This window comes from Rothia sp. HMSC067H10, from assembly GCF_001810635.1.
In the GTDB taxonomy this organism is placed as follows: Bacteria; Actinomycetota; Actinomycetes; order Actinomycetales; family Micrococcaceae; genus Rothia; species Rothia dentocariosa.
Window position 1 is genome coordinate 758,837 of sequence record NZ_KV802317.1, and the last position, 57,671, is coordinate 816,507.

Consider the following 57,671-nt stretch of genomic DNA (forward strand, 5'->3'; position numbering starts at 1 on the left):
CAGAGTATCAAGTTCTGTGCCGAGTTTCTTAGCATTTTCACGGTAGGAGTCCGCGTGCGCGGAATCCAGCTGTGCCAAGTCTTCTGCTACTTCGGTGGCAACTTTCTTCATGGTGTCGAAGTCGTACCAAAGGTGCTCGTTAAACTCGTGGGCGTGTTTATGTTCTTCACCGTCTTCATGATCATGGTGACCGTCCTTGTGGTCTTCGGCGAGATGATCATATTCGCTGTCAGTTAGTTTCCCGCTCAGCTTGACGGCATTGACAACCTTCTGTGAGCTATTGTCTTTACCTGCCATATCTTCAAGGAACTGGTCGTAGCCGCCTCCATTGACGACAACAAGACCTGCGTCCTTCGTTTTAACACGGTCTGCTGCGGTTGCTTCATAGGAGTGAGGGTCAGTGCTAGTTGACGCAATAATAGGGGTAACGTCTACGTTGTCCCCTCCCACCTGCTTGACAATATCGGCATAAACGTCAGTGGTTGCAACAACTTTTACTTTCCCGCCGTCGTTGCCTGATGACCCGTTGGAACCCGAGTTAGCGGTTGAGCAGCCACTCACCATGAGAGATACTCCAGCCAATACCGTTATGGTGCTCATGAGTTTTTTCATGTTATTTCTTCTTTCGACTGCGGCGCGAATATTTTCCGAGCGAGTTTTACCAGGCTACGCAAGGTGAAAACGATTTTCAATTACGACGCGCCGGGTTTGCTGATGCATTACCACTAAAACACGCCATATAACGTATAAACAACTCTTTATTGTTCATCTTGGCTTATCCCTTCAGAGTGCGATGTGCCGGCTTTACGCCGCTTCGAGTCCTGTGTCGTATCACGAATTTCGCCCACAAGTTCTTCGATCACATCTTCCATAAAGACCACACCTAATAATGTGCCCGAAGTGTCTACGACCTGCGCCAGGTGTGAGCGATTCTGCTGCATGGTGGCGAGCGCATCGTCAATTTCGGTCGTCGGTGTTAGAACGGTCAAAGACCGCAGTTTGTACCAGGGAAAGGGCTGGTCTGTGCGTTCAGGGGCTACGTCTAGGGCATCCTTGAGGTGCAGGTACCCCATATAGATTCCGGCTTCATCGTGGACGGGAAAACGAGAATATCCGGTACGTGCTACGGCGTGTTCTACCTCTGCCGGAGTACATCCGAAGGGCAGTGTATGCACGTTGTCCCGACTTACCATAATCTCAGAAACATGCTTCCCGCTAAATTCGAGAGCGCCGCCGATAACGCCGGCATCGTCCTCGACGGTGCCTTCTGCCGTGGATTGGGCAACGATAGACTGCAGCTCGCCTAGTGTAAAGGTAGAGGCGACCTCGTCTTTAATATCCACCCGCATACGGCGTAAAAGCATATTTGACATACCGTTGAGAAACGCCACGATGGGAGCAAAAACATGCGAAACCCGTACCAACGTAGGAACAATCCACAGGGCAATACCGCGCGCTGCTAGAGTAACCGCAGCATTTTTCGGCACCATTTCACCAAAAATAACGTGCAGATACGTCACCACGATAAGGGTAACGACGAAGGCAAGAATATCGACCGTGGCGTGCGGAAGACCAAGTAACTCTAAAGGTGCCCCCAGCAGATGGTGCAGAGCAGGTTCGGAAACGTTCAGAATCAGCAGAGAACAAATCGTAATACCCAACTGGCAGGTAGCCAACATCAGAGAAACGCGTTCCAGTGCGTAGAGCACCACTTTTGCACGTTTATTTCCCCCATCCGCCAGGGGTTCTATTTGGGCTCGGCGGGTAGACATGATGGCAAATTCACCTGCGACAAAAAATGCATTGCCGATAAGCAAAATAACGAGGAGTGCTATAGCTATCCAGTCATTCATGAGCGCACCTGCCGATTCTGCAAAACCGCTGGCTGCGATACGAGTCCTTCCCCGATGCTGTCGGGAATAAAGCGGATGCGGTCTACCCGGCGCCCCTCAACATGGTCTACACGCAGAATACCGCCAGGGATCGGTACCTGGTCACCCTGTTCAGGTATGCGCCCCAGCTGCTCCATCATAAAACCGCCCACGGTTTCGTAAGAAGGATGCTCGGCAATGACACCGGGAATAAATTCGTTAACCTCATTCGGGCGACGCAAGCCTGAGAACACCCAGTCGCCGTTACCAAAACGTAGAGGCCGTTCCGTTCGCCCTTGATCGTGCTCATCGGATACCTCGCCCACAATTTCTTCAACAAGGTCTTCAAGAGTCACAATTCCCGATGTTCCGCCGTATTCGTCGAGGACGACGGCAAGTTGTAATGCTCCTTCACGCAGCTGAGTAAGAAGCGCATCCACGTGCAGCGTTTCAGGAACCTGCAGCACGTCATCAGCCAATGCACCGGCTTCCAGGGTTTCACGCACATCGGTTGGAACCCCGACAGCTTTCTTCACATGGATAACGCCCACAATATTGTCATGATCTCCACGATAGAGAGGAAAACGCGAATGCCCGGTCGCACGGGCCTGCTCTATAACCTCTGTTACGGGCGCCGTATCTTCGAGCATCGTAACCCACCCTCGCGGAGTCATCACCTCGGAAGCGGTAAGTTCAGCAAAACTAAGCGTGCGATCCACAAATCGAGCCGTATCTGAATCCAAGGTTCCCTGCTCCGCAGAGCGACGCACCATTGCCGAAAGCTCTTCGGGACTGCGGGCAGCAGAAAGTTCCTCCTGAGCCTCCATGCCGAAGAGACGAAGAATTCTATTGGCAGACCCGTTCATCACGACGACCACAGGTTTCATAATGCGCGTAAATATAAGCTGCGCAGGCGCGACTTGCCGCGCCACCCGGTAGGGTTCAGCGATCGCAAGGCCTTTAGGCACCAGTTCACCGAGGAGCATCGATAGCAGGGTGGCAATTCCCATAGCAAGCACAAGGGTCAGGGTGGAAGTTACAGCCCTAGGAAGACCCCACGAAGAGATAAATCCAGCGGTTAACGCATTAATGGAAGCGTCGAGTGTGTACCCCGTGAGCAGAGTCGTGATCGTAATACCAATTTGGCAACTTGAAAGCTGTGTTGAGAGAGTACGTAAGCATTGAAGAACGGCGTTAGCGCGAGTATCACCTTTTTCCCGTTCTTGATACACGGTCGCGGTCTCAAGCGCCACAAGTGAGAATTCGACAGCTACGAAGAAACCGGTTCCTAGAATGAGTGCGATGCCGAGAGCAAGAAGTATAAAGTTCATGCGTTCACCGCGCACCCAACGTCATCAGGACGACGAGCGTCATAAAAGTGTAATATTCGACAGTCTGTATTGGGGTAACTGAAGGGGTCATCCATAGCCCATATTCTAGCGAATGTTTAAGGCAATTTTGCAGTGGTCGCTACGCTTTCCTTTAGATATCAATGTAAAACAGAGATGCATAAGCTCCCATGAGCACAATATCTCGCAGAACTTACCCACCCTCAAGGCATGTTTTGCCTTCCTACAAGCGTGTTCCCGTGAAGAACAACTCACCGTATCCGCCGGGTTCAGCTGGAAAGTTCGGGTGAATTCTCACTAAACTAGGTTATAGAGTATTTGGTGCGCTGCAGCTCTTGCAGTCCGCAATGTGTGCGAGACTTGAAGAGGCACACACAAAGCCAACTTATACTCAGCGTGATGATTCGCCCCTCGAAGATGCGGGTCGTCTGTGCCGGATTTCTCCGGACGCGACGGATAAATTCACAGTCAAGGAAGAGGCGTTTACAGTGCCAAATCTGCCAGATCACCTGGTACCTGAGGAATTTGCCGGTAACGAATGGTTCGTCGAAGAACAATATGAACGTTATCAGCAAGACAAAAATCTCGTGGATCCTTCGTGGTGGCCCATTTTTCAGTCCATTGATAAGGCCCTTCAAGGAACTCCGACGGCCTCCGCCCCGGTAACAGCTATCCAAAAAGCCGAGGCGATACCTTCTGCTCCAGCCGCTGCAGCATCTATTACTACCCCGGAGCCTCAGCCTGCCGCACCAACAAAGTCGACAGCATCGCCCGCTCCTAAAACCTCATCAAAGGCAGAAAACGTGGAACCTGTAGAAGATAAAATTGTGCCCTTACGCGGACCGGCTAAAGCTGTTGCCGCCAACATGGAAGACTCGCTCACCGTTCCAACCGCTACGACGGTGCGCGCGGTACCAGCTAAGCTGCTGATTGAAAACCGTTCTGCCATCAACGCTTATTTGGCTCGAACCCGCGGCGGCAAGATTTCTTTCACGCACATCATTGGGTACGCCGTTATTCGTGCGCTCGCTGCCATGCCTTCAATGAACGTCACCTACGGTCATGATGAAAAAGGCAAACCGATTGCTATTCACAATGCGAACGTGAACTTCGGTCTGGCTATCGATCTGCCCCGCCCTGATGGCTCCCGCAACCTCGTGGTTCCGAATATCAAGGGTGCACAGACCTTGAGCTTCTTGGAGTTCTGGCAGGCCTACGACGATATCGTCAAACGTGGTCGTGCAGGTCAGCTTGGGCTGGAAGATTTCCAGGGAACTACGGTTACTCTCACGAACCCTGGCGGTATCGGTACCGTACACTCTGTTCCTCGTCTTTCGAAAGGGCAGGCCGCAATTATCGGTGTGGGTGCTCTTGAATACCCTGCTGAGTTCCGCGGCGTGGCGGAGACGATGGTAGCCCAGCACGCTATTTCCAAGATTATTACCCTTACGAGCACCTATGACCACCGCGTTATTCAAGGTGCTGGTTCCGGCGAATTCCTTAAGATAGTAGAGAGCTACCTCTTAGGCGCCGAAGGATTCTATGACGAAATCTTCCAGGCTATTCAAATTCCCTTCGAACCTGTTCGATGGAGCCAGGATAATCAGGTTAATCCTGATACTGAGGTTTCTAAGGTCGCCCGCATTCAGCAGCTTATCCACGCGTACCGCGTGCACGGTCACCTTATCGCCCGCACCAACCCAGTGGGCTACCAGCTACATTCAAACCCCGATTTGAACGTAGAAAGCTACGGTCTGACTCTGTGGGATCTGGATCGAGTATGGCCTACGGGAGGGTTTGGCGACAAAGAACAGCTTCCTTTGCGTACTATTCTGGCGCGTCTACGTGAGGCATATGCGGGTACTCTCGCGGTCGAGTACATGTACATGGAAGACCGTAAAGCCCGTGAATGGTTCCAAGAGAAGCTGGAGCATGGCTACAGCAAGCCTAGCCGCGAACGTCTGATGCATGTTCTGGAGAAGCTTGTTGAGGCCGAGGCCTTTGAGACCTTCCTGCAGACCAAGTACCTGGGTCAGAAGCGTTTCTCACTCGAAGGCGGAGAGTCGCTCATTCCTCTGCTGGATGCGATCATCAACAAGGCGGCAGATAACGATATGCACGGGGTCGCCATCGGTATGGCGCATCGTGGCCGCCTCAATGTTCTGACCAACATCGCGGGTAAGTCTTACGCCCAGATTTTCCGTGAGTTCAGCGGTACTGCGGCACCATATGAAGGTGGTTCTGGCGATGTGAAATACCACCTTGGCACCGAGGGTATGTTCACCTCTACCTCAGGCAAGCAGACTCAGGTGTATTTAGCTGCTAATCCTTCACATTTGGAGGCTGTTAACACCGTTCTAGAAGGCATCGTGCGCGCCAAGCAGGATGTTCTTAACGACCAGGGTATCGAAGGTCATCCCATTCTGCCCATCTTGATTCATGGTGACGCCGCGTTTGCCGCACAAGGTATCGTCATGGAAACCTTGCAGATGGCTAATCTGCGTGGCTACACTACCGGCGGTACCGTACACATCGTGGTGAATAACCAGATCGGCTTCACGACATCTCCGAAGGATGGCCGTACCGCCACCAACGCAACCGATATTGCTCGGATGACCAAGGCACCTGTCTTCCATGTAAACGCCGACGACCCCGAGGCCGTAGTTCGGGCAGGTCGTCTCGCATTCGAGTATCGCGAGCGCTTTGGCCGCGATGCCGTAATTGATTTGCTCTGCTACCGTCGCCGTGGTCACAACGAGGCTGATGACCCGTCGATGACTCAGCCGAAGATGTACCAGGTGATTGATAATATGCCTTCGACCCGCACCAAATATGCAGAGGCTCTGGTGGGTCGCGGCGATATCACCCAGGAAGAAGCGGATGAGGCATTGAGTGCATACCACTCGAAGCTGGATGCGATCTTCAGCGAGACCCAAGCGGCCGTACCCGCTCCCGAGACCCCCAATGTCGCTGGACTTGAGCTGCCGGCTTCTCAGCAGAGCACCGAAATTGTTCATGGCGGTAACACCGCGATCTCTCGCGATACCTTCGAGCACATCGCAAAAGCATTCGGTGAAGTTCCCGAGGGTTTCACGGTTCACAAGAAGCTCAAGAAACTGTGTGAACAGCGCGTTGAGATGGGCACAAACGGCAAGGTCAATTGGGGCATGGGCGAGCTTCTGGCCTTTGGCTCTCTGCTCATGGAAGGCACCGATGTGCGTATGAGCGGCCAAGACGTTCAACGCGGTACCTTTGTGCAGCGTCACGCGGTGCTGCATGATCATCTCACTGATGACGAATGGTCACCGCTGCAGCATCTCTCGGATCATCAGGGCAAGCTGCGTATCTACAATTCACTTCTGTCTGAGTACGGTGTCATAGGCTTCGAGTATGGATACTCGGTTGAACGTCCCGATTCGATGGTGGTGTGGGAGGCCCAGTTCGGTGACTTTGCGAACGGTGCCCAGACGATTATCGACGAGTTCGTGTCATCGTCTGAACAGAAGTGGGGTCAGCGTTCTTCGCTGGTTCTTCTGCTCCCCCACGGTTATGAGGGGCAGGGCCCGGACCACTCATCAGCACGTATAGAGCGGTACCTGCAGTTGTGCGCTGAAAACAATATGACGGTTGCTGTGCCTTCTACCCCGGCATCGTATTTCCACCTGTTGCGTCGTCACGCACAGCACCGCCCGTATAAGCCGCTTGTGGTTATTAGCCCTAAACAGCTCTTGCGTTTGAAGGCTGCCTCATCCTCAATTGAGGACTTCACGGAGGGATCGTTCCAGCCCGTTATTGGCGATCGTTCCGGTGTTACTCCGGCTCAAGTTGAGCGTGTAGTCTTTGTCTCTGGTCGTCTCTACTACGATCTTGAGGCTGAGCGCGCAAAGCGCGGTGATACGAAAACCGCTATCGTCTCCGTTGAGCAGCTTTACCCCCTGCCCGAGGCAGAGGTCAAGGCACAGCTGGATTTGTACTCGAACGCCACCGATATTGTATGGGCACAGGATGAGCCCGCTAACCAGGGTCAGTGGCCGTTTATGGCTTTGAACCTGCTGCCACTTATTGACTACCGGATGCGTTTGGTATCCCGCCCTGCGTCGGCATCTCCCGCAGCAGGTACGGGTAAACGCCATGCCGCTGAAGCTGAGGCACTGATGAAGCAGGTCTTCGAAGGCTAAATCCTTTGTGGGGTAAAGCCCCATCACAACCGTAGCTTCACAGCGAGTTTTATAACTCGTGCGATTGTGGAAGACTGTAGTGATGGGGCTTTTCCTATGCCTCAAGTGGATTTTTCATCACGATTGGATCAAAAATTTTCGAGGAGTTCGAAAACATAACTCGAACACCTTATGCTTAAACAAAAGGACAGAGCGTTTACGTACTGCAGACGCAAGATATCAACGGAAGAAAGAACCCCGTGGAGCAACGCAATATTCGACTTGTAGCGGTTGGAGACGACCTGCTCGCCGGTGTCGGTGACCCCCGCACCCTAGGTTGGTTTGGTCGCGTGATGGCACGTACCCCGCAAACTAGTGCATCCATTTCAGCCTATAATCTCGCCGCCCCGAATGAAGGAAGCGAGCAGTTGAGTACTCGATGGTTTGATGAGGCACGCCGCAGGTTCCTTCCCGGTGCCGATAACCGTTTGGTCATAGCTCCCTCAACTTTTGACATTGATTTGGGACTCACCAGTGCACGTTCACGCTTGAATCTTGCCAATATGGTGGACATGGCGTCTCAGAACAGCATCCGTGTACTTGTGGTGGGCCCTCCCCCGACTCTCGACCCGGAGCGTAACCGTCGTATCGCTGATCTTTCGGCGGCTTATGCAGATGTAGTAACCCGCCGTAATCACGTGTATGTCGATACGTTCAACCCTCTTTTGCACCACGAACAATGGCGCAATGATCTGGCCGCTAATGATGGGCGTCCGGGGCAGTCTGGATACGGTCTCATGGCGTGGCTTGTGCTCCACCGCGGTTGGTACAGCTGGCTTAACCTTCCCGAGCAGTAAGATCTTACGCAGACAGAGTATCTAAATCTCCATATTTTTCGCATCAGCCTGTTGGTAAGATGCATTCAAGCCGTTTCTATGAAAAAATAGACGGCGTTGCCCTATGCGTTTAAGCCTGTGCTAAGACTCGGGGCGGTTAGTTTAGAGCCTTGCTGGCTTTCTTTGAGCAGAGGTTCACAATTCTGAAGGAGGCTCCTATGAGCAAGCGCGGTCGTAAGCGCAAGGACCGTCGTAAAGGCGGCGCAAACCACGGTAAGCGCCCCAACGCATAAGGTATCTTGCTATACGTAAGAACCCCGGTGGTCTTTCACCGGGGTTTTGCTTTATCGAATTATCTGGCCTTTCAGCTAATAATCGTGCTGCGGATACTGGGAATAATTCATTCGAGCGAGCCGTTACATTCCCCGAAGCCTCACACGAAGGTATGCTGTACACAGACCCCCGAAAGTCATTACGCGACAGAAAAGAGCACCTATGAGCGAGTCCAACGCCGCAGAAGCGACGGCGACTCTCACACCTCGTGAATTACGTGAGCGCTTCACTGCAGATGCCATGCAATACGTCGATCAGCTTTATGCCGCTGCCTTACGCATGAGCAGGAATTCGGCAGACGCCGAAGACCTCGTTCAAGAGACATATACGAAGGCCTTTGCCTCTTTTCACCAGTACAGGCAAGGTACCAATCTCAAGGCGTGGCTGTACCGTATTCTGACCAATACGTACATTAATCTGTACCGTAAACGCCAGCGAGAGCCACAGCAGGCACATACGGAATCCGTCGAAGACTGGCAGTTAGCCCAAGCGGGCGCTCATGATGCTTCAGGGCTACGCTCAGCCGAGATGGAGGCTCTGGATGCGCTCCCGGACACCGAAGTACGGCAGGCTCTCGCCTCACTCACCGAAGACTTCCGCATGGTGGTGTACTACTCCGACGTCGAGGGGTTCTCATATAAAGAGATCGCCGAGATTATGGAGATTCCATTAGGAACGGTCATGTCGCGGCTGCACCGCGGACGCCGCATTCTGCGCGAAAAATTACTGGATTATGCTCGCGAAAATGGTTTACGCCCTTCGACTATCGCAAAGGTCGAAGCAAAAGCGGCGAAGAAGAAATAGGCTCAGTTTTATAAACTCGGAAGAAAGGAGTCTGCTATGGAAGAACAAACACCCGAGAATAGCACGGCACTTACCGAAGATTGTGGCGGCAACCCCTGTTCCACAACACTCAAAAACCTTTATGAATATCTTGATGGTGCTCTCACCGCTGAGGAAATACAAGAAATTCAGAGGCACCTTGATGCTTGCTCGCATTGCGCCGAAGCGAAGGATCTTGAGGTCCTTTTGCGTGCGAAGATCAAATCTTCGTGTGACGAGCAGGCGCCTGAATCCCTCAAAGCCAGGCTTTTGGAACATATTGATGAATTTTGTTCGGCGAGTGCCTAAGCCTTCACCGCCTTTGGTCTAAGTTCGCGGCATACTACGGCGGGGAGAAAACTCGACTACCGGGTTTCTCCTCGCTATTCTTCTATAAACCCGCATAATATTGTGTGTTCACCGCGAAAAATGATACACCGTTTTACCTGGATTCTCACCCGTTTGGGGTACCCACCCGGTAGAATGGTTGAAGTGTATGGGCGCGAAGAAGAGCGTCCTCAGGTACAGAGAACCGGCGAGTTCCAGCGCAAACACCAGACAGATTATGGGAGGCAGAGAGTTATACCGATGAGCGAATTGAGTACGGCGCAAAATACCATGGCACATGCATGGGAAGCCCCCACGTACCGGGGTGCGCCTGGGATGAGCGCACGGATGCGCATCCCCGGTTCCAAATCGCTCACCAACCGTTACCTGCTCCTCGCGGCTCTTGCTGATTCTCCCTCACGGTTGCGTGCTCCCCTACACTCGCGAGACTCAGCCCTCATGATTTCCGCTTTAGAGGCACTCGGAGCCCAGTTCGAGCGTATCGAGACAGGTTCGGAGTTTGGTCCTGATCTTCTCATAACCCCTCTAAATCTTGCTTCGGCTCCCCCAATGGTAAAGATTGATTGTGGACTTGCGGGAACGGTCATGCGTTTTGTACCCGCTCTTGCTGCTTTGCTTCCGGGTGATTACAACTTTGATGGTGATCCACAAGCCCGCAAACGGCCGATGGCGGCGCTCTGCGATGGTCTGTGTCAGCTAGGGGCGCATATTGAACGATCGGGCAATGATTCCGTAGATACCTTGCCTTTCACTCTGCATTCCCCCGGACTTGCGACCGCATCCGGTACTCCCGCAGAGATCTTTATTGATGCTTCGGCTTCCTCGCAATTTGTATCTGCTCTACTCTTGATTGCGCCTAGGCTTCCTCAGGGGTTAACGATTCGTCACCGGGGAAACGCCGTGCCTTCGATACCTCATATTGAGATGACCCTGCAGACCCTCCGTGACTTGGGGGTACGCGCCGAAGCCGTTGCTGATGAATACGCCTGGCGTGTATTCCCAGACACTATTTCCGGGTTTGATGTCACTGTTGAACCGGATCTTTCTAACGCTGGTCCTTTCCTTGCAGCTGCGATGGTAACGGGCAACTCAGTGACTATTCCTGATTGGCCCGCTCCTACAGCAGACGGTTCCCCCGGAACAACGCAGGGAGGTGATGAGTGGCGTACCATTCTGCCCCGTTTAGGCGGTGCCGTTGAATTCTCTAATGGTTCGCTCACAGTCACCGGGCCCGAAGATATAACCCGGCTTTCCGGGGTCGAGTTTAACCTACAGACTGCAGGCGAACTCGCGCCTACAGTTGCCGCTCTCGTTGTGCTTCTTGACTCCCCAAGCACTCTCACTGGCATTGGGCACCTGCGTGGGCATGAGACTGACCGCCTCGCGGCTCTCGTCACTGAGATTAACCGTTTGGGCGGGCTTGCCGAAGAAACAGCCGACGGTATTCGCGTTCTTCGCCCCGTTCGACGTCTGCCTCAAGACTCTCCTGTGACGGTACAGACCTATGAAGACCACCGAGTAGCAACGTTCGCGGCGGTTATTGGACTTCACGAACCCGGAGTGCGCATCGAAAACGTTCAGACAACCGCAAAAACACTCCCACAATTCACAGCGCTTTGGCAAAAAATGCTTTCGCAATGGAAAGGAGTGCGCTCGTGAATCCATCCCGAAACCGGTCTTTCGACGAGTGGGATGAATCCGACGTTCGAGTTCGCCCCAATAAAAAGGGTTCTCGACCCCGCACTAAGGAACGCCCCCGGTACAAGCACGCTATACGCGGTCGCGTCGTCACCGTCGATCGTGGTCGGTGGTCAGTAGTTGTCGCTGAAGGCACCCCACAGGAGCGGACTCTTATCGCGGCACGGGCACGCGAATTGCGCCGTACCCCCATTGTCACCGGGGACTTTGTGGATGTAGTCGGAGATATATCCGGCGCAAAAGACACCCTAGCGCGCATCGTTCGTTTGGGAGAGCGTTCTTCGGTACTGCGCCGCAGTGCCGATGACACAGATACAACCGAACGTGTGGTGGTGGCCAATGCGAACCAGCTGGTCATTGTGGTTGCTGCTGCGAATCCGCAGCCGCGCACAGGTTTTATTGATCGAGCCGTCGTTGCCGCATATAATGCCGGGATAGAGCCTATTTTGTGCATTACAAAAACCGATGTTTCTCGCCCTCAGCAACTACTCGATTATTACAGTGCCTCGGGGCTAAAAATTGTACTCTCGGGGTCAGCTGACGGTCGAGCCCCAAGTGAGTCTGGAGCCGAGGGTCTTCTGCATGCACCCGTTCATAAGCTTCTCGAAGAGCTTTTGGGTAAGGTATCTGTGCTTCTCGGGCATTCGGGGGTCGGTAAATCTACTTTGGTGAATGCGCTCACTGGTGCAGACCGTGCGACTGGGCACGTTAACGCCGTTACGGGGCGGGGTCGTCATACGTCTTCGTCAGCTCTGGCCTTACAGCCCGTATCCACGCCTGAGCTTCATGTACCACCCGGAACCTGGATTATCGATACTCCGGGTATACGTTCTTTCGGACTGGCTCATGTTCCGCCGGAGCAGGTTGTACAGGCGTTCCCCGATCTGGCTCCTGGCGAGCAGGACTGCCCTAAGGGCTGTCATCATGCGGCTCAGGCGGTAGATTGCGGTATAAATACTTACGTGCAGGCGGGTAAAGCGGGGGCCAGTGGCGCGGCGCGTTTGGATTCGCTGCGAAAACTTTTGCAGTTTGTTCCTGATGAAGAAGCTGATTCCGATAAAGAGCTTGGGGCACTCGTGTAATCGCTCGTATCCTGTACATAAGTTCCTAAGACCACACACGGTAACATTTGACGACTAATGAGAGATTCATGAACTTTACGACGTCATACACTGATGATTTGAGGCTGGCGCATATCCTGGCGGATAACGTGGATCGCGTCAGCATGTCCCGGTTTAAAGATCGGTCTTTTACCGTGGAACACAAAAGCGACGGTACTCCAGTGACCGAGGTGGATCGTGAGGTTGAGGAACTTCTGCGTGCACAGCTCTCGCGGGTGCGTACACGCGACGGTATTATCGGTGAAGAGCTAGGCTCAACAGGTACGGCTGCCAGGCAGTGGGTTATCGATCCTATTGATGGTACGCAGAATTTTGTGCGTGGTGTTCCGGTGTGGGCCACACTCATCGCTCTCCTCGATCAGGGTGAGCCGGTTATGGGTCTTGTATCTGCCCCGGCGTTACAGCGACGTTGGTGGGCTGCGCAGGGTACGGGTGCATACGCAGGCAAATCGCTAACTCAGGCTACACGACTTCAGGTGTCGAGTGTCCCCACGCTCTCTGGAGCCTCGCTCTCCTATGCCGAGTTCAAAGGATGGGAGGGGCTGGGGCTCGAGCAGAGTTTTCTCTCGCTAGTCCATGAAGTTAACCGTTCCCGTGCCTATGGTGATTTCTGGTCATATTGTCTGGTGGCCGAAGGGGCTGTTGATATTGCCTGTGAAGCTCAAGTTGCACTCCACGATATTGCCGCGCTAGTTCCGCTTGTGCATGAAGCAGGCGGGACCTTCACAACAGCAGCTGGTTACGATGCAGTAGCTACAGCGCAGGCAGAAGGTACCGCCAGTACTTTGGCTACTAATGGGACCTTGCATCGTTCTGTGATAAGCCAGCTTACGCCCGAGTAACCATTCGGGTTCTGTGGTAAGGGACGGCGAAGCCCCGGCGGGTCACCAGATTTATGTGTGATAATCCCATCGGGGCTTTTACATAGGCTTTGGCTTCGGTGCACGGGTAAATATGCACGTGTTGGCAGGCTAATTTCTAGGAAATCGCAAGAAGGTAGAGGAAGAAGTTTCCAACTATTCCTAAAGCTCCTAAGGCTCCCATGACGATGCCAAGGGAGGCAAAGGCGCGCATCCTGCCCGTCATGGGGGTAATACGCCCTTTGTTCACAGTAAAGGAAAAAATCCCCAGCCATATTGATATAACTATAGGTACCAACGCTAGAAGCATGGTATTTGAGATTGTCGTAAATTCATAGGCACCATAGCCCATAGAGTCGTAGTCGTCGTGGAGTATGGCGATCCCCAGTACCTGAAAGCCACTAAATCCGGTAAGTACGAGTCCACAAAGCGAAGCAGCAAAAGAACCTATCGAGTAGAAATATCCAGGTCCGCGAATTTCGCCGGTAGGTTCCCCGTAAGGTCGCCTGTCTTCGGGTGGAACCTCATATTGGCGAGGAGCCCTACTGTAGCCAAAGTCGTAGGCGGCAGCCACGTTTCCAACTGGGGGTACGGCTTGCTGAGCCTGAGGATGAGACGCTCCATCCGTTGCTGAAGCATAAGCCGCCAATGGCGCGTCTGAAGCTGCAGAATTCTGCATATCGTGACCCTCCTGTAGCGTTGGAGCTTCGACTTGAGGATATGATGCCTGAGGTGTGTTTGAATCTGGCATAGGATCCTGTCGCGGGTTTTCTGTCATCTTTTTCTCCATACGCGCTGAGTCTTCTTTCTTGATATTACGTTATTCCGGGCTGAAAATCATACTCTTGCGGCTTTAGCCGTTGCATACTTCCCATATTTTGTTCGGCGCGAAAAAGGTCAAATATAACTGAGCCGCCCACCAGCGATTCTGCTTGTGGGCGGCTCAGTTATCAGGTTCGGGTTTTAGTTCCCTGCCCTTTTTAAGGGCTTTTGTGGAGATGCGGGGAATCGAACCCCGGTCCGATGTGGCTTCAACAGGGCTTCTCCGTGCGCAGTTTGTGAAAGCGCTATTTCTCGGCTCCGATGTTTGCACAAACACTTACATCGACAAACCTATTCGTAATAAAAGTCCCATCAGCCCCTACGACGAGGGCTAATAGCAGTGGCCTTTTAAGTCGATGCCGGGTTCTGAGCCAAAGGCATGCTCAGACCGACAGACTGCAACTCGCGCTTAGGCAGCGAGTGCGAAGTCAGTGCGCTTAGATTTTGCACTTATTTTTTTGCAGAGGGCGTTAACGAGATAACCCTGCGTCCTCGGCACGCTTCACCCATCTCGACTCACATCGTCGAAACCGATCATCCCCCTATACTTTTATCAAAAAGCACCATCTACAAACGTTCTCTGCATTGCCATGAGACACACAGTATACCGCTCGCGATGGTAACGGTTAACTATATCAGAGGGTCTGTCTCTACACAACCACCAGGTTCTTTTACTACCAACACACCAGCATTATTTTACTTATGCACAGGGGGGGCGGAACACATCCGTTACGAGTTGCTCCGCCCCCTTCATTCAGCGAAAGACTGATACCTGTCTGTTACTGAGCGGGAACAGTCATACGGCTATCAGGGTTATCCCCTACCTGGCATACCTTATTGCCGTTACCATCCGGAGTACCGACCTTCTGGCATTCCTGAAGAGTCTGCTGACCCAGTACAAAAGCGATAGTCGCGATAATAGCTATGATGATGCCCACACAACCAGTAATAATGCCGGCGATGGACATTCCCTTGCCCTTGCCCAACTGGCGCGACTGGCGAAGTCCAAGAGCGCCCAAAATAATAGCACCAATGCCGAGCAGACCTCCGACAATAAAGAATCCACTCACAATGGCAAGCACACCAAGTACCAAGGAAATAATTGCCATGACCGGAGCGGCCTGCGAGGAGCCACCTGTGTTCTGAACATTAGTATCAAACTGAGAAACGCCGTAGGCAGACTGCCCATACTGCCCTTGCTGACTCTGGGCACCGTAATAGTTCTGCCCCTGGCTTGTGTATCCAGAATTTACAGGCTGGTTCTGATACCCGCTAGGCTGCGAGTAAGAGTTCTGCTGACCGTAGCTCTGCTGAGCATTTTGTTGTGCAGATTGAGAGCCAGAAGTTCCGTAGGGGGCTTGCTGCGGCTGCTGAGTGTAGGAAGAATTTCCGTTATAGACAGATGATCCGGTCTGCTGCGTCTGGGCAGAATTCTGACCGTAGCTGTTCTGCTGTGAAGATCCCTGTTGCTGGACGTTCTGGTATCCCGCAGAGCTTTGGTAATTCTGTGTCGGATTACTGCTCTGCTGACCGGAGCTCCCCTGCTGAGAGTAATTCCGTGAACCCTGGTTCTGCTGGTGTTGGTTGTAACCTTGAGCTGAATTATAGTTCTGCTGTGGGGCGTAGCTCTGCCCTGAGGCGCTCTGCCCAGTCTGCGAAGAATGCTGGGGCGCCGAATGCTGTTGCTGCCGCGAAATCGTGTTCGAGGAGCTAGAGTACTGCGTGTTATAGGAGGGCTGCCCCGCTGATGGAGTAGGCTGCTGATTTTGTGCCTGACCACCGTAGAAAAGATGCTGATTGCTCGAGTCCTGTTGCGGCTGCTGAGGGTACTGCTGCTGGTATGAGTTCTGAGCGCCATTGCCCTGGTAGTTCCCCTGCTGGGAACTATTATTCTGGGGAACCTGCCCCTGATATTGCTGTTGCGCTTGTGAATCCTGATTTTGAGAATTCTGATCGTGACCAGGCTGTTGCGACTGCCCTTGTGGCTTGTTCTGACCGTAAAGGTTCTCTGACATGCTTTACTATCCTTTGTCTTCGGTGAGGCCGTCGGTTACCCCGGCGTTATTACTGAGTACCAACTTTCATTATACGAACTTTTATATCGAAAACCATTGGTTACGACACCCTAAGCTTCATAAAAATTAGCATGCTCTATCTCACCTATTCCACTATCCTTGAAGCACAAACGTGTGGGGCGGGTAGCTTTTTAAGCCACCTGCCCCACATGGTGAACAATATATTTGGCTACCGAACAGAAGTAGTCCCGTCGGTATTGACAGTCGTCTTCTGTCCATTAATTGAGCAGGTGACAGAGCCGTCACTATTCTGCACACCAGTATTCTTGCATTCCTGCATCATCATCGTACCGATGATGAGCAAGACAAGAACCACGGCTGATAGTATAAAGCCAATAGCACTGGTAACAACGCCCCCGATAGCCATACCCTTGCCACCGCCGGTACCTTTACGTACCTTGCGAAGCGCAATAATACCAAGGATCAGACCTACAAGTGCTACAACAATAGTGATGAAGCTTAGAGGAAGAGCCCCAAGTATACTCACGATGCCCATCACCAACGATGCAATCGCCATACCAGCGGGAAGCTTCGTCGGAACGTAACCGGAGTAAGCGTTTCCTGCAGGCGCAACAGGCGGCGCAGCAGGAACGAATTTCGGTTGCTCGGACTGCCCTCCAGAATGACCGGATGTATTCGGAACGTTCTCAGACATAAAACTCCTCCATTATTTCTGTCTGTTGTGTCACTGCATACTTACACATCTTATCGGGTAAATACGCTTTATGTCTTGCTAGTAAGTATATCCTACATGTGTCTTACCGGTGCAGATTTCTAGCCAAAAACAGCTAATCTTGATTTCCTCTGTAGAAGTTCTTCAGAGACATCAACCAGTAACATCTAACTTATCTAGCCTAGATGACTATCCTAAATTGCGGTACCGCATGGCACGTGCCGCCTCCAAATTATCCTGCCTCTCACGCAGCGCCTGACGCTTATCGTACTCACGTTTACCTGTTGCCAAGGCAATCTCAACCTTCACACGCCCACCGCTAAAATATAGCTTGAGGGGCACCACTGTATACCCGGTTTCTTTGAGTTTCTGCTCTAACCGGTTAATCTCTGAACGATGCAGTAACAGCTTACGGCTGCGGCGTGCCGAATGATTCGTCCATGTACCATAGCCGTACTCAGCAATATGAATACCTTCCAGCCAGAGTTCGTGATCCTTTACATGGCAGAACCCGTCAGTGATAGAGGCTCCCCCATCGCGCAGAGATTTCACCTCTGTTCCTAAAAGGACCACGCCCGCTTCATAGGTATCGACAATATTGTAGTTATGCCGTGCTTTCTTATTCTGCGCGATAATCGAGTTATTCGGGTCCGTTTTAGCGCCTTTTTTCTTTTTCTGAGCCATAATATTCCTTATGCTTAGCCTTCGTTACCACGGCGACCAGAGGCGCGCCAGCGAATGCCCTCTTCAATAAATCTATTGAGCCCCCCGTCAAGTACGCTTGACGTGTTGCCTTCCTCGTATCCGGTACGCAGATCCTTCACCATCTGGTACGGATGGAGCACGTAGGATCGCATTTGATCGCCCCAGCTTGCTTTAATATCACCCGCCAGCTCTTTCTTTTTGGCGTCCTCCTGCTCTTGACGAAGCATAAGTAAACGCGATTGCAGCACGCGCAGAGCCGCAGCCCGGTTTTGAATCTGCGATTTTTCATTCTGCATTGACACTACAATACCCGTTGGAATATGCGTCATACGCACCGCTGAGTCCGTTGTATTGACGGATTGACCGCCCGGTCCAGAGGAGCGAAATACATCAACCTTAATCTCAGACTCGGGGATCTCAAGCGCATCGGTCTGCTCGATCAGAGGAATAACTTCAACCGCGGCAAATGAGGTTTGCCTGCGCCCCTGATTATCAAATGGAGAGATACGTACTAGCCGATGGGTGCCCGCTTCAACAGAAAGGCGGCCAAAAGCGTAGGGCGCGTTGACCTCAAAAGTTACGGATTTCAACCCTGCCTCTTCAGCATACGAGGTGTCTAGCACCTTCGTCGGATAGCCATTCTTTTCAGCCCACCGCAAGTACATGCGCAAAAGCATCTCTGCAAAATCTGCCGCATCCACACCACCCGCGCCTGAACGAATCGTTACAACAGCCTCACGCTGATCGTACTCACCAGAGAGCAGCACCAACACTTCAAGTTCATCCAGCTTCTTCCTCAGCTCTTTACACTCGGCTTCAGCCTCCGCCAATAGGTCCTCTTCGGATGATTCATCTTCGGTCTGTGCTAGCTCGACCATGACCTCAACATCATCAATGCGAGACGCTAAGTTCGTTAGACGATTCAGTTCAGCTTGCTTATGGGAAAGCGCGCTTGTTACCCGTTGAGCATGCTCAGGATCATCCCAAAGCTCAGGTGCTGAAGCTTGCTGAGATAGGTCTTCAAGAGCGCACTTGATACCCTCAAGGTCACTCACCGCAACAATTGAGGCGTATATGGAACGCAGATCCTTAATCTCAGCCGAAAAGTCGAAAGATGCCATAGCATTTAAGACTAGCGTGAATCATGCGGAAAGTCCCGCCGAATTACTTTACAACGCTACAGGCACATTTACTTTTCATCCTTCTGTTGCTGGTGGATGCGGGCGCGAGCCTGAGCCTTCACCTCAAAACCATCAGGAACCACGGCCGAAACGATCGGAGGATGAATCCTAGCACGTAACGTGACATGAACAGTACGGTCATCGCTAATCTGCACCGAGTCTACCTGCAAGTTCACGAATTCGTGAGAAGCTCCACTCTCCTCCAGATATTTGGCAGCAAGCTGCCTAGCTCGAGCGTTGTCTGCAGAGTTATCGGAATATTCCGAGAATCCATGCTCTATAGTTCGTGCGATAGAAATGGCTTGCGCATCCGCAAGATCTTCGAGTCTGTGGGTTTGTACGTGAGCACCCGTGACCGCCAACGTCACCGATGCGATCAACAGTACCAGAGCGCACATACCAACGATGAGCGGGCTAATGCTCCCCTCATCGTTATGTCCGCCACGACGCTGATCGGCATGAATATAAGAGACTACTACCATCTAAATTTCCTTATGGAGTTTCCCGGAAAGCGGATGAAGTAGCAGAGCCTATCTCAGCCTGTCCCCAGGTCACTGATTGTGAGGATACCGGGATAACGCTTGCTCCTAGCCCCTGCGGAATTAGGGGAAGGTGTGCATTCACCTGAACCTGAACTCTAATACTCTCCCGCGCGCTACACGACCCTGAACAGCTCAAAGATACCGAGATATCAGATTCTGCAACCCCAAAATCGCGTGCCACAAGCGCGCTCAAACGTTGAGCCTGTTCCTGCGACATCGAAGTCTCAGGCGGCAGCTCCTGAATATATTGAGCTACCTGCGCGCTTGCGGCGTGCGCCCCCAAGATCGAAGCCTGCACTGAAAAAATCGTCAAGACCCCATACATGATAGGGAGCAGCAGCGTAACACCGAGCCCGAGAAATTCAACAATTGCGCTCCCGCGCTCATGTTCATGATCGGTATTCTCTGAATCCTCTGCACGAGTCCGCAGACACAGCGCCAGGTTTCTAAGACTGAATATATGCAGCATGACCACTCACCGAAATAGAACCTGGGAACCCCCATGGCCCCAGTACTGGCAAAGGAGCGGTAATGTGAACCTCAAGAATACGAATTCCAGACGGATCAACATATACCGATGTATGTACATCTTGCGCATAATTCTCGGGCAAATTCCCCCGAATAATCTGCTCTGCTCGTTCCCGACCTTCCTCAGGGGTGCGGTCGTACAATGTTCCGTAGCGAGCGCCCGCGCTTGCAGCATCCAACAGAACATTACGTGTGTAAAACGCATAGGAAACCTGCAAAATTGCGACGGTCAGCAGTACTAAGAGAGCAGAAACCATCACGAACTCGGTACTGGCATCCCCTCGTTCTGATGGCGGTGCTGCAAGCTCTTGTTCTTGATGTCGGCTCATACGACTAGGGACGAATAAGCGCGATAGCATCGTTAAACATCTTGATCAAAGCTGGTTGGGCAATAGCTAAAATCGCGGCGACCAAGATGGCGCTCATCATGGTAATCATGACCCATCCGGGTACATCTCCGCGTTCTGGGTCGTCTTGCAAGCCTCTATAAGAGGTAAGCAGAAAAGCAATACCGGGAACAGACAGAAACAACATACGAAGTCGAGTAAACATAGTATTTTCCTTATGTGATTGAGCTATTTGGAATCCGCCTTAGGGGCGAGGTTATGATGCGTTAAAACGCAAGTTTCATTAGCGAAAGACCGGGGAAAATCGCAAAGACTACGGTCAACGGCAGAATTAAAAATACGACCGGCGCCAACATGGCGATCTCCTTTTTCCCGGCTACTTCGAGAAGCTCGCGTTTCGCGTTGTCGCGCACATCTTGAGCCTGTGCCCGTAGAACGTCTGCCAAAGGAGTACCCCGTTCGATGGCTACGGCTACGCCATCGACAAATCGGCTAAGGGCTGGAATTTGTGTACTCTGTGCGAATTCGTTGAGCGCCGCCAGTAGGCTGGATCCGGCTCGCGTTTGCGCAAGAATATCGTTAAATTCTCGGGCCAATTCCCCGCGAGAAGTACGGCAAATGCGCTCCAGGGAAGCAAGAGCAGATTCACCCGCAGCCACCGAAAGCGCCATCATCTCTGCAAGCGCGGGAAACTCCGCAATAAGCTGTTTCTCACGACGTACAATAATCTGGCCCAACCACCAGTCTCGCGCCAGAAAACCGGTAACACCACCCAGGATAATGAGCATCAGGCCACTCCAGAGTGACAATTGGTTTTCCAACAGCCCAATAACGCTCAATACTCCTAAAAGGGCCACCGAACTAACCGCCCAGAGGATTTGTTCGGCACGAAAAGCACTTACAGTCTGATCACTTCCCGCGCGGCGCAAGCGAGCAGCAAGGGCTTCGTCCCTAGACTCTGTAGAACGTACCCGCCCTAGGAACGACTGCATCATAGGTTCCAGGAACGAATAAAGGGCATCTAAAACGCTAGTTCCTGAGGCCTGATTCTCACGGTGCAGGGATTCGCGTATCGAAACGGAGCGCATCTGCGGCGCAATACGTTCTCCAAAGTTCGGCCCACGTCTCTTACGCAATGAAGATGCTATGAGCATTACACCAAACGCGAAGAAAAGCCCGAAGATAATAGCAAAGTTCATGCAAAAACCCTCCTTTCTTGAGGTAGCGCCCCGATACGGAGCATGATGCGGTACGCGATTACCGACAGTCCAGCACCCGCGAACATAAGAACGAAACCGGCAAAAGAGTTATAAATATTTCGAACCGCAGGCTGTGTGGCCATCAGCATCAGTACTACCCATGGAGCAACACAGGCCAACCGGGCGGCGTTGACAGTCCAAGATTGGCGTGCTTGAAGTTCTGCTCGGGTACGCGCATTTTCTCGTAAGAAATTACTCAATGTGCCCAGTAGTCGTCCCAAGTCGCTGCCGCCGACTTCACGTGCTATTTTAAGTGCTTCAACGATATTATCGGCGACTGGATCAGCAACATATTCCTTGAGCCGATTCAAGGAAGCTACAAAGTCACCGGTTGCACGATAATCCGATCCAAAACGTGCAAAAGCCTCTCGAAGTTCATAAGGTCCGCGGTATGAAAGCTGGATAAGGGCCTCTGGCAGTGAAAGCCCAGCACGAATAGCCGATCGTAAGTGATCAACGGCATCCGGCCAGAGCTGCCAGAGCTTACCCTCACGTACTTTCGCACGGTGATTTACGACCACGCGAGGCATGATGAAACCACCGCCCGTCCCTAGAAAGGCGAAGCTCCACAGCCCTGTCAATGCGAAGAGAAGCACCCCTGCTAAAACCCCACTGAGGATACTCACTCCGGTAAAAGCCGAGGGGGTAACAGTGTGCATCCCAGCTTTACGGAGAGTTACCACTATCTTTGGTTCCCGTCTAGTCCTGACAGTTCCCTGCGGCATACTCCAGCATGACCACCATACGAGGAAAACCCCGATCCCCATTGCTAAGCCATAGATAACACCCATTAGCGTCCTACCTTTGCTGCTGCTAATACTTGATCGGGCCGGTGTCCGGCGCGAACCCATTTTTCGGGTGTTGGGATTTCTAAGGCTACGCACACCATTTCACCTTGTTGACGGGTAAAAAGCGGTGACATCTCAATGACGCCGTCTTCTACACGACCGCCCAGCATATAGATCTCCTCTACCTGACGATGCCCGTGAGTGTCGCGGCCACAATGAATTACGAGGTCGAAACAGCTCGCTACAGTGGGCACCACGAAGGCGGATGAGATGTTGTCTCCTGCCAGCAACGGAAGAGTACAAATTTTAGTGACTGCATCCCGTGCAGAATTCGCGTGAATAGTACACATACCCGGTAAACCCGCGTTAAGAGCGATGAGCATATCGAGGGATTCCGCTTCGCGAACCTCGCCAATGAGTAGTCGATCCGGTCTCATACGCAGAGCCTCTTTGACGAGGCGGCGAAGAGCTATTGCGCCTTTACCCTCTAGATTAGGCTGTCTGCATTGCATTCCAACGACATCGCGCAGAGGAATAGAAAGCTCAAAGATTTCTTCACAGGTCACCACCCGTTCGCGCGGCGGTATAGATGCTGCCAAACAATTTAGCATTGTGGTTTTACCCGCTTGAGTAGCCCCGGACACTAAAATATTGACTCCGCTTTCGACAGCAGCGTGTAAAAACGATGCAGCTCCCGCGCTCAGGGAACCAAGCTTTACGAGGTCGGGAAGACGTTTGGCGCGCACCACAAATTTACGAATGTTGAGGGAGGTGTGGGCTCTCGTAATATCGGGAATCACGGCGTGCAGACGAGATCCATCCGGTAAAGAAGCATCGACGAAGGGAGATGATAAATCGACACGACGTCCCGAAGGCTTGAGCATACGTTCCAAGAGCTGTTGAATAGCCTCATCGCTGAGGTGCAGCCCTGTCAGTTCACTCTCGCCAGCACGAGCCACAAAGATTTCATCGGGTGAATTGATCCAGATTTCTTCGACCTCTTCATCATCAAGATAAGGCTGAAGCGGGCCATATCCGCAGAGATCGTTACGCAGTCGATGGATAATCTCTTCGACGTTCTCAAGAGGAGGAAGGGAAGCGCGTACCATCCGTCTTTCGTAGGCGGAAACAGTACTTCTAATGAGCCCTTCGACGGCATCCTGTGACGTGTAAGGGTCAAGGTCTCCGTCGCGAATCGCATCACGGATCTCGGCATCGAGCAGAGAATAATAATCTGGCACGACAGCAGATCTCGGGGTCTCCATTGATGTTCTCCCGGTGAAGTTTAGTGTGGTTGGTATTCTCAACGCTCTCTTAAATCAAAAATTTCGCGTTGATGTCACAATATATCCACCGGAAAACATTCACCAAAACTACATATATTTTATGCGTAATGTTCCTCGAATAATTTCTGACTCTCCTGCTAAGACTTATAGGGCTGTTAATTAATGTCTTAGACGGGGTGAGGGGGAGAACAACCGTTACGGTTGTTCTCCCCCTCACCCCGTCTAAACATACTAGAAACCTAGGTGTACTAGCCACGAATCATCTTGACCGCATCCTTGATGTCCCCGTCGAAACTTAAATTACCGTGGTCAAGTACTACACCGCGATCACATATCTGCGACACTAGGTCGAGGTCATGACTTACGACAACCAGAGTCTTGCCCGCTTGGATGAGCTCTTGAATCCTTGCAATACATTTCTTCTGGAAAGGTTCATCGCCAACCGCCAGAATCTCATCCACCAAGAAAATATCTGGGTTAGTATGCACAGCCACCGAAAACGCAAGACGCAGGTACATACCGGATGAATAAAACTTCACCTCAGTATCAATAAATTCCTCAATTTCAGAGAATGCCACAATATCGTCAAAGGCATCTTCAATCTCTTTTTTGGTCATACCCAGAATAGCGCCATTGAGGAATACATTATCGCGCCCCGTGAGGTCGGGATGAAAGCCTGCACCCACCTCAATAAGGCCCGCGATTTTACCGCGGTTGAGAACCTGCCCGCCTTCAGGCTGCATCACACCGGAAATCAGCTTCAAAAGGGTTGATTTACCGGAACCATTGAGCCCCAAAAGTGCCACACGTTCACCCTGTTTTACATTCAGAGTAATACCATTGAGAGCGTTAAACTTCTCAGACAGGTCACCTTTACGCCCCTTCATAAGCCATACAAAGGCTTCTTTCATAGAACGCGTATGACGCAGCACAAAGCTTTTAACGAGCTCATCGACTTGAATAACAACCGGAGCATTCGGATCAATCTCAGGCAGATCTATTTTCTCAATCTTCACAAGAATCAGAGCTCCTGAGCGAAGTTGCCCTCAAACTTACGGAAGAGCAAATCGCCGATTAGAACGGTCAGTAAGGAAATACCAATACCTACTGGGGTCCAGAAACTAAACAGATGCGGAACAATCTCAGCAAAATGTCCCGACTTTTCGAGGTCTGCCGTAGGGCGCCAAAAACCGTAGTGGAAAAGTTCAACCGCAACGGTCAGCGGGTTCAACATAAACACGTTGAAAACCCACGGATATAGAGTGTCACGTACCATGGTCCAGGAGTACAACACCGGGGAGAACCATGTTGCTACCATCAGAAGCATATCAACGATATTCTCGGAGTCGCGGAAGAACACGTTTGCCACACCAAAGATGAGTCCCAGGCCGTAGGACAGAAGCATCACGATAGCCATCCCGGCAAAAATCGCGGCAATATTGCGCAGCCCAGGCCGCCACCCCGCAAAGAAGCAAGCGATGAGCATCACCACGATTTGGGGTATGAAATGTACTACCGCCACCCACACAGTTGAAAGTGAGAAGAGCTCCCTCGGAAGATAAATCTTCCGAATCAGGGCACTGTTAACCACCATCGTGCGGGCACCGTTCCCGAATCCTTCTGAGAAGAAGTTAATCACGATCATGCCCGAAAACAGGTAGATCGCATAGTTGTGCATTCCTCGTTCCAAGCCTAAGAATAAGCCCATGGCAACATAGAACACGCCGAACTGGACGCCCGGCTTAATGTAAGACCACAGGATCCCTAGAACCGAGCCACGGTAGCGAACCTGGATTTCCTTATCAACCAGTAGCCTCAAAAGGTACCGATTACGAATGGCATCCAGGATTCCCCGCCCGCGGCCGGGGGCTTTCAAAGGTTCATCGTGCAAAGTGCTCATCGCTTAAGTTCAGACTCCGTATGCTTTGCAAAAGTTTCTGCCCATGCATCATAGGAAGCGACATCGGCTGCAGCATCTTGATACCGCTTGCGCAACTGCTCCCAATCTTTAATGATCTTCGCGTGCAATCTGGTAGCGTGAATCAGCTTTGACCGCAGCTGCTGGGGATCACGGCGATACCAGAACAATCCGGTTCCCTCCGCGTTCGTGGCCAGTGCTGAATCAAACTTAGACAGCGTCCACCAGTTAGTTTCTCCGTAGTTAAGTTGAATCTGCGGGTGTTCTTTCGCTTCATCATCTACGGGTTTGAACAGCTGACGTGCAACCGTTCTTGCGGTCCACGGCACAAGTTTCTTATATCCCGGTGACTTGAAATTGCGGCGGCCGCGGAAAGGCGGCTTCTTCGATTTAACTGTGGGAAAGTCGTCCACATTCGGCTTCATCTGGGACTCCGGGTACTCCCCCGCCAACTGACGAATTACCGGTAAACGAGCCGAAAGCGACTCATGCAGGTGCTCCGGTCCGGCCAGCAAATCTTCCAGCGCCATGAGGCGGCCTGCTTGAGTGTAATACTGCATTGACAACGTGTGCTTGACGTCCAAGAACATGGAGTCAACCAGCACGCGGCCACCCTTATCGAAGGGAGAATGCAACAGCGCGGTAATTAGGCGGTTACGTTCATGATAGTAAGCCTGCCAGCCCACCGAGTCATCCTTATCGGTCCATGAAACGTGCCATACACCTGCTCCAGGGAAGGACACTGTAGGGATACCAGCAGCCTTCGCGCGCAAGCCATACTCAGCGTCATCCCATTTAAGGAAAAGCGGTAACGACAGGCCGATCTTGCGGATTACCGAAGTTGGGATAAGGCACATCCACCAACCGTTATAATCCACGTCCACACGACGATGCAGCCAGTGCGTGCTGCGCAGGTTGCTGCGGCCTAAGTCGTGACCCATCGCCATATCCTCGTGAGGCTTCGCGTAGAAGTTACGCCACGGATCAACGACTTCGCCGAATGCATGAAGTACCGAGCGATCGAACATATCGAACATGTGCGCACCCACGATTGTGGGGTCTTTGCAATAGTTCGCGAAAGTCACCATGCGCAAAATTGCTTCTGGCTCCACGATCACGTCGTCATCAAGCAGAAGCACATAATCGCTGCCGTTCTTGACTGCCTCGAACATACCGCGCGAAAAACCGCCAGAACCGCCTAGATTCCCCTGGTTAATGATGCGGAACTTACCGGCAAGGGGCTTAACGACCTCCTCGAATTCTTCGTGATCCTGCACCTTCGAACTGCCCTGATCAACAATTAGGAACTCGTGGACAGCATCAAAAATTTCGGGGCTGTTGCCAAGCGTACGAATGTTGTCAATACAATAATCGACCTTATTCATGGTCGTAATCTGAACCGTTGCTTGACCGGCCTGAACATCGGCACGGGGCTCAATATTACCTAGCCAATTAGCCTCAACCAGTTCAAGATCTTCAGTTCCAGAAAGATCAAACCAATACCAACCGCCATCGCCGAAAGGCGCTAGGGGCAGGGTAAAGATTGATGTTTCGTCCCCCGAAAGGAGCTTTGCATCCACACGCTGAATAACACCACGCCCGTTGGATTTGTATACGATCACCATGCCTTCGCCACGGGTTTGGACGCTCAGTACGACCTCTTTAAGATCGGTCCAACGGCGCCAATACGATGCTGGGAACGCATTGAAATAGGTGCCAAATGAGAGACTTTGCCCGGGATTAACGTTGATGGAGCGACGACCGATAAGGCCTTCAGCTGCGGTTCGGTTAGCAGCGATATTAGCGGCGCTTTGTTCCTGTACCTGCGCCGCCTCTGTAATACTCGTGGTAGCGTCACCATCAATACGGGTTGGCAGCTGAACGCCAGCGGCTACGCCAGCATCCACATACAGGGGTACCACGTCGGTTTCAACCGCGCTAGGGAAAATAACGCGCTGCAGGGTTTTCAGAGTTTGAGTTTCAGCCATAATTATGCGTCAACTCCACCAGATTCAATCTTGGCACCCTGTGCAAAGTGCGGACGAATCTTGTTATCAAACATCGACAGCGCCGCGCCGATCGCCATATGCATATCGAGGTACTTGTAGGTACCCAGACGGCCCCCAAAAAGAACGTTCTGCTCGCCCTTTGCCAGATCACGGTACTTCAAAAGTTTTTCACGGTCTACAGAGGTATTTACTGGGTAATAGGGCTCATCGCCCTTATTTGCAAAGCGTGAGTATTCGCGCATAATAACGGTTGCATCCTTCGTGTAATCACGCTCGGGATGGAAGTGACGGAACTCGTGAATACGGGTAAAAGGAACATCCGCATCAGGATAGTTCATCACGGAACAGCCCTGAAAATCTTCAATTGGCAGAACTTCTTCTTCCAGATCAATGGTGCGCCATGAGAGGTCGCCCTCTGCATAATCGAAGTAACGATCGACGGGACCGGTGTAAACCACAGGAATTTGCCCCAGAACTTTCTCACGAGAATACTCGTGATCATCCGAGAAGAAGTCCGTATTCAGACGAACTTCAATATTCGGATGCGCCGCCATGCGTTCCAGCCACGCTGCATACCCGTCGACCGGTAGACCTTCATACTTATCGTTGAAGTAACGGTTGTCGTAGGTGTACCGCACAGGCAGGCGCGAAATAATGGATGCAGGCAGTTCCTCCGGCGGGGTCTGCCATTGTTTGGCGGTGTAGTGTTTGATAAAGGCTTCGTACAGTGGGCGCCCGATGAGTGAAATACCTTTGTCGTTGAGGTTTTGCGGGTCGGTACCTGCCAGTTCGCCAGCTTGTTCTGCGATGAGCGCCTTTGCTTCCGCAGGAGAGTAAGCAGCGTTAAAGAACTGGTTAATGGTGCCCAGGTTGATAGGCATGGGGTACACAATACCGTTGTGACGAGTGTATACACGGTGCACGTAATTGGTGAACCCAGTAAATCGGTTTACATATTCCCAGACACGCTCGTTGGAGGTATGGAAAAGGTGAGCGCCATAGCGGTGCACCTCAATACCAGTCTGCTCTTCATTCTCGCTGTATGCATTACCGCCGATATGAGAACGACGATCCAGCAGAACGACCTTCAGGCCCAATTCGGTCGCTGCCTGTTCTGCAATGGTCAGACCGAAAAGGCCGGATCCGACAACCACGAGATCCGCAGTCATTATTTACTCCTGTATGTCATGGGAACTCGCGTTATATCAGCGAATTCACCTGCCGTAGACGCCCTGTGCAAGGGAGCCAATTTTGTTGTGTTTACGGCATACGCTGCCAATGACACAACGATTTTAGTCATTATCTAAAGTTACCCGATAACACCGTCAGTTGCATATTTTCCCGGTACAGCAGACTGGGGTTTACCCTACAACGCACACGGTATAAGTGATAATTCCGAAATTCGAGTGTACCAATCCTACCGAAGAACCGGGCTGAGATATACGGAGTGTCTCAACTTTTGGTTCAAACTGCACGTCTATGCAACCTCTCTCCGAGACAATCACGCGAGCCTGCACATCACGTAATATTTCCGGTTTTTCGCCGTTATTACCGGTAAATTTCCAAAATATCTGTGGATAACCTGCTCATCACGTCTGAATCTCACACGTTATCCACAGAACCACGACAAAGCGGTTGAAAGCACATGGCATACCGAACTGATATAGAAATATGAAACTTCGGCTTTTCCACACCCCTAATATCGCAGATGCGAGCGCCCAGGAGCGCTTGACTGATCACGGTTTCTATCCAAGCCTCTTATCTCTTGAATGTTCCGAACAGACCTCGGGGGCACAGGTACAACACATAATTTCGCCCGCTAAAAATGCATATAGTGTCTTTTCTCCTAGCGGTGATTCCGCTCGTTTAGAAGATTGCGTGGCTGCAGCCGCACCTATGGTACATGGATCCTGGCTCAAACCCGAGCAACCTTCCGATGAGAGACCAGCATCAGTTAGTACTCTTTGCGTACTTCGGGGACCGGATGCGGGCCGCTCCTTCTCACTCCCTCGTGGGTTAACCGTTCTAGGCCGCTCCGAAACGCGTAGCGGTATTTCACTCAATGATCCATATATCAAGCCACGCCACGCCGAATTTGATGCTTCTGGTTCAGGGGTGACTCTCAGGATTCTAGAGCCGGAGGGGACTGCGCAAAGAACCGGCTCCCGTGCGCGCCCAAAGCCTCAAATTCTACAGTGGAACAAACCTTTTATGGTAGGTACTTCACTGTGTGTCATCTGTCCTCCCGGAAAAACCCCGGAGCTTCCCACGCCCTCACACGATTCTTCGCCTTTTACTCCGGTTATTGTTAATCCGCCCGCTCCCCGAAAACTGGGCATGATGCTGATGACTATCCTGTTACCGCTTGTGGCGGGCGTGGCCTTCGCCCTTTTTACAGGTATGTGGATTTTCTTGCTCATGTCTGTGGCTTCTTCACTTTTTATGCTGATGCATTTTTTCGGGGGCAGAGCGGAAAACCGCAGTGCCGCTGCGTTGGTGAAGAGCAGCGCAAAGCAAGAGTTAGAACGAGCACAGGCATTGCCGACAGCAGGAACACTGTTGCACGCAGCGGCCCCTGACGCTGCACGGTCACCTGCTGTAGTCCTAGGATACGGTCCTCGTCTCCCCTATATTTCGGGGCGAAACGTACGATTTGAGAAGACTTCTCCGCATCCGCAGGCTCCACATTATATTCCGGTCCCAGTACCAGGCTTACCTCACGACGTATCGCTGCGTGCCGAACATCTTCATGCTTATTTAGTACAGCTTGTAGCCCATGCACGCGATACCATCACGGTCATAACCGATGCTGAGCATGCCGAAACACCGCTTTACGGTGCTTTGCGTTCCTTAGGTGTCTGCCCCCGTGTGTTTCTTTACGAGGGTGCGTCTCAGGCTCACCATATTCTCGAAAAGATATGTGATGCTGCAGAACGTCCAGGAACAGCCTTATCGACTTCACAGGAGGCTGGAGACGACCGGCTTTTCATCATTTCCGCATCACTAGTGCGTTCCATACCGGCTGCGTTGATTAAACGAGCCGCGCAGGGGGCAAGGTTATGCATTGTTCACATGCCTATCGCCCGTGGAACCATCGATTCACCTCGCTCTGCTTCGGTATTCACCCATATATCCCACCTGCAGGTACATACCCACGGCGATTACCTAGAATCTGTGCAATATCTGCTTCGCGGCAGCATCACTGATGATACAGCCCACAAAATCACCGGCTCTTCTCAGCACGCAGGACTTATGCCTCACGAAGGGATCGTTCAGAACCACCCCTTAGACCTGCACGATATATGTGCTATAGCAGATGGGCTCAGTACTAACACATACATTCGTACTTTGGGGGCTTTATCTGCGGTCCAGGCGTCATCTCCCGCAGGGTCAGGACACGGCGCCGGTTCGGTCCATGCACGCACGCTTGCTTTCTCTGAGCTTACCCAGCAGTCTACGAATCTCCTCTACGAGCAGTGCCTTCAGCGGTGGGAACACAACCGCTACGCAGAGGATATTCGTTGTCTCTTAGGGTCCACCACTGAAGGATTTTGCGATATTGGGTTCACAACGCACGGCCCACATTGGCTTCTGGGAGGCACCACCGGCGCAGGAAAATCTCAACTTTTGCGTTCGCTCATCCTCAGTGCAGCTCTGCGATATTCCCCAGAACGGCTGGGGCTTATTCTGGTAGATTTCAAGGGTTCCGCCGGGCTCGGTCCTCTGGCTGAGCTTCCCCATACCCTCAGTTTGCTGAGCGACTTCGATGTTGCCGCCGTTCGCCGCGCGCTTGAGTTTTTACGTGCCGATGTGAACCGACGTGAGCTTGATTTACGCAACTTAGGGGTAAATTCTTATCATGACTACCTGCGGTTGTGCGCTTCAACGGGCGAAATACCACAGTACCCGGAAGTTGTGATTGTGGTCGATGAGTTCCGTATGCTCGTTGAGTCTATGCCGGATGCTATGACCGAACTAATGCGCATCGCTACTATTGGTCGTTCCTTAGGTATTCACCTGCTCTTGGCAACTCAACGACCTCAGGGAAGTATTTCACAGGATATTCGGGCCAATATTGCTACAAATATCTGTTTGCGTGTGGCATCTGCGCAGGATTCATACAATCTCTTAGGGCATGAAAAGGCCGCGCATATTTCCGCGTCCTCTCCCGGAGCGGGATATGTCAGTCTTCCAGATGGTCGTATTCTAGCTTTCCGTGCCCCACTTGTGGACGCTCTTCCGCAGCAACATGCGGACTTCCAACAGATGTATCGGTGGGAGACTCCGGGATGGGTTCCCCTAAACAAGACACCCTCCGTACAACAAGTTCCAGCTGAAGGTGAGGATAAGCTCCTAACCCGTGCCGTGCACAGTATTCGTGACTTATACCTGTCTTCACACAAGAGCCCTGCGTTTGTTGATCATTCCGAGCAAAATTCGAGCAGTGTTACTTATACCTACGCACGGTATACCCCTATACCGCAAGCATTACCGGAGAATTTTCCTCTAACCCGTACCCTGCTTGATACCAGTCTTCATCAAATCCTCGGCTCAGACGGCGCACGTAGACGCGGTTACCTTTTGGGCACCGTCGAAATCCCACAGTACGGTAAACGGCAGCCTATCCGGCTGGATTTGGAGGCGCATCCGGGCGCCCTTGCCGTGCTAGGAACTGTTTCCGAACGCACCGCAATCACAAACGCGCTCATAGCCCAAGCTATTGAGCGGCAGAACCCTGTCTATGTTTTCACCTCAGATGCCGGGTATCATCGACGCCTGCACTCGTACGCAGATAGTCTTGCCGTACTCGTTGGCCCCCATGAGCCTCAGCATCTTCGATTCTGCCTCGAAAAAATACGTTCGAGCCATCATTCTGCTGACCAGAGCGCTCAGCAGCCTCTGCTAATCTGTGACGGAGTTGACGGATGGCTTGAAATGCTCATGAGAGACCCCCAGGCGGAATCATATCTCTACGATGTATTGGCTCAAAGCAACCGTGAGGGCTACCAGGTTGTTTTTACCTCAGCTCTTCCTCTGCGAGGCAGGTTCAATTCGGTCGCATATTCAACCCTTCTCAGCCGCAGGTTTGTGGAATCGGATTTACTGCGCAAGTCTTCTAAGAGCTATCCTCTACCGAACGCCACACATTTTGCGATCGAAGGCGGGCTCAATACCACCCTTGTGGGTGATGTTCCTCTGGAAGCATCAACGTTGTGCCCTGTCGTGACCTCATGTAAAAATATCATCGAGCTGCAATCGGGTAACTCCGACTTTTCATGCGATAAGTCGCTCTCACTCCGTCAGTTCCCGCGGACTTTTCCCATGCCACAGCTAGAGACAATCGTCATGTGGCATAGAGGCTACAACGCCCAGGGAACACATATATTGTGCGGCTACTCCCGTACGGGCACTCCTAGCTTTCTTCAGGCCAAGGAAGGCGTTTTTATACCCGTTGTGGGTTCCCGAGCCTCAGGTAAAACGCATTTTCTCTCTGCGCTTCGAATGATTAACCCGCATCTGGGAGCTCTCTACATCAATGGGAACACCCCACCCGACGCCCAGAAAATTCGCCAGATGTGCGAGTCGGTACAAGATCCCGAGAAAACTCTGATTCTCATCGATGATCTTGCCTATATACCGGCAGCCGCTCAGCAGGTGCTTCTTGAGCTCGGGCCGCGTTTCAGGGCTGTTTGGGTAGCATATACGCCATGGGCCCGGTGGCATTCATCCCCCATTTTGACGGCACTTTCTGGATGCTCGCGCGCGGTTCTTCTGGCTCCTGCCTCTATCTCTGATGGGGACATTTGTTCTTTGCATGAGATCCCACGCGATATGTATACCGAGGGGATGTTACCGGCTGGGCGCGGAGCACTTGTGGATGCGGGCCGTGTACAGGCTTTTCAGGTTCCCGATGGGGTGTATCAGTCTACACATGATGCCGTTCAGGCTTATCAAGAGTAAATTTATCGACCCGCATAACGGGATAATTCTCGTTCCTCTTCCTCAGTAACTTTGAGTGTATATTCTCGGGTTGCACGGGTGAAGAGGAGCGCGAATGCCGTTCCAGCTAAGAGAATTTCCACACAGTTAATCACTAAAAATGTTACGGCAGCAGCCTGTACTTCTGGGGTAAGACTAAAGTATATGGAGAGGTTAGAAGCACCTACAAAAGCAGCACACAGGCTGATGAGCATCACCCAGACACGAGCATGTCCCTGATAGAAACGAACAGCGCAGAACATGATGCCTACCCCCAAAGCAACTTGAATGAGACTGTTGACGATACGATCTGCGTTCCTCGCAGAGTCATTCATGATGAAGGGGGCGATAATTCCGCGGTACACAAGCACGACGGCAAAAAATCCTAATATACCGGAGGTTATTTTTACAGTAATCGGTACGGTGACGCGTGCTTTCATCATGTTGGTGGTCTTCCCCATCGTACTCTCCTTGCGGTGGGCTCAGATGCGAGGCTTATAGGCTTTTAATTCTAACTGGCAGTCGTTAAGCACGCATGGTCTGACGTTTTATGTCGTGCATTCGTAGAAGTTCACGTAATTTGCTCTTTTTTCATGATTTTTGAACATAGTTATAGGAGTTTCTTAAGTATTGAAACTTAGATACAAGGAGACCCTAAGTGATGCAAACCTCCAAAATTTTAAGATTTTTTTCGAAAAACCCCTTGTCAGAGAGGAATATCCATGCGAAAGTTGATAAGTCAAATTTTTGCACCACTCATTGACGTAAAGATTTGCCTACACGCACACAGAACAAGTTAAGTTATCGCTTGTTGTCAGCTACCGTGCAGTAGCGAAGCACGAGCAAACCATAAGATAGAAGGAGGTCCAGCTGTGGATTGGCGTAGCCGTGCTGCTTGCTTGGATAAGGATCCAGAACTATTTTTCCCTGTTGGAAACACCGGGCCTGCTCTCTTGCAGATTGAAGAGGCAAAAACTGTTTGCCGCTCGTGCGAGGTTATTGACGTATGCCTCAAATGGGCTATCGAAACCGGTCAAGATTCTGGCGTTTGGGGAGGGACCAGCGAGGATGAGCGTCGTGCGATGAAACGTCGCGCTGCTCGCGCCCGCCGTGCTTCCTAACTATAAGCGCGCATTCTCATAGTAGAAGCTCGGTGTCATTCCTACTTCCGGCAGGAGTGACACCGGGCTTCTGCTATTTTCTTCATACCAAAATGCGACATCGTACTAACTCAAGACGGCATTGATAATAACGCGCGTGCCCGAAGGCTCATTCGCTTCCCAACGGATCGAGCCGTTAAGCTCACTGGCAACTAGAGTACGTACGATCTGCATTCCTAATCCTTCATGCTCCGCTGTAGGCCGGTATGCATCCGCACCAGATTCTTCGATGGGGTCATCCCCCATACCTCTGCCGTTGTCCGTAATAATAACGGTCAGGGTATTATCCCCCTGCTCATTGATGTTTCGGCGCCCTTCAAGAGTCACACGCCCAGTTTCACCGTTCAGCCCATGCTCTACAGCATTTGCAACAACTTCGTTGATAACAAGGGCGAGCGGAGTGGCAAATTGACTAGGAAGTAGCCCAAAGTGCCCCAAGAGCTCTGTATCTACAGTCTGCCCGGGAGAAGCGAGCTCGGCAGCAATATGGAATTGCCGCTCGATAAGCTCGTCAAAATCTACACTCTGCGTTAACCCCTGTGACAGGGCTTCATGCACCGTTGCAATTGTAGCCACGCGTCGCATAGCTTGTTCCAGTCCCTGCTTTGCTTCAGGTGTTGTCATGCGCCGCGACTGCAACCGTAAAAGTGCCGAAACCGTTTGAAGATTATTCTTGACACGATGGTGGATCTCTCGGATTGTTGCATCTTTTGTCATAAGCTCCAGCTCGCGGCGACGCAGTTCCGTGACATCACGGCACAAAATAAGTGCACCAAGACGTTCCATCCGAAAAGTAGTGCTATGCACGAGCGGAATAGAACGCATCGTTACTCGGGTGCGGCCAATCGTAAGTTCAGTACGTATATCCGCACGGCCCGCTAAAACGAGCTGCAAAGTCTCATCAGCTTCCTCCCCAGAAGGAAGCATATCTCGGGTAACATCCGCCAGGTTGAGGTTCTCAAGATGGTCACCTAGCCCCAAGCGCGCATACATTGAGTTTGCATTGGGTGAGGCCAAAACAACCTGACCTTGTGGATTAATGACGATAATTCCATCAATAGCACGTGGATTACCACGAGTATTATTCTCCTGCGCCAGAGGATCAGGCCAAATACCAAGGTGAATCATCTCCAGCATATTCTCAGTAACCCAGTTATAGATTTCTTCAGCTTGAGACGATGCCCGCACTACAGTGGGAATCGTATGCATACTCAGAAGCGCAATAGTACGGCTATTACGCACTATCGGCACAAAGGTCACTTTCACTCCAGGGCGCATACTGGGCCCGGCTTCCATAACATGGTGAACAATCTTCTGGGTATGCCAAGATTTACGTGCTTCATCGCAGATATTATCGTCCATCGTGTGATCCACAATATCGTGATGAAACAGAGTGTGCACGTTAGACGGGCGTACATGCGCTATTGCTGAAAACCCGCTGGACGCCGACGGCCCAGAAACGCTATCCGGTCCGCTCCCATCAGCCACCACATAGTCAGTGGGGAACCATACAACAAGGTCGCTCTGAGCAATATCGGCAATAATCTGCCACTCCCCGATGATGAGGTGAATCCACTCGGTATCACCAGGGCCGAAACCACCAGGGTTGAGATTACTCTCTGTAAAAGACATTGGGCTCTCCCAAGAAGTTGAATACGTCTAACCTATTCTACGGTTCAACCATGTTTTCTGGATATATGACGTGGAGAGTTTATAGTTTTTACGCCGTATTCATGCGCTATAGACCCTATTGTTACTTTTCGGTTTCGTATCCCGAGAAAAGGATCACCTCAGTTTCCTAAGGCCCAACGATACGTATAGTTTACGAATCCCAACAACCAGCGGGCTTCTGGGGGCGTATTCCAGAAGAGTCTGCCCACGAAACCATGCCCGATCCACAGTTTTCCGGTCATACGGCAAAAACCCCGAAATAGGGTTTCGCGGTCCAAAACGTTGCCAGGTATTCGCCAGTTCTCGTTCCGCATCTCGTCCGGTTGCCTCAGCACGCACTTTGTTGAGCCAGATATGAACCTTGGCAGTATCACGAAGGGTGCAGGCGCCTTCACGCATCTGGTCGTACGCGCGGATCATTCGAGGAATACCGATAATATCGGCATTTCCCAATAAAACGATGTGATCCGCCATTTCAAGAGCCGTTATAGTAGCACCATTACGGCGAGGACCAGTCTGCGCAAAGCCTAGCTCGGCATCAGATTCAAGACATGCCGCTGTGTCAAGAATAATGACGTCGTAGCGATGCGCAAGCCACTTTAAACTATCGCAGAGTGCACGTGTCCGTAGCTCAGGCCAGCGATCGGGGCGGGTGATACCGCTCAAAAAATCAAGATAATATTTGCCCACCCGCAGAGTACTAATTGCTTCATCGCTGATCTGGGTGTCAAGCTGCCCACGTTCGGCAAAATGACACAGCTGTGCGATACCAGAATAATCGTCTAAAAGACCCAGCAGAGGGCTTAAAGAAGGGTCATAAGTATCCGCATCGACTAAACATACACGCATTCCTTCTGCGGCAGCGCAGTTTGCCAGGTTGAGTGCTAAAGTGCTACGCCCCGGAGCTCCCCCTGTACCCCACACGGCAACAATAGTTCCTCGGTTTTCAGCTTCTACAGCATCTATGTGAGGCCCAGAAAACTGTGGATGATGTTGCCTAGACTGATCTCTAAAATCATTCAGCGTCAGCTGCTGCATATTTTCAAGGTGGACGGAGGCTTTGTAAGCTTCCTGAAGCTGCGGCACTTCAAGCTGAGCCTGCGGAAGACGAGGCAGAGAAAAATCTATACTGTTTTGCTCGGTCTGGTTCCTATCAGGATTTACCAGAGCATAGCCGTATCCAGAAGTATCGGGATGCAGGTATTCTCCTGACCCGTTGTAGAGATTCTGCGTATCATATCCGTAGTGTCCGGAATATCCCGAGTCGTACCCATACCCGTTCTCCGCTTCTTGAGGAGTTATGCCGAGTTCCTGTTCAGGCTCAGCAGATGCCTCATCAAGTAATTTTTCCACTATTGCTGGCAGTTGATGCGGTTCCGTATCTGTTGCAAGAGGCATAACAAGATCCGGAAGCAGAGTATCTTCAGGAACCAAAGCAATAAATTTTACATCTGCTTCGTCCAGTTCGTGCAGAATAGATACGGTAGCTTCCTGAGGCAGACCCACGCTGAGAATAGCACACGCTATTCCGGCGTGGGCATAGCCTAAAGCATCCGCAAAAGTATGAGCGCTTCGAGCAACGCTAACACGCCCCCGTTGAGATTCGATAGCGTTCAGGATGGTACCGTCGTCTCCTAAAAGTACCAGAGGGATATTATGGATCACTTAGTTCCCCTCAGATTTATACTCAATAGGCACAAGGGTAATTTTTGTCTCTGATGACATGGCATGCAGAATATCCGGTAGCTTTTCGGATTCTATCCAAAGCTGTACATTGGCATGCCCGTTCGCACCCAAAACTCCTTCATCAACCGCAATAGTTGATATTTCTGCATTCTGAACAAGAGGTTTTTGTTCAGACTCATTATCCTCGTTTTTACCTTCGCCCTCAGGCACTTTCTGCTTTTCCTTGCCGGAGGAGATGACCCAGATATCCACACGCTCGCCAGCTTTAAGAGTAGAAGCTATTCCACGATCAAGGGTTACCGTAACAAGCCGTCTGCGCTCCTGGATATTCTCGTGTGCAGATGCCGAGCTAATAAGCTCCCCCGCAGGAATTTGCCGCACAGCAATATACTTTCCTGATTCAAGTTGCTCACGTGAAAGATAGCGATCTTTACTATCACCCAGATTAACCTGTTTTTCAATCAGCATATCTGGAGTAATCTTTTGCCCAATAGAAATATCATTCTTCGCAGTGTAATATGTATAAGTCTGATTATTAATTCTAATAATTCCAATAACTCCTGCTATTGAAATCAGAATTAAGATAAGACCAACAATAAGCTTCGGGTCTTTAAAACCCGGCTTGTGCATACGCATACTACTTTCTTCAGGTTGATGCATATTCGTTCTGGAGATTTTATTATGCTTCACTGCATAGACCTTTCATCCGGAAGTATCGCTACCCTAGTGGTTTGTAGCTGTTTTCTGCGCTTTCATCAGGGAACAAGCGTCTAAATTATATAGCACCACACTGCACACCTTGAAAGCAATTATTACAACTTTGAGCGCAATATCATCTCTTTGTGTGCATAATATCTAAACTACAAACCTATGAATATGAGATGTACAGCTAGATATTTTTTTCAGGCTTATGTGCATAAATAAGCTGGCATAAGCCTATTTAGTAGACTATACTGAAACTACACATTAGCTGCTCCTCAAGAGCACAAAGGGACCCAAAGACTCTGTAGCGGAAGGATTTTTACCATGTCTGCACCACGTTTTTTGACACTCAGCGATGTCGCCGAGGAGTTGCAGGTGTCGTTGAGCCAGGTACGAGCACTCGTTCGTAGCGGCGAACTACCAGCAATTCAAATTGGTGGTCGCAACCAATGGCGTATTGAGCGCACACGCTTCGAAGAGTACATTAACGAACGCCACGAACAAACACTAGAAGCCATCGCCTCCGGCAAAATGACGAAAATCAAAGCCAACTAATTGACCGTCACAATAGCGCATATACGGGATGTGGGGATTATCCTCACACCCCGTTCTTTATATGCCAGCGCATTGGAGTATGCGGAATAAGGTTCGCATGGAGATAACGTCATTTCGATAAAGTCTGCCCCAACTCGTGCGATAACACCTTCAAACATCGTGTTTACTGGCGAATCACAAGATACCCGCACTGGCTCTTGCGCCATCATCAAGGCGTAGCAAGCATCAGACGTGCTGAACCTATAGGCACGAGCCTGCACATCAACCTTGACCTTTGCCGCCTGATTCTCACATTCCCACCACAGGATGCTCGATTCTGGAATAAGGATATTCTCTCGTCCTGTGCTGAGCTGAATCCACCCCTGACCAATCGCTTCAAGACACCCTTCACGAACCGTCCCATCCGTGCCACAGACTTTTATCCTGCTCCCATGTTGAGCCGCACATCGCTCACGCATGGTCACCGCCAGATACTGCATGCGGGCACGTCGTTGTGCCTGGTTCTCAAGAGTCCGAAGCTGTTCCGCTTCAAACTGTATGTCTAAATCTCGGAATAATCGTTGCATTCTCATGCTATGAGCCTACTGTATTCTAAAGTCTTGAGGCATATTGCACCTCCACAAGCCCCGAAAAATCAGCATTTCTTCGAGAATTATTACTAAATGATTAAGATTCTCCCCTTCAGATTTACACCGACTATGTAGGCGGGGTAAATATAACATATAAGAACATCAACGACTACCAACGCCAAGGGGGAATACGATGAAGTCACAAGCTCAGATGAGCGTCCTCGATGGAGTGCTTAGCATCGGCGTTCCCACGCTATCCGTTCTCTCAGGGGTGCTAGCGCATAGTGTTCGCGTTATATCTGTATCTTTGACGGGTTTGGAAAACGCTATGATGATAAGCGTTGAAGTCCTCTCTGCAGCCGTCATGCTCTGGTGGGCTCTTGGCGTTATCCTCGGTGTTGGCTACCTTCTGAAAGTCAGAGCCGGTTCCATACGTCTGCATCACCGTGAGGATCGTGGAACTTTTCTGCTCCCCCGGTATATACGCAACACTATTCTTACTCTAGGCGGTGCAGCATTAGGTCTTAGCGCGGCATTTGCACCTGCACAGGCCGCAGATGCGCATCCGAATATCAGCAACCCTGCAATATCTGCGCCGTCTCAGCTTTCAGCCTCCCCTGCTGCCCACTCGGCTTCATCGTCGCCAGAGGCATCTGTGGAAAATTCTACGCCCAGCACGGCAGCGGATGCTTCACCGCAGGAGTCAGCTGCAGGAACCCCTCAAGGGGTACCGTCTCAGAACTCTCCGTTCTACCAGGCTGCTGCCTCATCTCCGCAGGCTACTGGAGCCTCCGCTTCTCCTCATGAGTCTTCTGAGAGCCCGGCAGTACCCGTCCAGCAGCAACGTCCAAGTCTTTCACCCTACGCGCAGCCCTATGGTACGCCTCCGCCAAACATATCTGCCGAACCGGCGGTTACCCCGACAATCCAGCCTCAAGCAGAACATCAGAGTTTGAGCCCGTTCTTCGGCGGCCAACGAGAAGGCGCACCTTCCAGAGAAGTATCACCAGCATCTCGAAACCACGCTACGCGTTCCAGCCACCAAGTTGTTGTGGGTGATTCTCTCTGGTCCATTGCCTCTCACGAGCTGAGCGACGATGCCTCTCCTCCGGAGATTCTGGAATACTCCCTGAGAATCCACTCCGCCAACCTGGACGTTATGGGGGGTAACCCCAATATTCTGTATCCAGGTCAAACTCTCACATTGCCTGACCGATAAGTACGCTATTTTTCTTCTCGACCGATATGTCCAACCACTATGCAAAGGAGCTAAATCATGACCGCTATCAATATTTCTCTTCACGATCTCTCCAAGAAGATCGAGAGCCATTTTCTCAAAGAAGCAGCCGCCAGAGCGCAACAGGGTGATATTCCCGATGTACCACCATCGACCGCGCCAGGAAATCTTGTCCAATCACAATATGGAGTAGTCCTCTCCCCGATCAATATGTACGCTCAAGATCAACAGAATAGAGAAGCTCACCATATGTTGCCGCAGAACACCGCTGTTAGGGCACGCATTCGTTCCCGGAAAAGTGCATCTCACGGGCGACCTCTTAAGCGTTCCGATTCTGGAACCCTACGCATTGAGTCGCTTTGCGCAGGCATAGGTTTAGCGGTTCTTGAGGTTCTTATGAAAAAGCGATCCGCACAGCAGTTCAAACACTGGCTATCACCCGAATGCTTCACGGCGTTGGAACAGCGCCGTTCCTCGCAAGAGCAACATGCTAGTTATCTCGCTTTTACCAAGACCCCGCACGTAGCGCGGAGCCGTGCTCAAAGACTTAATGACGAGACATATGAGGCATGTATTATTCTCACGGACGGTTTTGTAACCAGGGCTATGGCAATGCGGGTGCAGGCTCGCTACGGCGGGTGGTATATTACTGCACTGCACTTTATCTAAACCGCATAACCAGATGTGGGCACCCCAAGATTTTGGGAGTGCCCACATGCATGATGAAAATAGTGATGAAGCTGCTAGTCAGCGTTCTCTACGCGAACATCGGTGCCACCTTCTTCATTGGGTGCAGAGTACTGCAAGAACTTTGGGCGGCTCGGAGACTGAAGCTGCACCGCCGAGGCTTTGGTTCGCTGCTTCGACAAATCCAAATTGAAGAGGTAACTAACGGTCTCTTCGCGAATAGCGTCAAGCATAGCCTGGTACATGCTGTAGCCCTCACGCTGGTATTCCACTAGGGGGTCGCGTTGTGCCATCGCACGTAGTCCGATACCTTCTTTCAGGTAGTCCATCTCGTACAGATGTTCAGGCCAGCGTTCTCCAATAGTCGAGAGCATTACACGACGCTCAATCTCACGCATAGAATCTTCGCCTACAGAATCTTCGCGTTCATCGTAGACAAGATGCGCATCTGCAAGGATCTCTTTGACTATCTGGTCACGAGTAATCTGGGTTCGATCCCCGGCATCTTCCGCCAGGTCGTCGGCGGTAATACTGACGGGATAGATGCTCTCAAGAGCCTCCCACAAGTCGTCAAGGTCCCAATCTTCTGCGTGCCCTTCGCTAACACGTTCGTCAATGGCGGTCGTCAAGACCTCGTCCACAAAACCAGAGATCTGTTCCTTGAGATCGTCGCCGTGCAGAATCAGAGAACGGTCCTTATAGATGGCTTCACGCTGGCGGTTAAGAACATCATCGTATTTCAGCACGTTCTTACGCTGTTCTGCGTTACGTGACTCAACGTTTGACTGCGCAGTCGCGATAGCGCGTGTCACCAACTTCGAATCTAGAGAAGAATCTTCCGGAGCCATCGCCATGAGGCGGGTTGCAGCGCCGGTATTAAACAGACGCATAAGTTCGTCAGTGAGTGAAAGGTAGAATCGGGACTCGCCGGGGTCACCCTGACGACCAGAACGACCACGCAGCTGGTTATCGATGCGGCGCGACTCATGGCGTTCGGTACCTAGCACATAAAGACCACCAAGTTCCGTTACCTCATCGTGCTCGGTCGCTGCTTCTTCCTCGCACTGTTCCAGAATGTCGGGCCAGCGTTTCTCATATGCTTCAGAATCGCGGTTCGGGTCAAGACCCAATTCAGCCATCTTGGCGACAGCCTCGAATTCTGGGTTACCACCAAGCATAATATCGGTACCACGACCTGCCATGTTGGTAGCCACCGTTACGGCACCCTTGCGCCCTGCCTGAGCCACGATGTGAGCCTCACGCTCATTGTTCTTGGCGTTCAATACCTCATGGCGCACGCCTTCTTTTGCAAGTTGACGCGAGAGGTACTCCGACTTCTCAACGCTCGTCGTACCCACCAGAATAGGCTGTCCCTTTTCATGGCGTTTCTTAATGTCTTTAACAACGGCTTTGAACTTGGCTACCTCGTTACGGTACACCTTATCCGGGTTGTCAATACGCTGCACATCCTTATTCGTGGGAATAGCAACAACACCCAGCTCGTAGGTGCTCATAAATTCAGAAGCTTCAGTCTCCGCAGTACCAGTCATGCCGGAAAGCTTATCGTACATGCGGAAATAGTTCTGCAAGGTTACGGTTGCCATCGTCTGGTTTTCAGGCTTAATTTCGACGCCTTCTTTAGCCTCAATAGCCTGATGGATACCATCGTTATAGCGGCGTCCAGGAAGAATACGACCAGTGTGCTCATCCACGATCAGGACTTCACCGTCGATCACCACATAGTCTTTATTATTGGTAAACAGCTCTTTCGCTTTGATGGAGTTATTCAAGAAACCTATAAGCGGAGTATTCCTGGATTCGTACAGGTTCTTAATACCCAAATGGTCTTCAACTTTATCGATGCCAGATTCGAGAATACCGACGGTGCGTTTTTTCTCGTCTACCTCGTAATCTTCATCTTCTTTAAGAACGTTTTTTGCGATGCGCGCGAATTCACCGTACCAACGGTTCGCTTCACCTGCAGCTGGCCCCGAGATAATAAGAGGGGTACGCGCCTCGTCAATCAAGATCGAATCGACCTCATCAATAATGGCAAAGTTATGCCCGCGCTGTACCTGCTCGTCAACGGTCCATGCCATATTGTCACGCAGGTAATCGAAGCCAAACTCGTTATTCGTACCGTAGGTAATATCGGCTTCATACTGTTTACGGCGTTGGTCCGGGTCCATCGACGAGAGAATCACGCCAGATTCCATACCAAGGAACCGGTAGACACGACCCATCAGATTCGCCTGGTATTCGGCAAGGTAATCATTCACCGTCACCACGTGCACGCCTTTGCCACTGAGTGCGTTTAGGTATGCGGGCAGAGTTGCGACAAGAGTTTTACCCTCACCGGTTTTCATCTCAGCGATATTTCCCAAATGCAGGGCAGCTCCGCCCATAACCTGAACCTTGTAGTGACGTTTTCCAAGGGTACGCTTAGATGCTTCCCGGACAACAGCGAAGGCTTCAGGAAGCATAATATCCAGGGATTCGCCGTCCTCAATTCGGGCACGGAACTTATCGGTCTCGCCGCGAAGCTCGGCATCGGTCATAGACGCGAAACTATCCTCAAGCGAATCGACCGCCGCGCTATACGCTTCTAACTGTCGAAGAATTTTTTTATCGCCAGTGCGGAGGATGTTCTCTAAGAAAGATGCCACTGAGCTTCTACTCCTTGTTGTCTTCGTCCCCTCATGAGGGCGACACAAAATGCGCCCACGGCTTGAGGCTTTCCTAACTATTGTAGGGCAGAGGTATCCATCTGACAGTCACAGTCCTCATTTTTACGCTCTGCGCGGGTAGAAATAATAATTATTTTCCTCACAGGAATATAGCAGAACCCGAAACACTCGCTTGAAAGAAAGCATTTCGGGTTCTAAATCTAAATGAGTATTAATAATGAGGAGTGTCGTCTACTCTTCGGTGAGAATGATAATACCGTAGCTCCATCCTTTACGGCGATATGCGGCTGCCGGTGCTCCTGTTTCTTTGTCAATATAAAGGTAGAAGTCATGACCAACGAGCTCCATACGATCCACGGCTTCTGCCGGAGTCAGCTTTTCACCTACAAAACTCTTGTGACGAATCTCAATTGGTGAAGCTGCTTCATCGACGAGGGTAACTTCGCTATTGTCGAAGGCTGCTTCTTCAACAGGAACATCGGGTAGCAAAATTTCCGTAATCGTCTCGGTAACCGTAGGAAGCGATCCTGTAGCATCTGCGACAGAAACAGGATGCTTACCACCATGTTTGCGTAGCTTACGACGATCACGTGCTCGACGCAGGCGTTCCAAGAGCTTTCCATAAGTCTCATCAAAGACCGCAAATTTATCATGTCCTTGGGCTTCTGCACGAAGCACCGGTCCACGTCCAACAACGGTAATCTCAACACGAATTGACTCGCCACCAAGATGGCCATCTTTAGTAACTTTGACGTCGATATCGCTCACGTTGTCGCCAAGCTGCTCGAACTTTTCGACCTTCTCTTCGACATATTCACGAAGACGATCCGAAATCTTGATATTACGTCCGTAGATGTTGACTTCCACGATATTTCCCTCCAAAGTGTGGGGGTTATGCACCGTACTCGGTTGAGTTCGATACCGGGAGCCCGTCCTTGAGGCTCCTTGTCATTATTTTATTACATTCTTATGGTGCATGTCACCGGAAATGACAATTATTTTCGTAGTACTAACACTGTGTATCAAAACGCAGAATAGCCTTAGTCAGGGTGTACCATAAGGGCTTCCTCGTCCACTTTTTTCCGCATCGACACAGCGGCTACACAGGCTGCTCCCAGAACTCTCGCGCCACCCTGGCGCAAGACTCGTGATGCTTCAAACACGGTGGCACCGGTAGTCATCACATCATCGCATACAATGCACAGTGCCCCAGCTACACTTGCTCTGGGTGACACCCGCATCGCTCCCTCCATACGCTGGGCTCGCGCGCTAGCTCCGAGCGTTTTCTGTCCTGCTGTATTCGGTCTTATTAAACGCTGGTATATGTTTTCTTTTTCTAAACTCAAGATATGATGTGTCTTCACCCGCACTTTACGTCTGTGCAGAGCTACAGAACGATTGAGCTCGTGTTCTACCTGTCGCACAAGCAACTCAGCCGGTACGTAACCACGACGCTGCACGCTACGTTGTGATGAAGGGACGGGTATCAATAAGATGCGCGTTCCTGCGGGAACCTGCGCACGGTCAATAATCGTTGCCACGGCCCTGCCCAATCCACGCGCTAGCTCAGGAACCGCATCAGTACGACCCGCATTCTTCATGGAGAGGATTACATGCGCGAGTGTTTTCTCATAGATACCTGCTGCAACCGCTCCCGGTACGGGGTGCTGCAGCACAGGAGTATGTACGGCAAAGGTTTGTTTTCTCAGTGAAGTCTCGCACCGAGAGCACAAAGCCCGGCGAGTACCGGCAGCATCTAAAAGTGCCGTACCGCCTACACCGCATCCGACACATGTTGCCGGAAAGAACAGCTCCCACGCCGCGTAAAGAGCCTTTTTACCTCTCATTCGAGGTGTTTTATCCATTGCTCTTTTACCCTGCGTACGTAATCTCACTCAGCGGACCACTTATGGGTTTCCAGCCGCGCTCTTCCAGAAGATAGCACTCTCCCGTATCAACGTGCCCAATAATATGACCGCTGTCCCCTGCCGCAGACATAGAGCGCAGTCCCTCCAACCGGTCCAGCTTTGTCTCCTCGCTATTGAGAGAGGTTAGTTCTGCTTCCCCTGTGGTTGTATTGACGACGGCAAGGGTCTGTTCCCCCGCCCAATCTACACAATGGGGAGATACAGAGGCGTTAACCCGCACTAATTCGGTAAAACTACGCGGTTTACCGCTCTCATCACGTATAATCCCCGAGATAATCAGCATCGACGTATCATCTCGGGAGGCGATGAATGCACCACGTGTACCATCCCGCGAAATTTTAAGAGAGTTAAAAACAAGGCCATTTCGCCAGGGCACAGAGATATTAAGACCTTTTTCTCTTTCCTCAACGCTATCGGATGCAGGGTTAAAGGCGCGCACCGTTCCGCTATGATCGGTAGCCCATACCCATCCATAATGGTCAATGCTGGGGCGAGATAGGTCGCGTGTTTCCCAAACTTTTGAGGAATTTGTATCGCGCACTGTATAAAGCTTTTTACGCCCCTCACTTAAATAAGCGTAGGTAGTGCCGTCATATCCGATAGTTGGTGCCGAAGGATCCTTGATTTTTTCCACTAGCGTGCGCTGCGAATCTCCAGCGTCAAAATCACGCTGTGTTACTAAACGGTCCTCATTAAGCGCCACAACTTTGGTATTAGGCTGCGTTACCAAAGATATTTCATGGAATCCTCCTGGCTTATCTGATGATGAAATTTCGTGACCGTTATAACAGAAAACTACAGTCTCAACATCCCTAAAATTGCTGACAAGATGCACAATCTGTTGGCGTAAACGAGCTAACTGAAGTTCACCTATAGATTCGCCTCCGAAATCAATCTTTATCGTATGCTTTTCAGCGTTAAAGTTGAACTCGTTAATTTTCATGGACTCCTGGGTCGCCGAGAACACAGATTCTTTGAGATACTTTGCTGGTCCCGCTATTAGGGTCTGGGCCAACGTTTTAAAAATCTCATCGCGATGTGCGAACCAGCGTAAATCTGGCACCGCGTAGGTATAACTGGGATCATAATAATACAGACGGTAAGCTTTGAAAGATCGATAAAATTCACTGGTGTCAAGCCACAGCCCTGAGGGACAATTCTTGATACGCCATTCACCGTTTTCCTGCACCATTTCAAATGTTTCCGGTTCTGAGTTAGGAGTATCAGTTGAGAAAGAGGTACTGGTCAAGCCTCGGTCATCTACAAGACCGCTTTGCGTAACAGACACCTTATAAATATCGTTTTCACCGCGCGTAATACGTGCAGTTTCAAAATATACACGAGTCCATTCCAGTGGATTCCATCGTTGTGCGAACTCGGTCGTTAGATACTCTCGTGCTATTCCATAATTATCGGAACTATCGACCCCGGCGCGTAAAAATCCTTCAATAATACTTTCCGGAGTGCCACCAGCCTGTGGACTGATAGCCCGCGCTGCAGCCCTCCTCTCTTCTCTGCTGTTGAGATTATCAGAGTGCCGATGAATTCCCTCTGAAGCAGGTAGACCGGAACAAGCCTGCATCAATAAAGCAATACTTCCGACTCCGCCCAGAAGCATCGTGCGGCGTGAAAGAGTGGGCAGGGTCTCTGACAGCATTTGTTTGTGCGAAGAGTTTTGAAATATCCTGCGCATTATACCTGTCCTTCAGATGCATCATCTTGAGTTGCATGACGGGTTTTACGCAATGATGTCGAGAGAGTATCGCCCGCAAGAGCGCTGTGAGCATATGCCTCTGGCTCAGGTTCTCCGGTAATCAAGACCGGGGAAGGACCGAGCTCTCCCCCATGAACAAGTGGCAGGTTCATCGTGAAGCAAGCACCTTTTCCTTTCATACCCCAAGCCTCAATACGCCCGCCATGCAAACGTACATCCTCGGCGGTAATAGACAAGCCCAATCCGGTACCCCCTAGAGTGCGTTTGCGTGAGGTATCTGCACGCCAGAAACGGTTGAAGACCTGTGCTGCTTCCTCCTCACTCAAGCCGATGCCATGATCGCGTACCGCCACACCCAAGTTTGTTGCATTGGTAGCGATGTAAATATCGACGGGCTTGGATTCACCGTGCTCAATAGCGTTAAAGAGGAGATTACGCAAAACACGTTCAATGCGAACCCTATCGATATCAATATCAATATGCGCCTGCTCAGAATGCACAATAAGCCTGGTTCCGGTACGTTCCAGATGCGGGATAACCTCGACCAAAACATCGTTAAGAACACTCATAAAGTCTTCAGCGTCGATGTTCAAAACGGCGCTGCCAGCATCAAAGCGCGAAATTTCCAGAAGGTCAGAAAGCAAGGCTTGGAAGCGATCCACCTGGTTATGCATAAGCTCCACACTGCGCGACTGCACAGGATTGAGGGTGTCACGCGAGTCATAAAGGAGTTCGCTGCTCAGCCGTACCGTCGACAACGGTGTACGCAGCTCATGCGACACATCCGAGACGAATCGCTGCTGCAGCGTCGATAGTCTCTCCAGCTGTGTAATCTGATCCTGCAGACTATCCGCCATTTTATTAAAGGAAATTCCTAATCGCGCAGCCTGATGTTTACCGCGAACACTAACGCGTCGATTCAGGTCACCGGCAGCAAGTTTCTCTGCCGTGATCGCAGTCAGGGTAATCGGTCGCACCGCTAAACGGGTTACAAACCACACAATTGAAAGCACCAGAATCAACAGCACTGTAAACCCTGTACCAAGCACAACGTTGATATATGTAATGGTGGAGGATGATTCGCTAAGATCATAAACCACAAACAACCCGTAATCAGGGTTCTGAGGTATAGAAACACTTGTACCAATAATCAGAGCGGGATAGGGTTCACCATTAGATTTTTCCGGTTCTGATAGGTCTTTCTTCTCCCAAAATACTCCACCTGGAGAATCTCGCACAGTTGATTTAAAATCCTCAGGTATCGTCGCGGCATCTAACGCATTGTCACCGCTTTGTTCAGGGATAAATCCTTTCTTGGACTGTTGGTCTAAAGGCACCAAAACCCAACGCCTCTGGGTATCGCCGCTCGCGTCCAAAAGGGTAAGTGCACGGGTGACGTTACGGCGGATTTCACTATCGGTACGTGCTTCCGAAGAACCATCAAAAACGCTTTGAACATTGTCGAATCCCTTAATAGATTCTTCTAACGCCTGGTTCTTTTTATTCTCAAAAAGCGATGTTGCAATCTGGTTAGACAGCGAGGTTCCTACCGCAATAAAAGCAATAAGCATCATGATGCCCGCGCTGGTCACGGACCGAAATTGCAGAGAATGAACCCACAACCGGTGAATTGCACGGAAGGGGTTGAGGGTTCGTTTTTTCCGGGGCTTAGACTTAGCGTCCAAGTCCCGACTATCGGGGGCTCCAGAGGTTGCGTCAGGTGTGGGCATAGGCAAAGTTACTTTCCAGACATGAAGATGCGCATAGCGGACTGAAATATCACGTTAGGCGGCACCTCCAACGTTCTCTAGGGGTACTTTATATCCGACGCCGCGCACCGTTTGGATAACCTGTTCAGCACCAATATCCGTAAACTTCGCGCGAAGACGCTGCACGTGAACGTTTACCAAAGAATCGCTCACATCGCTATAGCCCCAGACAGTCTCTAACAGCTCTTGACGGCTCATGGCCTGCCCCGGACGGCGAACCAAAGCTGCAAGAAGGTCGAATTCCAAAGGTGTCATAGGCACTTCAACACCTTTATACTTGAGGGTTCGGCCATCCATATCCATGATGGTATCTCCCACCCGCACCACCAACTGGCGGCTCTCACGCGGGCGCAAACGAGCACGGATACGAGCCATAAGCTCAAGATGTTTGAAGGGCTTCGCGATGTAATCGTCAGCGCCAGCTTCCAGCCCTTTTACCACATCTTCAGTATCGCTTTTAGCAGTCAGCATGATGATAGGCACGTTAGATGACGAACGGATCTGCTCACAGACTTCGATACCGCTCTTCCCCGGAAGCATGAGGTCCAGCAATACCAAATCTGGTGAATGCCGCATAAACGTCTCAAAGGCGCGAGAGCCGTTTTCGCAAAAAACTGCGTTATATCCTTCCTGTGCCAGGACAATGCCGATCATTTCTGCAAGAGCGTCATCATCATCAACGACCAGGACGGTCGAGGTGGTGGTGGTCATGGCGTCTCTCCTCTATATTATTCGGTGATTATAGTAATTATCCTAAGCCCTCAGCCACCATTTCTGCGACTATTCGCGCATACTCTGTGGTTCTCGCCATCTGAAGTGTGGCCTCATGCGGGTTTATATGTGTAATATTTGCACGATGTGTTAGCCCAACCGAACGTATCTCGGCTCTCTGCAGTCCAACATCATTCCACAGTCTCCACAATCTCTGTGCTTGCTGCGGTATAGCATCCGATTCTACGATGGGCAGCCAAAGCCTTGCTCCGGATTCTAGTACGGCCGCCGCTATTTCCCAGCGATGCGGGTCGCTAAGAGGCTGTGCCTGAATCAGATTCTGGCTTGCCTCGTCCGGATCAAAAAGCAGTTCGGCAGGATTATCTGCCGTTGAAAACGTACGGGCTATAGCGCAAGCATCTGCCACAGAGCTGAGGTTCGACGTGCGATCATCAGGATACGTCAAAGGAACCTTGGTGAGGTTCAGCATAGGCGTTATGGTAAGTTCGGCAAAAGTATTGGCGCAGATACGGTAACTTTCGTAGATTTCGCTAACCGGTACCGCTGGGATAGTGCGAAAACCACTCACCGTAGGGATAGTACCCGAAATAAGGCGCCCAAGTTCCGGCTCGTCCAGTTGTACCGTAAGACGGGCTTCGGGCTGGTTGAGGGCTTGACGGATAAGAGAGATGCTCTCCCCTAGCCCTTCTAGAAAGGCATCCCGTATATCGCGTGCCGCCCCCACATCACTGATGGCACGCTCGCCATTAGGCGCATAGACCCGCGCAGCAAGGGTGTATGGTCCGCACAGCTGAATTTTGAAACTGGGCGCAGCGTCCTCAGACGCTGAAGCTCCAGAAGACTCACCGCCTACGACATCGGCGAGTGCGTTAATATCTGAGACATAACGGGATCGCGCACGCGCACTTTCGCGGGTACCGCCGCCTCTAGCGTGAACTAATCGCCATCCATAGGACGCGCCTTCAAGTTCCATTCCAGAGAGTGTGGCAATGGTGCGAGCAAGAGTAGTGCTCTGCCAGCCACACTCTGGAAGCTCCGGTAAGAATGGAAGATGCGGATGCCCCAACTCACCGCGCACACGATGCAGGGCATCTATTATCTGCGTGCCGGGGAATTCGCCTAGTCCGCTGGCTCGTACCGCAACAGTATCGCGCTCAGCAAGCTCGGTAGCGAACTCACGTTCGGGTGCACGATAATCACCCGGTAGCAGCAGGCGCTCGGGCACATACTGTTTTCGGGTGTTTTCGTCCGCAAATCTGGTAGAGAACGAGGTCATCAAATCTACGCTAGCATCTAATCCGTCTGACGGTCGAGAAAATCATCGTTTTGAGCCAGCTCGTCCTTATGCTCGTGCGCTATTTTTTCGTGGTGTCGAATAACCTCGGAAATAATGAAGTTCAAAAATTTCTCCGCAAATTCGGGATCGAGACTAGACTCTTTCGCCATAGCCCTCAGACGAGCTATCTGGGCTTCTTCTCTTCCTGGATCACCCGCAGGCAGGTTATGCTGTGCTTTAAGAACCCCAACGCGCTGGGTGGCTCGAAAACGCTCCGCAAGAATATGAACCAACGCGGCATCGAAATTATCAATAGAGCGCCGCATCGCGAAGAGTTCTTCGTAAACCTCGGCGGAAACTTCGTCTCCCATGGAGGTGGCACGCGGATCAAATTCTTGCTGGGTCATTATAGGTCCTTAGGGGTACGAGCATTACACGGCTGCGTTTTCACGAAGATCATCAAGGTCTTCACGAGCGAGTGAGTAAGCACGGGCTATAGTGGACTGTCCTAAAACTCGTGTGCCCTGATAAAGCACCATAGTTTGCCCGGGTGCTACACCAAAGAGCCCATCGTGCAGACGCACCACGGTCTCTACACGAAGTTTTCCGGGGGTTTCGGCATCGGTATCTTCTGCCCATTCAAGATGCGCGGTACCGCGTACCGGGTCTGCATGTGCACGCACTTGGGCGGTAACATCAAAGGTCTCGCTGCGCACGCCGAGTTTTGGCTCCTGCGCAAGAAAATGTTCTGCTTCCGGAACAGGAATTCCAGCCCAGGTGGCCCGAATTCCGCGGATTTCATCGATAGAAAGTAACTCACGAGAACCGACAATAACTTCATTCGTTTTTGGTCGGATTTCTAGAACAAAGCGGGGCTTCCCGTCAGGCGCCGGAGTTCCTAAGGCTAGTCCCTTACGTTGCCCAACTGTAAATCCTTGAGCACCAGGGTGTTCCCCCACCACATTGCCGGAGGTATCTTTAATCATGCCGGGACGCATTTGAATGTGCTCACCTAGCCAGGCACGGGTATCACCCTCGGGAATAAAGCAAATATCGTAAGAGTCCGGTTTCTTGGCAACCGAAAAACCACGCCGTTCGGCCTCCGCGCGAACCTCCGCCTTCGAAGGCGTGGTTGCTAGAGGAAACCAGGCGTGTTTGAGCTGTTCGTGGGTAAGGACGCCCAACACATAGGACTGATCTTTTGCCCAGTCGGCGGCTCGATGCAGTTCTCGGTTACCGTCGTCATTGGTGATAACGCGGGCGTAATGACCGGTGACTACCGCATCAAACCCCAGGGAGACGGCACGTTCCAAAAGCGCGGCAAATTTGATTTTCTCGTTACAGCGCATGCAGGGATTGGGGGTTCGTCCCGCTTCGTATTCGGCGATAAAATCATCGACCACATCTTCCTTGAAACGCTCCGAGAAGTCCCACACGAAGAAGGGTATGCCCAACTGGGCGCATACGCGGCGTGCATCCATAGAATCTTCAAGGGTGCAGCACCCACGAGAACCGGTGCGGAGCGTTCCGGGCATACGAGAAAGCGCCAAATGCACGCCAACCACCTCATGCCCCTCCTCAACGGCACGGGCGGCAGCAACAGCTGAATCGACACCGCCACTCATAGCAGCCAAAATCTTCACAGAGTTTCCTTATAAACGTTGGGTACGGTTTCGTGGTGAGAATAAATGTGAGGTTCTATTGTACGCTTCTTATTGCATGTGCGCAGGTTCGCCGCAATTATCCGCCGTACCAGCGTTGAGCGTCAGGCAGATGTGAGGAAAGACCCGCTTTTGCCGCCTGTGCATAGGCTTCGGGCAGGGCCGTGAGCAACCGAGCAATGTCTTCGCCGGTGCTGGAATGCCCAAGAGTAAATCGTTGCGCACTGCGGGCGGTGTCTTCGTCCAGCCCCATGGCGAGAAGCACATGGGATGGTCTTGTTACTCCCGCGTTACAGGCCGAACCGGTTGAGGTTTGAATCCCCTGCATGTCGAGCAGAAAGAGGATGGTGTCTCCTTCTGCGCCTTCAAAAGTAAAGTGAGCATTTGCAGGCAGCCTTTTTTCACCAGGAAAGGCCTCGGTTGTTGGGTCGATGCCGCTCAGGTGAGCTTGTGGAATAACCGCCTGTACCGCCGCTATTAGCTCATTGCGAAGTGCTGCAATACGGATGGATTCTTCTTCAAGATGCTCAATCACGTGCACGGCGGCCTCGGCAAATCCCGCGATCGCAGGGGCATCTATAGTGCCGGAACGCACGGAACGCTCTTGCCCGCCCCCGTGCAAAACCGGGGTGAGCTGCGCTGTTCGTGTGGCGATAAGCGCACCGATGCCCATGGGACCGCCAATTTTATGCCCGGAAATCGCCATCGTATCAACCCCACTGTTACGGAAATTAACGGGCACCGCGCCGAAAGCCTGCACCGCATCCGTATGCATGGGAATACCGTATTCAGAGGCTATGGCGGCAATATCTTGAATGGGCTGTACAGTGCCAACTTCATTATTTGCCCACATAACGGTAACTAACGCAACATCCGCAGGGTTCTGGGCGATCAGTTCCCGCACGCTTTCGGGATCTACCAGCCCTTGCGAATCCACTGGAATCCAGTCGATAACCGCGCCCTCGGCCTTCTGCAGCCATTCGCAGGTTTCTTCCACCGCATGATGCTCAATACTTGATACCAGGATGCGCCGCCGCGCCGGGTCTGTTTCCCTGCGTTTCCAGTACATCCCCTTAACCGCAAGGTTGTCTGCCTCTGTTCCTCCAGAAGTAAAAATAACCTCGGCGGCATCGCATCCTATGGCTCGGGCAATACGTTCGCGTGCATATTCAACGGTGGCACGGGCATCGCGTCCGGTAGCGTGCAGCGAGGAGGGGTTACCGCCCGCACGCATCTGCTGTACCATTGCGTCTATAGCAGCTGGCAGGACATCGGTAGTCGCTGCGTGATCTAGGTAGACCCGGTTCACTATTTCCTCCTCTGGCGTATTGCCCTTATTCTATCGTTGTTCCTCGAACTTTCGGGAGGAATTCGTCATAAATGCGCCGCAGGCTAAACCTGCGAAGAGTCACGTTCGGTGGAAACATGCGCGGTACACTGGGGTACGTGTTCAAGATTCTTTTCTATACCCCCGAAATTCCGGGGAATACGGGTAACGCCATTCGTCTGGCCGCAGTAACCGGCGCTGAACTTCACCTCGTCGAGCCTCTAGGATTCAATTTTGAAGATGCGCATCTGCGCCGTGCCGGGCTGGATTATCACGATCTTGCGGTCGTAACGGTTCATAAGACCCTGCAGGATGCTTGGAAAGCCATGATGCCTGCGCGTGTTTTCGCCTTTACCACCACGGCAGCAACCTCGTATGCGGATCTTGAATATCGTGATGGCGATGTGCTTATGTTTGGTCCGGAGTCCGTGGGCTTACCAGCCGATGTACAGCAGGATGAGCATATTACAGAACGCGTAAAAATCCCCATGATTCCTGGGCGCCGCTCTCTTAATCTAGCGAACTCCGCGTCCATCGCAATTTTTGAGGCATGGCGCCAACACGGATTCACGGGAGGAAAGATTTAGTTGTATGTGTGCCAACCGCCAGGTTCCCCTACTTTTTGAGGATATAGCCGCCGACCCGATGAACGCCGAGTACACGTCACGCGGGTGGGAGCCCGTATATTCGGCGAGCGCTCGATCACGCATTATTCTGGTGGGTCAGGCACCCGGGCGTATTGCACAAGAGACTCGTATTCCATGGAATGATGTGAGTGGTCGGTTACTTCGTACATGGTTGAGCGTAAGCGATGACGAGTTTTATAACCCAGAGCTGTTTGCCCTGATGCCGATGGATTTTTATTATCCGGGAAAAGGTAAGCACGGTGATTTACCACCGCGTAAGGATTTTGCGCCGCGTTGGCATCCGCGGCTGCGCGCCATGATGCCGCATGCACAATTAACCATTCTGGTAGGTGCCTATGCGCAAAAGTACTATCTCGATGGAGTTTCTGCTCCGCGGCTTCGCAGTAACCTTACGGAAACGGTGGCACACGCAGAGGATTATCTGCCGGGTTTTGTGCCTCTGGTGCACCCTTCTCCGCTCAATATTGGCTGGCGCAAGCGTAATCCCTGGTTTGAGGCCGAGAATATACCCGATCTGCGTGAGCGGGTACGTAAAATCTTGGGTGCATAGCCTAATCTTGTGAAAGCGTCCTGAAAACCTAGTCTAGGTTTCCAGGACGCTGACCTGTTAGAAACTAGGCGTTGCGGCGCCTCTTAATTTCTTCAACAGCCTGCGGGATGACAGTGAAAAGATCCCCAATGACGCCAAAGTCGGCAATCTCGAATATGGGCGCATCCGCATCCCTGTTGATGGCGACAATAGTCTTTGAAGTATCCATGCCGACCTTCTGCTGAAGAGCCCCCGAAATACCCACGGAAACGTATAGTTCGGGAGAAACGCTCTTGCCGGTTTGCCCAATCTGAGTAGAGTGATCCAGCCAGCCTGCGTCTGTGACGGCGCGGGTCGAACCGATCGCGGCGCCGAGCGCATCCGCCAGATCCTCAATGGGGGCTAACTTGCCGCCGATACCGCGGCCAGCCGCCACAACGGTAGCTGCTTCTTCAAGGTTGGGGCGAGCAGATGTAGGCTTCTCGGTTATTTCGGTGATACGCACCATATCGTACCCGGGCAGAGTATAGGTGGTGAGTACACCCTCCCCCACCGCAGTGGGTGCCGCCGCCGTATCTACCGAGTTGGGGCGTAGGGTTACCAACGGCAGACCTTCAACCCGCACGGTGCTGTCGTACTCGCCCGCCAAAACATTCTTACGAATATTGAGCGCATCATCCACGTCATGAGCGCCCGTCACAACGCCTACGGAACGAGATCCCGCCTCGGAATTCCCGAGGCGCACGGCCACGCGCCCCAGAAGCTCAATCGAGTCAATATCATGCGGGGCAAGAACCACATCAGGACCAAACTCAGTAATAGCCTGTACGGCGAGTTCCACGCGGGCAGCAGACAAAGTATCTGTCATGGATTGCGCTGGGGCAAAGACACGTGCCGCGCCCTGTTTAGCGTAAACCTGCGCAATATCGGCGGAGCCTTGGGCGAATGTCAATACTCCCAACTGTGTTCCGCCCTGTCCAATACCGGCGCGCAGTCGTGCCAACGCTAAAAGTTCTCGGTCCACACCGCTGGGTTCGGTCGCAAAATTCGTTGTGCTGCCTATAACCAGCACACGGTATGCAGTCGTCATCGTTATCTCCTGTACTGGTTAAATGAGGTTTCGGGATGCCAAGAATTCGACCAGCTGTATGCCGCCGTCGCCTTCATCCACGATGGTTTCACCTGCGGTGCGTTCTTCCCGCGCCTGCGCTTCGGTCACGGTAACGGTCGATGCGCTGCCGCCGAACTTAGCAAGCTCATCCGCAATATCCGCTGCGTTCACGGTCGTAATAGGCTTCTTTTTTGCTGCCATAAGCGCCTTAAAGTTGGGGTATCGCGGAGTGTTCACCTGGTCGGTCACCGAAATTAAAGCTGGCAATTCAGTTTCACAATGCTGCGAGCGAGTATCCAGATCCCGGCGTGCCCTAACAGTTCGGCCCGCAACGGTCAGCGATGCCACCTGAGAGATTCCGGTGCGCCCCAAAAGTTCGCTCACCTGAACGGGCACCAACGAAGTCTCACCTTCGGTTGATGCCATACCCGTCAGAATCAGGTCGAAGGTGCCGTGTTCCTGCTCATAGGTGGAGAGTGCAGCGGCTATGATGCGTGAGGTCGCCAGAGCATCAGC

At 51.6% G+C, this 57,671-nt stretch carries 51 protein-coding genes and 1 other RNA gene (2 of these 52 running past the window's edge); 15 read left to right on the forward strand and 37 right to left on the reverse strand.

What is annotated here, in order from left to right:
* The 3 genes from HMPREF2756_RS10255 to HMPREF2756_RS10265 form a co-directional block, all read right to left on the reverse strand.
* Positions 1–600 carry the 5' portion of a metal ABC transporter solute-binding protein, Zn/Mn family gene (locus HMPREF2756_RS10255; RefSeq protein WP_238789001.1) on the reverse strand. 369 nt of this gene lie to the left of the window's left edge, so the window shows 600 of its 969 coding nt (coding positions 1–600); it begins with the start codon at positions 598–600; its stop codon lies beyond the left edge, outside the window.
* 158 nt (positions 601–758) lie between these two features.
* A complete protein-coding gene (locus HMPREF2756_RS10260; protein ID WP_070620885.1) occupies positions 759–1,853 on the reverse strand; it encodes a hemolysin family protein in 1,095 nt (364 codons plus the stop codon).
* Entirely contained in the window at positions 1,850–3,202 is a 1,353-nt protein-coding gene (locus HMPREF2756_RS10265; protein WP_070620886.1) for a hemolysin family protein, read from the reverse strand. Before HMPREF2756_RS10265 ends, HMPREF2756_RS10260 begins: the two co-directional genes overlap by 4 nt.
* A 365-nt stretch (positions 3,203–3,567) precedes the next feature.
* On the opposite strand from HMPREF2756_RS10265, the gene HMPREF2756_RS10270 reads away from it, so the two are divergent.
* The 8 genes from HMPREF2756_RS10270 (at position 3,568) to HMPREF2756_RS10300 (ending at position 13,377) form a co-directional block, all read left to right on the forward strand.
* Positions 3,568–7,398: a multifunctional oxoglutarate decarboxylase/oxoglutarate dehydrogenase thiamine pyrophosphate-binding subunit/dihydrolipoyllysine-residue succinyltransferase subunit gene (locus HMPREF2756_RS10270; protein WP_070620887.1), complete on the forward strand. Its 3,831-nt coding sequence runs from the start codon at positions 3,568–3,570 to the stop codon at positions 7,396–7,398.
* Between the two features lie 239 nt (positions 7,399–7,637).
* Positions 7,638–8,234, forward strand: a complete 597-nt coding sequence (locus HMPREF2756_RS10275) for a GDSL-type esterase/lipase family protein (protein ID WP_013397390.1) — start codon at positions 7,638–7,640, stop codon at positions 8,232–8,234.
* Between the two features lie 197 nt (positions 8,235–8,431).
* A complete protein-coding gene (locus HMPREF2756_RS11625) occupies positions 8,432–8,506 on the forward strand; it encodes a 50S ribosomal protein bL37 (protein WP_095343185.1) in 75 nt (24 codons plus the stop codon).
* 202 nt (positions 8,507–8,708) lie between these two features.
* Complete coding sequence (locus tag HMPREF2756_RS10280; protein WP_070620888.1) at positions 8,709–9,350, forward strand: sigma-70 family RNA polymerase sigma factor; 642 nt, start codon at positions 8,709–8,711, stop codon at positions 9,348–9,350.
* A 36-nt stretch (positions 9,351–9,386) separates the two neighbouring features.
* Positions 9,387–9,677, forward strand: coding sequence for a mycothiol system anti-sigma-R factor (rsrA, locus tag HMPREF2756_RS10285; protein WP_070620891.1), 291 nt, complete (start codon positions 9,387–9,389; stop codon positions 9,675–9,677).
* 279 nt (positions 9,678–9,956) lie between these two features.
* Positions 9,957–11,375: a 3-phosphoshikimate 1-carboxyvinyltransferase gene (gene aroA / locus HMPREF2756_RS10290; RefSeq protein WP_083301719.1), complete on the forward strand. Its 1,419-nt coding sequence runs from the start codon at positions 9,957–9,959 to the stop codon at positions 11,373–11,375.
* Positions 11,354–12,496, forward strand: coding sequence for a ribosome small subunit-dependent GTPase A (gene rsgA / locus HMPREF2756_RS10295; protein WP_070620893.1), 1,143 nt, complete (start codon positions 11,354–11,356; stop codon positions 12,494–12,496). The genes aroA and rsgA overlap by 22 nt, the downstream gene beginning before the upstream one ends.
* 68 nt (positions 12,497–12,564) lie before the next feature.
* The gene (locus HMPREF2756_RS10300; protein ID WP_070620895.1) at positions 12,565–13,377 is read left to right on the forward strand and encodes an inositol monophosphatase family protein; all 813 of its coding nucleotides are present in this window, start codon (positions 12,565–12,567) and stop codon (positions 13,375–13,377) included.
* A gap of 136 nt (positions 13,378–13,513) precedes the next feature.
* Here the strand turns inward: HMPREF2756_RS10300 and HMPREF2756_RS10305 are convergent, their stop codons facing one another.
* The 17 genes from HMPREF2756_RS10305 to glf all read right to left on the reverse strand — a co-directional run bounded on the left by HMPREF2756_RS10305 (position 13,514) and on the right by glf (position 28,697).
* Positions 13,514–14,173 carry a hypothetical protein gene (locus tag HMPREF2756_RS10305; RefSeq protein WP_246825925.1) on the reverse strand — a complete coding sequence of 220 codons (660 nt, stop codon included), beginning with the start codon at positions 14,171–14,173 and terminating at the stop codon, positions 13,514–13,516.
* 212 nt (positions 14,174–14,385) lie between these two features.
* Positions 14,386–14,759: a transfer-messenger RNA gene (ssrA, locus tag HMPREF2756_RS10310) on the reverse strand.
* 237 nt (positions 14,760–14,996) lie between these two features.
* Positions 14,997–16,232, reverse strand: a complete 1,236-nt coding sequence (locus tag HMPREF2756_RS10315) for a DUF4190 domain-containing protein (RefSeq protein ID WP_070620899.1) — start codon at positions 16,230–16,232, stop codon at positions 14,997–14,999.
* Between the two features lie 229 nt (positions 16,233–16,461).
* Positions 16,462–16,947, reverse strand: coding sequence for a DUF4190 domain-containing protein (locus HMPREF2756_RS10320; RefSeq protein ID WP_070620901.1), 486 nt, complete (start codon positions 16,945–16,947; stop codon positions 16,462–16,464).
* Positions 16,948–17,154: 207 nt separating this feature from the next.
* Positions 17,155–17,649 carry an SsrA-binding protein SmpB gene (smpB, locus tag HMPREF2756_RS10325; RefSeq protein WP_004005010.1) on the reverse strand — a complete coding sequence of 165 codons (495 nt, stop codon included), beginning with the start codon at positions 17,647–17,649 and terminating at the stop codon, positions 17,155–17,157.
* A 14-nt stretch (positions 17,650–17,663) separates the two neighbouring features.
* Positions 17,664–18,791, reverse strand: a complete 1,128-nt coding sequence (gene prfB / locus HMPREF2756_RS10330; protein WP_070620903.1) for a peptide chain release factor 2 — start codon at positions 18,789–18,791, stop codon at positions 17,664–17,666.
* A 68-nt stretch (positions 18,792–18,859) separates the two neighbouring features.
* Positions 18,860–19,333 carry a pilus assembly protein TadG-related protein gene (locus HMPREF2756_RS10335; protein ID WP_070620905.1) on the reverse strand — a complete coding sequence of 158 codons (474 nt, stop codon included), beginning with the start codon at positions 19,331–19,333 and terminating at the stop codon, positions 18,860–18,862.
* A 10-nt stretch (positions 19,334–19,343) separates the two neighbouring features.
* Entirely contained in the window at positions 19,344–19,706 is a 363-nt protein-coding gene (locus HMPREF2756_RS10340) for a pilus assembly protein TadE (protein WP_246825926.1), read from the reverse strand.
* Between the two features lie 133 nt (positions 19,707–19,839).
* Positions 19,840–20,250, reverse strand: coding sequence for a TadE/TadG family type IV pilus assembly protein (locus HMPREF2756_RS10345; protein ID WP_083301720.1), 411 nt, complete (start codon positions 20,248–20,250; stop codon positions 19,840–19,842).
* 4 nt (positions 20,251–20,254) lie between these two features.
* Positions 20,255–20,455, reverse strand: a complete 201-nt coding sequence (locus HMPREF2756_RS10350; protein ID WP_239661921.1) for a hypothetical protein — start codon at positions 20,453–20,455, stop codon at positions 20,255–20,257.
* Between the two features lie 79 nt (positions 20,456–20,534).
* Complete coding sequence (locus tag HMPREF2756_RS10355) at positions 20,535–21,467, reverse strand: type II secretion system F family protein (protein WP_004005017.1); 933 nt, start codon at positions 21,465–21,467, stop codon at positions 20,535–20,537.
* Complete coding sequence (locus HMPREF2756_RS10360; RefSeq protein WP_004005018.1) at positions 21,464–22,318, reverse strand: type II secretion system F family protein; 855 nt, start codon at positions 22,316–22,318, stop codon at positions 21,464–21,466. Before HMPREF2756_RS10360 ends, HMPREF2756_RS10355 begins: the two co-directional genes overlap by 4 nt.
* Positions 22,318–23,580, reverse strand: a complete 1,263-nt coding sequence (locus tag HMPREF2756_RS10365) for a TadA family conjugal transfer-associated ATPase (protein WP_004005019.1) — start codon at positions 23,578–23,580, stop codon at positions 22,318–22,320. Before HMPREF2756_RS10365 ends, HMPREF2756_RS10360 begins: the two co-directional genes overlap by 1 nt.
* Before the next feature lie 269 nt (positions 23,581–23,849).
* Positions 23,850–24,617: an ABC transporter ATP-binding protein gene (locus tag HMPREF2756_RS10370; protein ID WP_004005021.1), complete on the reverse strand. Its 768-nt coding sequence runs from the start codon at positions 24,615–24,617 to the stop codon at positions 23,850–23,852.
* 5 nt (positions 24,618–24,622) lie between these two features.
* The gene (locus HMPREF2756_RS10375) at positions 24,623–25,501 is read right to left on the reverse strand and encodes an ABC transporter permease (RefSeq protein ID WP_004005022.1); all 879 of its coding nucleotides are present in this window, start codon (positions 25,499–25,501) and stop codon (positions 24,623–24,625) included.
* Entirely contained in the window at positions 25,498–27,507 is a 2,010-nt protein-coding gene (locus tag HMPREF2756_RS10380) for a glycosyltransferase (RefSeq protein WP_070620909.1), read from the reverse strand. Before HMPREF2756_RS10380 ends, HMPREF2756_RS10375 begins: the two co-directional genes overlap by 4 nt.
* A gap of 2 nt (positions 27,508–27,509) precedes the next feature.
* Positions 27,510–28,697 (reverse strand): UDP-galactopyranose mutase, encoded by a 1,188-nt coding sequence (gene glf, locus HMPREF2756_RS10385; RefSeq protein ID WP_004005025.1) that lies wholly within the window; start codon positions 28,695–28,697, stop codon positions 27,510–27,512.
* Between the two features lie 1,042 nt (positions 28,698–29,739).
* Between glf and HMPREF2756_RS10390 the strand changes: the two genes are divergently transcribed.
* The gene (locus HMPREF2756_RS10390) at positions 29,740–33,489 is read left to right on the forward strand and encodes an FtsK/SpoIIIE domain-containing protein (protein ID WP_246825927.1); all 3,750 of its coding nucleotides are present in this window, start codon (positions 29,740–29,742) and stop codon (positions 33,487–33,489) included.
* Positions 33,490–33,491: 2 nt separating this feature from the next.
* On the opposite strand, the gene HMPREF2756_RS10395 is transcribed toward HMPREF2756_RS10390, so the two are convergent.
* Complete coding sequence (locus HMPREF2756_RS10395; RefSeq protein ID WP_070620913.1) at positions 33,492–33,968, reverse strand: hypothetical protein; 477 nt, start codon at positions 33,966–33,968, stop codon at positions 33,492–33,494.
* Between the two features lie 411 nt (positions 33,969–34,379).
* Between HMPREF2756_RS10395 and HMPREF2756_RS10400 the strand changes: the two genes are divergently transcribed.
* Complete coding sequence (locus HMPREF2756_RS10400; protein ID WP_004005030.1) at positions 34,380–34,628, forward strand: WhiB family transcriptional regulator; 249 nt, start codon at positions 34,380–34,382, stop codon at positions 34,626–34,628.
* 105 nt (positions 34,629–34,733) lie between these two features.
* On the opposite strand, the gene HMPREF2756_RS10405 is transcribed toward HMPREF2756_RS10400, so the two are convergent.
* The 3 genes from HMPREF2756_RS10405 to HMPREF2756_RS10415 form a co-directional block, all read right to left on the reverse strand.
* Positions 34,734–36,299, reverse strand: a complete 1,566-nt coding sequence (locus HMPREF2756_RS10405) for a sensor histidine kinase (protein WP_070620915.1) — start codon at positions 36,297–36,299, stop codon at positions 34,734–34,736.
* A gap of 153 nt (positions 36,300–36,452) precedes the next feature.
* A complete protein-coding gene (locus HMPREF2756_RS10410) occupies positions 36,453–38,003 on the reverse strand; it encodes a CpaE/TadZ family protein (RefSeq protein WP_246825928.1) in 1,551 nt (516 codons plus the stop codon).
* Positions 38,004–38,684 carry an SAF domain-containing protein gene (locus HMPREF2756_RS10415; protein WP_070620917.1) on the reverse strand — a complete coding sequence of 227 codons (681 nt, stop codon included), beginning with the start codon at positions 38,682–38,684 and terminating at the stop codon, positions 38,004–38,006.
* A gap of 366 nt (positions 38,685–39,050) precedes the next feature.
* Here HMPREF2756_RS10415 and HMPREF2756_RS10420 point away from each other — a divergent pair, with 366 nt between their 5' ends.
* Positions 39,051–39,281 carry a helix-turn-helix domain-containing protein gene (locus tag HMPREF2756_RS10420; protein ID WP_004005036.1) on the forward strand — a complete coding sequence of 77 codons (231 nt, stop codon included), beginning with the start codon at positions 39,051–39,053 and terminating at the stop codon, positions 39,279–39,281.
* Here HMPREF2756_RS10420 and HMPREF2756_RS10425 read toward each other — a convergent pair.
* A complete protein-coding gene (locus HMPREF2756_RS10425; RefSeq protein WP_080972561.1) occupies positions 39,278–39,847 on the reverse strand; it encodes a hypothetical protein in 570 nt (189 codons plus the stop codon). The genes HMPREF2756_RS10420 and HMPREF2756_RS10425 overlap by 4 nt on opposite strands.
* Positions 39,848–40,043: 196 nt before the next feature.
* Between HMPREF2756_RS10425 and HMPREF2756_RS10430 the strand changes: the two genes are divergently transcribed.
* Positions 40,044–41,069, forward strand: a complete 1,026-nt coding sequence (locus tag HMPREF2756_RS10430) for a LysM peptidoglycan-binding domain-containing protein (protein ID WP_070620918.1) — start codon at positions 40,044–40,046, stop codon at positions 41,067–41,069.
* Positions 41,070–41,126: 57 nt separating this feature from the next.
* On the forward strand, positions 41,127–41,756 hold the full coding sequence (locus HMPREF2756_RS10435; RefSeq protein ID WP_004005039.1) for an Rv3235 family protein: 630 nt from the start codon (positions 41,127–41,129) through the stop codon (positions 41,754–41,756).
* 74 nt (positions 41,757–41,830) lie between these two features.
* Here HMPREF2756_RS10435 and secA read toward each other — a convergent pair whose 3' ends face one another.
* From secA to HMPREF2756_RS10485, 10 genes are all read right to left on the reverse strand, one after another.
* Positions 41,831–44,440 (reverse strand): preprotein translocase subunit SecA, encoded by a 2,610-nt coding sequence (secA, locus tag HMPREF2756_RS10440; RefSeq protein ID WP_070620919.1) that lies wholly within the window; start codon positions 44,438–44,440, stop codon positions 41,831–41,833.
* A gap of 252 nt (positions 44,441–44,692) precedes the next feature.
* A complete protein-coding gene (hpf, locus tag HMPREF2756_RS10445; RefSeq protein ID WP_070620920.1) occupies positions 44,693–45,328 on the reverse strand; it encodes a ribosome hibernation-promoting factor, HPF/YfiA family in 636 nt (211 codons plus the stop codon).
* A 173-nt stretch (positions 45,329–45,501) separates the two neighbouring features.
* A complete protein-coding gene (locus HMPREF2756_RS10450) occupies positions 45,502–46,308 on the reverse strand; it encodes a ComF family protein (RefSeq protein ID WP_246825929.1) in 807 nt (268 codons plus the stop codon).
* A gap of 25 nt (positions 46,309–46,333) precedes the next feature.
* Complete coding sequence (locus tag HMPREF2756_RS10455) at positions 46,334–47,971, reverse strand: LpqB family beta-propeller domain-containing protein (RefSeq protein WP_246825930.1); 1,638 nt, start codon at positions 47,969–47,971, stop codon at positions 46,334–46,336.
* A gap of 110 nt (positions 47,972–48,081) precedes the next feature.
* On the reverse strand, positions 48,082–49,833 hold the full coding sequence (gene mtrB, locus HMPREF2756_RS10460; protein ID WP_070620923.1) for an MtrAB system histidine kinase MtrB: 1,752 nt from the start codon (positions 49,831–49,833) through the stop codon (positions 48,082–48,084).
* Positions 49,834–49,887: 54 nt separating this feature from the next.
* The gene (gene mtrA / locus HMPREF2756_RS10465; RefSeq protein WP_013397424.1) at positions 49,888–50,583 is read right to left on the reverse strand and encodes an MtrAB system response regulator MtrA; all 696 of its coding nucleotides are present in this window, start codon (positions 50,581–50,583) and stop codon (positions 49,888–49,890) included.
* Positions 50,584–50,620: 37 nt separating this feature from the next.
* A complete protein-coding gene (locus tag HMPREF2756_RS10470; RefSeq protein ID WP_070620926.1) occupies positions 50,621–51,880 on the reverse strand; it encodes a uroporphyrinogen decarboxylase/cobalamine-independent methonine synthase family protein in 1,260 nt (419 codons plus the stop codon).
* Positions 51,881–51,897: 17 nt separating this feature from the next.
* The gene (locus tag HMPREF2756_RS10475) at positions 51,898–52,287 is read right to left on the reverse strand and encodes a chorismate mutase (protein ID WP_070620928.1); all 390 of its coding nucleotides are present in this window, start codon (positions 52,285–52,287) and stop codon (positions 51,898–51,900) included.
* A 24-nt stretch (positions 52,288–52,311) separates the two neighbouring features.
* Entirely contained in the window at positions 52,312–53,523 is a 1,212-nt protein-coding gene (gene mnmA, locus HMPREF2756_RS10480) for a tRNA 2-thiouridine(34) synthase MnmA (protein WP_070620929.1), read from the reverse strand.
* A gap of 97 nt (positions 53,524–53,620) precedes the next feature.
* A complete protein-coding gene (locus tag HMPREF2756_RS10485) occupies positions 53,621–54,850 on the reverse strand; it encodes a cysteine desulfurase family protein (RefSeq protein ID WP_070620933.1) in 1,230 nt (409 codons plus the stop codon).
* A gap of 137 nt (positions 54,851–54,987) precedes the next feature.
* On the opposite strand from HMPREF2756_RS10485, the gene HMPREF2756_RS10490 reads away from it, so the two are divergent.
* Together HMPREF2756_RS10490 and HMPREF2756_RS10495 are read left to right on the forward strand one after the other, a co-directional pair.
* Positions 54,988–55,455, forward strand: a complete 468-nt coding sequence (locus HMPREF2756_RS10490; protein ID WP_004005052.1) for a tRNA (cytidine(34)-2'-O)-methyltransferase — start codon at positions 54,988–54,990, stop codon at positions 55,453–55,455.
* 4 nt (positions 55,456–55,459) lie between these two features.
* Positions 55,460–56,065 (forward strand): uracil-DNA glycosylase family protein, encoded by a 606-nt coding sequence (locus HMPREF2756_RS10495; RefSeq protein WP_013397430.1) that lies wholly within the window; start codon positions 55,460–55,462, stop codon positions 56,063–56,065.
* A 64-nt stretch (positions 56,066–56,129) separates the two neighbouring features.
* Here HMPREF2756_RS10495 and HMPREF2756_RS10500 read toward each other — a convergent pair whose 3' ends face one another.
* On the reverse strand, positions 56,130–57,134 hold the full coding sequence (locus HMPREF2756_RS10500) for an electron transfer flavoprotein subunit alpha/FixB family protein (protein ID WP_070620935.1): 1,005 nt from the start codon (positions 57,132–57,134) through the stop codon (positions 56,130–56,132).
* A gap of 18 nt (positions 57,135–57,152) precedes the next feature.
* Positions 57,153–57,671 carry the 3' portion of an electron transfer flavoprotein subunit beta/FixA family protein gene (locus HMPREF2756_RS10505; RefSeq protein ID WP_037231059.1) on the reverse strand. Its footprint extends 303 nt past the window's final position, so 519 of the gene's 822 nt are visible here — the last part of the coding sequence; its start codon lies off the right edge, out of view; the stop codon is at positions 57,153–57,155.

What these genes read in the sequence shown, in the direction of transcription:
- HMPREF2756_RS10260 (WP_070620885.1), bottom strand. Translation starts at nt 1,853, where the DNA reads ATGAATGACTGGATAGCTATAGCACTCCTCGTTATTTTGCTTATCGGC.
- HMPREF2756_RS10265 (WP_070620886.1), bottom strand. Translation starts at nt 3,202, where the DNA reads ATGAACTTTATACTTCTTGCTCTCGGCATCGCACTCATTCTAGGAACC.
- HMPREF2756_RS10270 (WP_070620887.1), top strand. Translation starts at nt 3,568, where the DNA reads ATGTGTGCGAGACTTGAAGAGGCACACACAAAGCCAACTTATACTCAG.
- HMPREF2756_RS10280 (WP_070620888.1), top strand. Translation starts at nt 8,709, where the DNA reads ATGAGCGAGTCCAACGCCGCAGAAGCGACGGCGACTCTCACACCTCGT.
- rsrA (WP_070620891.1), top strand. Translation starts at nt 9,387, where the DNA reads ATGGAAGAACAAACACCCGAGAATAGCACGGCACTTACCGAAGATTGT.
- aroA (WP_083301719.1), top strand. Translation starts at nt 9,957, where the DNA reads ATGAGCGAATTGAGTACGGCGCAAAATACCATGGCACATGCATGGGAA.
- rsgA (WP_070620893.1), top strand. Translation starts at nt 11,354, where the DNA reads ATGGAAAGGAGTGCGCTCGTGAATCCATCCCGAAACCGGTCTTTCGAC.
- HMPREF2756_RS10300 (WP_070620895.1), top strand. Translation starts at nt 12,565, where the DNA reads ATGAACTTTACGACGTCATACACTGATGATTTGAGGCTGGCGCATATC.
- HMPREF2756_RS10305 (WP_246825925.1), bottom strand. Translation starts at nt 14,173, where the DNA reads ATGACAGAAAACCCGCGACAGGATCCTATGCCAGATTCAAACACACCT.
- HMPREF2756_RS10315 (WP_070620899.1), bottom strand. Translation starts at nt 16,232, where the DNA reads ATGTCAGAGAACCTTTACGGTCAGAACAAGCCACAAGGGCAGTCGCAA.
- HMPREF2756_RS10320 (WP_070620901.1), bottom strand. Translation starts at nt 16,947, where the DNA reads ATGTCTGAGAACGTTCCGAATACATCCGGTCATTCTGGAGGGCAGTCC.
- smpB (WP_004005010.1), bottom strand. Translation starts at nt 17,649, where the DNA reads ATGGCTCAGAAAAAGAAAAAAGGCGCTAAAACGGACCCGAATAACTCG.
- prfB (WP_070620903.1), bottom strand. Translation starts at nt 18,791, where the DNA reads ATGGCATCTTTCGACTTTTCGGCTGAGATTAAGGATCTGCGTTCCATA.
- HMPREF2756_RS10335 (WP_070620905.1), bottom strand. Translation starts at nt 19,333, where the DNA reads ATGGTAGTAGTCTCTTATATTCATGCCGATCAGCGTCGTGGCGGACAT.
- HMPREF2756_RS10345 (WP_083301720.1), bottom strand. Translation starts at nt 20,250, where the DNA reads ATGAGCCGACATCAAGAACAAGAGCTTGCAGCACCGCCATCAGAACGA.
- HMPREF2756_RS10350 (WP_239661921.1), bottom strand. Translation starts at nt 20,455, where the DNA reads ATGTTGTTTCTGTCTGTTCCCGGTATTGCTTTTCTGCTTACCTCTTAT.
- HMPREF2756_RS10355 (WP_004005017.1), bottom strand. Translation starts at nt 21,467, where the DNA reads ATGAACTTTGCTATTATCTTCGGGCTTTTCTTCGCGTTTGGTGTAATG.
- HMPREF2756_RS10360 (WP_004005018.1), bottom strand. Translation starts at nt 22,318, where the DNA reads ATGGGTGTTATCTATGGCTTAGCAATGGGGATCGGGGTTTTCCTCGTA.
- HMPREF2756_RS10365 (WP_004005019.1), bottom strand. Translation starts at nt 23,580, where the DNA reads ATGGAGACCCCGAGATCTGCTGTCGTGCCAGATTATTATTCTCTGCTC.
- HMPREF2756_RS10375 (WP_004005022.1), bottom strand. Translation starts at nt 25,501, where the DNA reads ATGAGCACTTTGCACGATGAACCTTTGAAAGCCCCCGGCCGCGGGCGG.
- HMPREF2756_RS10380 (WP_070620909.1), bottom strand. Translation starts at nt 27,507, where the DNA reads ATGGCTGAAACTCAAACTCTGAAAACCCTGCAGCGCGTTATTTTCCCT.
- glf (WP_004005025.1), bottom strand. Translation starts at nt 28,697, where the DNA reads ATGACTGCGGATCTCGTGGTTGTCGGATCCGGCCTTTTCGGTCTGACC.
- HMPREF2756_RS10390 (WP_246825927.1), top strand. Translation starts at nt 29,740, where the DNA reads ATGGTAGGTACTTCACTGTGTGTCATCTGTCCTCCCGGAAAAACCCCG.
- HMPREF2756_RS10395 (WP_070620913.1), bottom strand. Translation starts at nt 33,968, where the DNA reads ATGGGGAAGACCACCAACATGATGAAAGCACGCGTCACCGTACCGATT.
- HMPREF2756_RS10405 (WP_070620915.1), bottom strand. Translation starts at nt 36,299, where the DNA reads ATGTCTTTTACAGAGAGTAATCTCAACCCTGGTGGTTTCGGCCCTGGT.
- HMPREF2756_RS10415 (WP_070620917.1), bottom strand. Translation starts at nt 38,684, where the DNA reads ATGCATCAACCTGAAGAAAGTAGTATGCGTATGCACAAGCCGGGTTTT.
- HMPREF2756_RS10420 (WP_004005036.1), top strand. Translation starts at nt 39,051, where the DNA reads ATGTCTGCACCACGTTTTTTGACACTCAGCGATGTCGCCGAGGAGTTG.
- HMPREF2756_RS10425 (WP_080972561.1), bottom strand. Translation starts at nt 39,847, where the DNA reads ATGCAACGATTATTCCGAGATTTAGACATACAGTTTGAAGCGGAACAG.
- HMPREF2756_RS10430 (WP_070620918.1), top strand. Translation starts at nt 40,044, where the DNA reads ATGAAGTCACAAGCTCAGATGAGCGTCCTCGATGGAGTGCTTAGCATC.
- HMPREF2756_RS10435 (WP_004005039.1), top strand. Translation starts at nt 41,127, where the DNA reads ATGACCGCTATCAATATTTCTCTTCACGATCTCTCCAAGAAGATCGAG.
- HMPREF2756_RS10450 (WP_246825929.1), bottom strand. Translation starts at nt 46,308, where the DNA reads ATGAGAGGTAAAAAGGCTCTTTACGCGGCGTGGGAGCTGTTCTTTCCG.
- HMPREF2756_RS10455 (WP_246825930.1), bottom strand. Translation starts at nt 47,971, where the DNA reads ATGCAGGCTTGTTCCGGTCTACCTGCTTCAGAGGGAATTCATCGGCAC.
- mtrB (WP_070620923.1), bottom strand. Translation starts at nt 49,833, where the DNA reads ATGCCCACACCTGACGCAACCTCTGGAGCCCCCGATAGTCGGGACTTG.
- mtrA (WP_013397424.1), bottom strand. Translation starts at nt 50,583, where the DNA reads ATGACCACCACCACCTCGACCGTCCTGGTCGTTGATGATGATGACGCT.
- HMPREF2756_RS10470 (WP_070620926.1), bottom strand. Translation starts at nt 51,880, where the DNA reads ATGACCTCGTTCTCTACCAGATTTGCGGACGAAAACACCCGAAAACAG.
- HMPREF2756_RS10475 (WP_070620928.1), bottom strand. Translation starts at nt 52,287, where the DNA reads ATGACCCAGCAAGAATTTGATCCGCGTGCCACCTCCATGGGAGACGAA.
- HMPREF2756_RS10495 (WP_013397430.1), top strand. Translation starts at nt 55,460, where the DNA reads ATGTGTGCCAACCGCCAGGTTCCCCTACTTTTTGAGGATATAGCCGCC.
- HMPREF2756_RS10500 (WP_070620935.1), bottom strand. Translation starts at nt 57,134, where the DNA reads ATGACGACTGCATACCGTGTGCTGGTTATAGGCAGCACAACGAATTTT.